We start from the raw sequence: 57,671 nt of genomic DNA on the forward strand, positions 1-57,671 counted from the left end.
CTATCCCGGTCCCGCTTGCCGGCGTTGGTGGGCGGCCCCCGGCCTGGCCGGCTTCACGGAAGAGAACTGCTGCTGCCCTGGCTCGCGACGCCTAGCATGTAAAAGAGGCATCCGTGCGTCGAGGCGAGACAGTATGGCGGAACCGGAGATCGACTACACGGCGGTGTTCCAGGCCCTTCCCGGGGCGGTGGCACTCCTGACCCCGCAGTTGGTCTATGCGGACGTGAACGAGGAATGGCTACACGCACTCGGCCGCACTCGTGAGCAAGCAATCGGTCACTACCTGCGCGACCATTTCGCGGACAGCCCGAACCGCACCGGCGCAGCTGTGGTGCGCAATGTCCAGGCGTCACTACGCCGGGTCGCGGAAACCGGTAAGCGCGAGGCCATGGAGGTGCAGCGGTTCGACCCGGGGGACCCCGGCGGGCCCGGGGTGGGAGACGCGCGCTACTGGAGCATGACCAACATTCCCATCTTCGGTTCGGATGGGCGGTTGGTTCTGCTACTGCACCGGGTGGAGGAGGTCACCGAGCTCATCCACGCCCGCGCGGTCGCGCTGAGTTTGCAAGAGGCGATGCTGCCGGCTCCCCGCCCGGTTGGGCGCCATCCGGTGGCCGTACGCTACCGCCCCGCCATCAGCGCGCTTGACGTAGGCGGCGACTGGTACGACTTGGTCGATCTGCCCGGTGATCGCCTCAGAATCGCGGTGGGCGACGTTGTCGGGCACGGGCTGTCCGCAGCCGGCGTCATGGGGCAACTGCGCAGCGCGCTGAGTGCCGCCTCCCGCGTCGCCGACGGTCCCGCCCGGGCCCTGGAAGTCCTCGAACTGTACGCTCGCTCCGTCCCCGGTGCTGAGAACGCCACAGTGGCCAGCGCGTTCGTCGACTGGCACGCCCACGACATCACCTACAGCAGCGCTGGTCACCTACCGCCTGCACTTCTGCACGGTGACGGCACCGTCGAGTTCCTGGACCAGGCGACCGCCCCTCCACTCGGTGCCAGCCCGGAACACACCCCCTGGTCGCAGGCCACCATGCCCTTCAGCGAGGGCGAATCCCTCGCGTTGTTCACCGACGGCTTGGTCGAACGCCGACGCGAAGACATCGACACTGGCGTGGCGCGGCTCGCTAGCTCCCTAACTCGCCACCAGACAGCCGCCGACCCCGAAATCCTCGCCGACGCCGTGATGGCCGACTTGCTCCCGCCCGAAGGCGTCACCGACGACACCGCCCTCGTCATCGTGCGCCTCTGAACCGGGCCGCAGATCGACAGGCCCCAAGGCGGCGAGCGTGAAGGCCCGCCAGCAGCCGGAGGGGCGCTCCGCTCAGCGCAACGGCTAGGCCTCGTCTAAGAGCTTGTCTCACGTGGCGTCAGGTTGATGCGGCATGATGCTTTGTCATGGGTGTTGGGCTGTCACAGCGGTTGGTTCCTGACGGACTCTGGTCGCTGGTTGATCCGTTGCTGCCGTCGTTCTCCGCGCGTCCGCAGGGAGGAGGGACAGCTCCGTTCGACGAGCGGGCCGTGTTCACGGCCGTGGTCTACGTGCTGACCAGTGGTTGCGCATGGCGGCATCTACCCGAGACTTTCGGCGTATCGCCGGCCACCGCGCATCGCCGGTTCTCTGCGTGGACCGAAGCGGGACTGTGGCGGCGACTGCACCTGGCCGTGCTGGACGAGCTCGGCAGTCGAGGTGAGTTGGACTGGACCTCCGCCATCGTGGACGCGGCCTCCGTCCGCGCAAAAAGGGGGGATCGCTGACCGGGCGCAATCCGGTCGACCGCGGCAAGAAGGGCAGCAAACTGCACGTCCTGGCCGATGCCCAGGGCTTACCCCTCGCGCTCGGTGTCTCCGCCGCCAACGTCCACGACAGCCAGGCGCTACTGCCGCTGGTCCTGGGCATCCCCGCCATTCGTTCACGACGCGGCCCACGAAGGCGCCGACCTGGCAGGATCCGCGCAGACAAGGCCTACCACTCCGCCGATCGACTGGCCTGGCTGCGCAGCCGCGGCATCGTCCCGCGTATCGCCAGGCCCGGCATCGAATCCAGCGAGCACCTCGGCCGGCATCGCTGGAAGATCGAACGATCAATCTCCTGGCTCTTCGGCTACCGCCGACTCACCGTCCGATACGAGCGAAAGGGAAGCCACTTCCTGGCCTTCCTCGGTCTCGCAGCGGCCCTGACCTGCTACAAGAAACTCGCGAAACTCACCACGTGAGACAAGCTCTAAGAGTTCTCCTTGTGCCGCTGCCTGCAACTCGTCGTACTCGGCGTGAATGCGCCAGAGGTACGAGCTCCGTCGGAAGTGCGTTTGAATGCCCTCTACTCGGTTTCGATCTGACGGCCCGTAATGCACCTCCGGGAACACTCCCGTTGACATTTTCCGCGGCAACCGGCGGCCTTGCCATCACACCGTCTCAACCAGGCCAGCCATACCCGGGTCCACCGATCTTACGAATGATCAGTTCAGACCCACGACTTGAAAGGTAGGGGCCCGCCAGGCACCACGAAGGTCACCACCAGCGAGCCCGCCCGGTGTACCAAGTGCGGTCGGCAGCTCCGGAAGTCCTGGAAGAGCGCATTACCCACGACCGTTCATGATCGCGGTTGTGGTGACCCTCCGTGGCTCCGGCACTGAAAGTGATCCAGAACCACTTTCAGCCGTCGCCGACAACCCTCCGGGGCACTCGCGACTACGGCGACGCCGGCACCTGCCGCAGGACCGTTTTCGCTTGGCTGGTCCGCTACAACACCTGCCGCCGGCACTCCGCCAACGGCCACCTCAGTCCCAACGCATTCGAACGCCGACACCACACCGTGAAACTCACGCTCACCGCGTGATCAATAACCGCATGCCCACCTTTACGGCGGAAGGCCCGGCTTCGAAGATGCTGGGTTCGAATAGCTACGCTGGTTCCGCAAGCTGAAGGAGGCTGGGATCTGTATGGGTGACGGGCACGGACCCGGACGGTCTGAGCAGGCGGACCCGCTCGGAGGCGACTGGGAGAGGCACCGGCCCGCGGTTTTCGGTGTGGCATACCGGCTGCTGGGGAGCGTGGCCGATGCCGAGGATGTGACCCAGGACGTGTGGCTGCGTGCGGCCGGAGCGGATCTGCAGGACATCGGTGACCTGCATGCCTGGCTTGTGACGGTGGCCGCGCGACGGTCGTACGACGTTCTCAAGAGTGCCCGTTTCCGCCGGGAGACCTACGTCGGGCCGTGGCTGCCGGAGCCGTTGCTGACAGGGCCGGACGCATCGCAGCCGGTACTGGTCGATGAGTCCGTCAGTTCGGCGATGCTCCTGGTCATGGAAGAGTTGAGTCCGCCGGAACGGGTGGCCTTTGTCCTGCACGATGTCTTCGAACTTGAGTTCGGACGGATCGCCGAAGTGCTGGACGTCTCCGTGCCGAATGCTCGGCAGCTCGCCTCGCGAGCACGTCGGCGGGTGGCCAAAGCGAAGCAGTCCACGCCGCAGGCGTCGAAGGCGGAGCGCGAACGCATCCTCACGGTCTTCCGCGCCGCGTACGAGGCCGGGGATCTGGCCGGCCTGGTCAGGCTGCTGCATCCCGACGCCGTCTACGTCACGGACGGCGGCGGCAAGATCTCCGCGGCGCGCAAGCTCATCCACGGCGGCGAACGCGTCGCCGAGGTCATGGTGCGTGTGGGGCGCCAGTGGCATCCGGACCGCATTGACTTTGCCGAGGTCGGCGGCGAGCTCGCCCTCGTGTTCCACCAGGAAGGCCGGGTCTACTCCGTCGACACGGTGCAGATCACAGATGGTCTGATCACCGCGTACCGCAGGGTCGTCAATCCCGACAAGCTCATGCGCGTCTGAGTTGTCACACCCGGAGGGGCTGCCTCGTCTGCCTGATGAGAACGAGAAACGGGCGACGAACGAATACGCGAGCGTGCTGCGCGCTCAGGTCGCCCCTCCCCAGTAAGGACCTGTATGCAAGCCATCACTGTGCAAGATCGTGACGCCGGTCTTGCCGGGATGTCCCTGACGGACATCCCCTACCCCCATGCGGCTGAGAACGACGTCATCGTCCGGGTGCACGCCGCCGGCTTCACCCTTGGCGAGCTGGACTGGCCCGCCACGTGGACCGATCGCGCCGGCCGCGACCGGACGCCGAGCGTGCCCGGGCACGAGCTGTCCGGTGTCGTGGTAGAGCTGGGGTACGGCACCACCGGACTGAGCGTGGGACAGCGGGTGTTCGGCCTGGCCGACTGGACCCGTGACGGCACGCTCGCCCAGTACACCGCGGTAGAGGCCCGCAACGTCGCCCCGCTGCCGGCGGACATCGACCACACCGTGGCAGCCGCGCTGCCGATCTCCGGGCTGACCGCCTGGCAGGGCCTGTTCGACCATGGCCGCCTCACCACAGGCCAGACCGTGCTGATCCATGGCGCCGCGGGCGGCGTCGGCTCGATCGCCGTACAGCTCGCCCGCGAGGCCGGCGCCCGCGTCATCGGCACCGGCCGGGCCTCCGGCCGGGACAGGGCACTCGCACTCGGTGTCGACACCTTCATCGACCTGCAGACCGAGAAGCTGGAGGACGCCGGAGAGGCCGACGTCGTGTTCGACACGATCGGCGGGGACATTCTCGACCGCTCGGCCGCCCTGGTCCGGGCCGGCGGCACACTGGTCACCATCGTCATGCCGCCCAAAGTCCAGCCTCAGGACGGACGGGCAGTCTTCTTCGTCGTCGAGCCCGACCGCGCCCGGCTCGCCGATCTCGCCGTACGGCTGAGGGACGGCCGGCTCAAGCCGGTCGTCGGTGCAGTGCGGCCGCTCGCCGAGGCACCCGACGCCCTCGCCCCTGGCAAACACACCCCGGGCAAGACGATCATCCGCGTCACGGAAGACTGAGTCAGGAGCCCCATCGTGATCGGAATGCGAATCGCCGCCGGCCTCCTGGCTGTCACCGCGCTGACCGCGGCCACGGCCTGCTCGACCTCCGACCAGCCCGCCCACGCCGAGGCACCTGCAGCGGCCGCGGCATCGAAACCCTCCGAAACCCTCACACCGCTGCTCCAGCACGCCCTTCCGAATGTGAAAGGCAAGACGTTCACCTCAGCAGTCGTCGCCTTTCCACCCAACATAAGCGCACTGCCCCACCGGCACGGCCAGGCATTCGTCTACGCCTACGTCCTCGAAGGCACCGTGCGCAGCAAGGTCGACGACAAGCCTGTCACCACCTACCACCAGGGCGAAAACTGGATCGAGCAGCCGGGCGCCCACCACGTCCTCACCGAGAACCCCAGCCGGACCAAGCCGGCCAAGCTCCTGGTCGTCTTCGTCTCCAACACCGGAGACAAGCTCAAGGTCGACGACCCGAAGTCATAGCCCAGCGCACGCAGCTGGCAGCAACACCCACGATCTCTGCCGCTGCCTGCCCGCACAACACGCGCTACCAAGACGCCCGAAAAACACGGCCAAGGCACACGAACGGATCGAAGGAACCATGACCGACCCACAGCGCATCAACATCGGCGAACAGCATCCGGCTGCCTACAAGACCCTCATCGCCCTGTCCTCGGAGGTGGAAAAGGCCACCGCCGCGGCCGGCCTCAACCCGCTTCTGGTCGAGCTGCTGAAGATCCGCACCTCCCAGATCAACGGCTGCGCGTTCTGCCTGCGCATGCACACCCGCGACGCCCTCAAGAAGGGCGAAAACCCCGACCGGATCGCCGTGCTGCCCGGCTGGGAAGAGACCGGCTACTTCTCCGAAACCGACCGCGCCGCCCTCCGCCTGACCGAGGCGATCACACGCGTACCGGACGGACACGTCAGCGACGAGGACTACAACGCCGCCGCGGCCGTACTCACCGCAGACCAGGTCTCGGCCATCGCCTGGCTGGCAACCGTGATGAACGCCTTCAACCGCGTCGCGATCACCAGCCGGTACTCCGTCGGCAACTGACCTCGACGGCGACACCGACGGCGATACGGGCTGTCGAAGCTTCCACCGCCGTGATGGTGATGGCAATCAGCCGGGGCACTTGTGGCCAGCTGCTCCGGCCTGCACAAGCGCGGAGACATCCGAGGGGCGGTGTGCGCGAAACGGCAGTAGGAGGTTGAGCACCCCCTGTCCATGTGGAAGGTGCCGTATCAGTTGATGTCGGGCCTGGCTAGCGCTAGGGAGTAGGCGGGCGATCCGGCTTTCTGCTGCCGGCAAGCTGGCTGCGTGCGCCCTTGCGCAAAACCATCGACGAACCAACCGTAGCGGCACCTCGCCCAACTCTTCCGGCTACACACCGTCTTGTACGTAGAACGACAGCGCCCCGGGGGACCTGCGCCACCACCTACCACACGCGACAGCCCATCAGGTTGCTCGGTCTGACGCAGACTTCTGACCTGCGGGATAGTGAACTGACGACTGGAATACTGCTTCATGACGCAGCTCTTGCATGCAGCCTGCCTCGAGAGGATGATCCGTTGATCAAGGAGGCGTGATGCTGCGGTGGATGGACTGGTCGGTAGTCGTGATGGGATGCCTCCTCGTTCTCGGAAGTCTCGGCAGCCGGTGGTGGAAACGCCTCCTGGTTTCGAAGGGACATAGCCCCAACCAGGGCATCCGTTTCTTCTGGGCTTGGCTCCCTCTGCTGGTAGGCCTGGCGATGATCGGTGCCAAGGCGCCCGGCTTGTTGCATGCGCCATACCTCGTCGTCGAACTCGCTGACGCCCTCGACTTCGCGTTGGCCATCACGATCCTGTTCTTCGTCCTACGGTTGACGCGGCGCTACTTCCGTTCCCGCGGCACAGCATGAGATCCTCAGGTCCGCGTCGAGCCCGGTTTGAAAGACGGTCCTCGTCGAGCGGGGGAAGACAGTCGCATGAGTGCACACGCGGCCCGTCGACGTCTGCGGGACGCTACTACTGCAGGTCGCTGATCACCGGGTGCTCCGGTGAAACAGGGCAGGTGAAGATGCGCATGGTCTCACTGCTGCCGAGCCGCACGTCTGTCGGTTCCTGACGCTGCCGACGGCCGAACACCGGCTCGTCAAGGAATTCAGCCGGGGCCCAGCTCGCTGTGCCGCCGTCCCATTCAAGGCTGGCCGCTGCTGCGACGAACCGCATCTCGCTGCCGCACGAGTGGCACCGCACCGGTCCGCCATAGCCCTGGTAGTTCCAGGGCTCGTGGCCGCCGAGTTTCCAGCCCGGAGCGGTGGTGAGTTCCCAGCGGAATCGGGGTTCGTAGTCTTCGGGGTCCATGTCGTCGAAGGCAGCCGTCTCCCACTCCTCGACCCGTGCTTCGAACTCCTCACCCAGGGCGCCGGCGTGGGGGTACTCGGTGACCGGCTCCGGGCGCAGCAGACACGGTGACGGCAGGTAGCCGTGCTCCCCGACGGCAAGGGGCTCGGGGGGCGTCGAGAAGCTGCCTGAAAGGTCGCGGCTGCTGCGGTAGCGGACATGAACGAACGGGGCGGCGATGCCGTTGTAGGGCACCGTCGCGCCTTCGTAGTAGTGCTGGAACGGACACCAAAGGATCTGCAGCACGTCCGCGTCCTTCGGAAAGCCGTCGAACCAGGGGACGTCGCGTGCGTACACCTGCATCACCGGCAGCATGGGCCAGGTTGCGTCCGCAGGGATCTCATCCCAGGTGATCTCGCCACGGTAGGCGAACTGCGCTGTCGACCGTTCACCACGGACGTTGTCGGGCCGATGCGGCGGGCGGTGCTTGAGGTGCTTACCGCCCGGGCAGGTCGGCCACGCCTCATCAGCCGGCCAAGCCAGTGGTCCACCGATCGAGCTGTCATACGGTCCCGGGCAATCCGGCTCGGGGTGCAATCGCACCGCCGTCCTCGCGTGGTCGGCGAGCTCCGGGAAAGTCGAGAGGACATCGATCGGGCGAGGCGGAGTCACTGGCACGGTCACCGATGCCGCCGCTGCTGAACAGGATTCACGCCAGACGCAACGGCATGCGGAGCGCAGAATCTCTCGGTCACACCATGCATCATACGATTCTCGCTTTGGTATCCCTGAACTCGGACGGAACACTGGCAACACGCTCCCACAGCCATCCAACGCTCCGGGGGTGTCTAATCAACAGCCCTGTCTCACTTTCGGTGGTGACGGGGGTGTGTCAATTTAACGGCTGATCTTGGTTGTTGTGGCTCAGTTGTTGGCCGGGGTAAGCCGGCCTTCGAAGGCGATCTGGAAGGCGTTCAGGGGCGCCTTCCAGCGCATGGTCCACCTCTTGCGGCCCTTCCCGGTCGGGTCGAGGCTCATCAGCGCCATGTAGATGCACTTGATGGCGGCGGCCTCGTTGGGGAAGTGTCCGCGGGCGCGGACGGCCTTGCGGATGCGCGCATTGACGCTCTCGATCGCGTTCGTGCTGCAGATGACCTTGCGGATCTCGACGTCGAAGGAGAGGAAGGGCACGAACTCGGCCCAGGCGTCCGACCACAGCTTCACGATCGCCGGATACTTCCGGCCCCATGCCTCCTGGAACTCCAGGAACCGCTGCGTCGCCGCGTCCTCGCTGGGAGCTGTGTAGACGGGCTTGAGGGCTTTGGCGACCTTGTCCCAGTCCTGACGGGCTGCGTAACGGAAGCTGTTCCGCAGCAGGTGGACGACACATGTTTGAACAATCGTGCGGGGCCAGACGGTCTCCACCGTCTCGGGCAGGCCCTTGAGCCCGTCGCAGACCAGCATGAGCACGTCGTCCAGGCCGCGGTTCTTCAGCTCGGTGAAAACGTGCAGCCAGTACTTCGCGCCCTCGCCGCCGTCCCCTGCCCAGATGCCGAGGATATCGCGGGTGCCCTCGGCGGTGACGGCCATGACAACGTAGATCGGCCTGTTCGCGACCTGCCCATCGCGAATCTTGGTTCTGTCGACGATCTTGTGATCCGGTGCGGGAAAGTGTCACCGTGCGAGCAGGACGCGTTTGCGAAGGAGATCGAGGCCGGCGCGGCCGAACATCTGACGTTTCAGCATCTTCAGCCGGTTGATGTTGCCTTCAACGGCGCCTGAACTGTGTTGCAGGGACAGTCCGTTGTGGACGGCGTCGAAGTCTCGGCGAAGGTTGCGGGCGAAGCGTGCGAGCGGAGCCAGAGCGTCGTGTTCGACGCCGGCGATCCACTCCTCGAGCCGATCGCCCTGGCGTGTGGTCATCAGACGGCGAACTTCCTGACGTGGCTGGTGAGCCGGTCTAGCTCGGGGTCGCGCTCACGTAGGCGGTGCAGCTTGTCGGCATCGCCGTCGCGGAGGTGTTCGGGGTGGGTCATGATCCATGAGGTGACCTCGCGGACCGAGGGAGACTTGGGGCCGACGGCGGGTGCGTGTCCGTACCCGGTGCGGTAGCGCCGCAGGTGACGTTGGACGGCCAACTCGCCCCCTGGTAGCCGAGTTGATGGATTTCCCGGTGGAGCTGTGCGGCATTTCTTATGCCTTCGTTCCAGCGCCGGTGCAGGTAGTCGACGTACGGGTCGACGACATGTGCCCGCTGCAGGCTTTTGGCGACGACATCATCAGCCGAGCGGGCGTTGACGAGTTTGCGGACGGTGGCCTGGTGCAGCCCGGGCTTCCGGCCGATCGCCGCTTTCGACTACGCCGAGGAGCAGGACGCCGGCGCCGTGGCGTCCGGGACGTGAGTGAGCCGGTGGGGGGGAGCCGCTCGCCCCCGCCCCACCGGCCACTCGGGGGCCGCAGCCCCCAGGGGGATTACCGCGTCACTCCCAGAAGTACTGGTTCGTGGACACCAACTGGCCGGGAATCACCTCCCCCTTGGTACGCAGCTCGGTGTACGCCCAGTACTCGAGGTCCGGTTTCAGCGCAGCGTGCGGCCGCAGCTTGTACGACGGCGTCGTGCCGCGCTCCACCGTGGCCGGCAGTTCCAGCGCCGCCGGCTCGTAATGGCCGTCACGGCTGAGGACGACATGGCCGAGCCGATAGTCGACGACCGGGCCGCCGGACGCCTGCGCGAAGACGTACGCCGTGTACGTGCCCGCTTCGGGCATGAAGGCCCAGGCCCGCTCGTTGCTGTGCCAGTTCGCGTCGCTCCGGTAGACCAGCTTGTCACCCTTGTACAGCAAGAGGTCCAAGTTGGTGTCCGGGTCGTCGGTCGCGGTCTCGACGACGATTCCGGCACTGCCCGCCGGCACCTTGAAGGAGTGCGCCTGCACCCCGAGGGCCTTCCGGTCGAAGACCCCGCCGTTGACCCCAGTCGGCATCGAGTACGACTCCCACTGCATGGGGGCGTAGCCGGTCGACCGGCCGGAGACCGGTCCGGTGAAGCCCGGCTCGAAAGTGCCGTAGGTGCCGTCTGAGAGCCGGCCGAACTCCTCCAGGTTGTCGTCGTACTGCCGGGGCGAGATGCCCCACGGGCGCGCGGCGACCGGAATCCGAACCTGGTGGGCGGTGCTGCGCCAGGCGATCGCGCCGGTGACGTAGCGGTCCCACGGTGCGCTGCCGCGCCGCAGAGTGATGGTGACCTTGGCGGTTTCGCCGGGGGCCACGGTCACCGCCGCTGGTGCGACGCTGACCTGCATGCCCTTCAGCCCGCTGACCGAGGCTTGGTACCTCTCCCGCTTGCTGCCCACGTTGGTCAGCTTGCGGGTCAACACCACCGGCTTGGTGCCGTCGTACTCGCGCAGCGCGATCGACGGCAGGTTCAGCTCGCGGCCGTCGGGCTGAGCCGCCTCACTGAAGGCGATCAGGCTTTTGGCGTCCGGCTCGATGACCAGGCCCGGATCGGCGGCCCGATCCGGTGCCTGCATTCCGCTGCCCTGGGCCAGCGGGCTGGTGGTGCCCACGGTGTCCGTTGCGGTGGTCCGCAACGCCGAGGCCACCGCGCCGGGCGACCAGTCGGGATGCTCGGCCCGCAGGATCGCGGCCGAGCCAGCCACGTGCGGGCTCGCCATCGAGGTCCCCGAGTACGCGTCGTACTGCCGGCCGAAGTTTCCCGGCGGGGAGACGGCCGCGATGATGTCGCTACCGGGGGCAACCAGGTCGGGTTTCATGAGCCCGTAGTGCATCTTGTCCGGCCCCGTCGACGAGTAGTCCGCGACGCTCGGCACCCCCTGGACACTGGAGCCGTCGCCGCCCGAGGTGAGCCGCGCGGTGCCGTCGGCCGAGTGTCTCATCAGGTAGTTGAAGAGCTCGCCGGCCTGCTCCCTGGTGTTCAGGTAGAGCACCGGGAAGTCGTAGATGCTGTTGACCCGGAAGTTGCCGTAGGGGTCGAAGAGGACCATTGCCGCGGCGCCCTTGGCTTTGAGCTCCTCCACCGCGCCGTACGGGCTGTCCAGGGCGCAGGCGACCACCTTGCCCTTCACCTTCGCCGGGTCCAGACTGCCGGGCTCGCAGTATGCCGAGCCCTCCTCCAACGTGCCGGCCTGCTCGCCGAAGACCAGCGGCAGGGATCGACCACCGGGGAGCACGTCCAGCGAGGCGCCGGTGATCGAGGTGCCGTCGCCGAGCCGGACCGTTCCCTCGTTCACGTTGGTCACCGCCGCGCCGACCGTGGTGATCCACGGCTGGGTGTTGCTGACCGCGCCGCTGAAACCGGTGTTGCCGGCCGCGGCCGTGACGAAGACTCCGGCAAGCGTGGCGTTGAGGAAGGCGTTGCCGATCGGGGTGTTGGGCTCGCTGTCCCCGAACTGCGTTCCGATCGAGTAGTTGAGCACCTGCACGCCGTCGGCGACCGCCGCGTCGATGCCCGCGATGATGTCGGCGTCGTATCCCGAGCCGCCCCAGAGGACCTTGTAGACGGCGATCTGCGCGTCCGGGGCCACACCGGAGATCGAACCGAAGTTCCGCCCTGAGATGGTGACGTTGTCGACGGGCAGGCCGGCCGCGGTGGACGCCGTGTGCGTACCGTGCCCGAGCATGTCCCGGGGAGAGAGCACCTCGCCCTCGGGCAGCGCGCCGCCCGTCGCCGCGAGGAACGTGTCGGCGAAGTACCGGGCGCCGACGATCTTGCCGTTGCAGTGCTCGGCAGCGAATGTGTAGCCGGTCTGGCAGGTGCCGTGCCAGCCCGCCGGGGCCGGCATCTGCTTGGCGAACGACGGACTTTCCGGCCAGATCCCGGTGTCGAGGACGCCGATCACGACCCCGGCGCCGGTGCTTCTGCCCGGCTTCCGCGCGGCGGTCTTGCGCGCGCTGGTCGCCGGGGAGCCGGTTGCCTGGGCGCCGGTCGCCGATGCCCCAGTCCTGGCTGTTCCGGCTCTGCCCGTTGCTGTGTCTGTTGCCGTGCCGGTCGTCGGCTGCGGCGTGGTGTCACCAAGGGACGCCTGGCTGGTACTGACCATCTCGGACTTGGTGACCGAACGGACCCGCTTGTCCGCCTTCAGTGCTTCGACCTGAGCGGCAGTCAGCGTCGCGGAGAAACCGTTGAAGGCCGTGGTGTAGACCTCGTTGACAGTGACGCCGGCTGCTTTGGCCACGGCCGTCCGCTGGGTACCCAGGTGCTTCCGGTACGCCTTCGCCGCCCCCGACTGCGGTTCCAGCTGCTCGCCCGGCGCTGGGCGGGTCCGGGCCAGCCCCGAGAGACGGCCCGTGTACGTCGTCACCGGTTCCTCGGCGAGCTCCACAATGTACGGAGTGCGGCCGGTGGGCTTTTGCTTCTGCTTCGCCTTGGACCTAGCGGTCTGGTCCTGTCTGAACCGGCCGGCGCCCCCGGTCAGATCAACCCGATCTCCTTCGGGCCGCAGTCCGGAGCTGACACCGCTGCCCGCCGAGGTGTTCGGCTCGGCGGGTCCCGCCGTTGCCGTACCCCCGATGGCGACCGTGCCGCCGCCGGCCAGGACGATGGCCAGCAGGGGTATCGCCAGCCTCCGTCGCCGGGTTCGTGTGCTCGTAGCCACGAAACTCCCTTCCAGTAGCTCCCCGATGGGAGCGATCCCATGAACGTCGATGCTCCCTCCCTGGATTGAGGGGGGGAGCATGAGACCTACCTAACTTGACGTCAGTTAACAAGGGATTCACGGGTTGTTTCGGATGCTCACGGGGCCACAGTGGTTCCGCTTCCGCGGGCGAGGCCTGCGTCGCGCCGGCGCGGGGGACCGCGGCGGCCGTCGAGGAGCAGAGCGGAAAGTCGTCGCAGGTGCCGGATGCGGCGAAGCCGAAATTGCGGGTGCCGATGTGGCGTGCGGGGTTGCCCTGGTCGGTGCTGTCGGTGGACCACCAGCGCATCCTGCAGGCTCTCGCAGACCAGGCCCGGCTCCATCAAGGGTCGCTGACGTGCCAGGAGATGGCCGCAGAGTTCGGCATCGACGTGGTGCCGGCACGCGTGGAGGCGCTGCGGTCGAAGGCGAAACGACTGCTCGCGCACGGCTGGCTGGCCGAGTCGGCGTCGGGCCGGTTCACGCTCGCGACGGGTGTGACCGGGCCAGGCAGCGGGTCATGGCAGCGTCATCGACCAGTAGCGCTTGACGATCCACCGCTTGGGCAACACCACGAAACCTTCTGGTCGTCACTGCGTTCGACGATCGTCAACACACCGGCGCGAGCGAGGCAGGCACTACTTCACGAGACTGCCGGTGTAGCCGAGAGGGCCCTTTGCCTTGGCAATCCATTGCCGGTACGGTCGCCTGCTCCGGTGGTGGGCAGACGCAGCACTCGCCAGCCGCTCACCCGACCGGGTGCGGGAACGTCGCTGTCACTCGTCGACCGCGAGTGGCCGTCTTCGGGCGCGCATGCGGTCGCGGTGACGTACCCGCCGAGCCGGCCGCCGACGTGCCCGGAGAGGCGACGGCGGACTGGCGGATCATCGCTGCCGTGGCCCGCCTGATGGGCTACAAGAAGGGGCGGTGCCGAAGCCCTGCGGTGATGCTGTCAGGGGAGCGTGGCTGGCTTCGCACGGGCAGGGTGCGTCGGTGGCCGCGCTGTACAGGAAGGCTGTGGCCATGACAGCGATGCCGAACAGGACACGGCCGGGACACGGGGGGCCCGGCAGCAGCGAAATAATCCACGGCGCGTCCATGTTCGCTGGGGCCATGCTGATGCTCAGCGGGCCGCTCAGCATTCTTATGGGCGCATCCGGCATCGCACAGGACACCTTGTTCTCCGCGTCCCGGTATGCCTACCGGTTCGACCTAACCGCTTGGGGCTGGATTCACCTTGTGGTCGGGGTGGCGCTCGTCGTTGCTGGACTGGGAGTTTTGACAAACCAGAGCTGGGGTCGCGGGGCAGGCGCAGCGGTAGCAGGGATCAGCCTGATCACCCAGTTCATGTTCGTTCCGTACTATCCGGCGTGGTCCATTCTCGTGATGACACTCGACCTCCTGATCCTGTTTGCGCTGACGAGGTTCCATGTCGGGACCAGCGTCGGCCAGTGAACCCAGACGGGACCATGGACGAGACCAGCGGTGGGCTGACAGCGCGGGCGGGTGTAGCGACTTTGGCCTGGAGTTTTACCCAGTCAAGCGCCACGGCACTCGGTCCTGAAGCACTAACTTGACTCTGTCGGGGATCTTGATAGTCGATGTCGGTCGCCCAGGGTTCGCCAGGACTTCGACCGGGGGATTCCCCTGGTGGTCCAGGAAGGTCTGGAAGGCGGCGGCGGTCTTGGGGAAGAGGGTTGCGCAGGCGTGAGAACGACGACGCGACACGAACACAGGTTGGCGGCGGGCGGAGCGGACAGCGTCCGTCGCGATCAGAGAAGCCATCGGCAGGTGCCCGACTGCTGCTGTCGATCGGCCTGCAGCATCCTGAACTGCTGCTGACTGGGCCCGCATTACGGGACCAGGGACAGGTCGTGACCGCCATGCTGGAGACGGGCTGGAGTCCCGAGCAGGTGCGCCGCATTGTCACCAGCCGACCGCTGCCCGACCGGATCCGCAGCTCCGTCGACGCGATCGTCGCCGCCCGACTGAACGCCGCCTACGCCTATCCGCCCCCGGCCGCCTGCTCGGATACCGCCCCCGCGGCGCGGCCCTCCCAGACCGCCTTGGCTAACCACCGCCCGGTACGCGAGGCGCTGGCCTACCGGGCGCTCGCCGAATGCGCCGGCTGCGGCCTGCCCGGATGCGCCCCAGGCGAGAACCTCTGCCCCACCTGCCTGAATTGGCCGCTGTGCCGCTGCTGCACCGGCCCCACACCTCGACGCGCCCACCCCGACAGCGACGGCCGCTGCACCACCTGCGCCACCGCCTCAACCCGCCCACTGGAAGGCACCACCGCATGACGAGCCGCACGCCACCGCCCACGCCGCCCGGTCCCGGGCTGCGGCCCTTCGCCCAGCAACCCGGCCGATGGGAGCAGCAGCGAACCCGTGCCCGGCGCACCGGTCACCTGTGCTGCGGCACCTGGTGCACGCACACGTGCGAGCCTGTGCTGATCCGGGAGCGGACCTGCTGGGGTTTTGTGGACTGGACCGTCCCCGCAGGCGACCGTCTGCCCGAGCGTGCCCACTGCATCGGCGTCCTCACACCGGCGGCCACCCGCGTCCAGCGGCTCGCACTGCGCTGGCTGAGCCGACGCCCCGCCCAGCGTCCGCCCCTGCTGTCCGTCTCCGTGCGCTGCTCGGCGGCAGCCGTCGCCGTGCTCGGCCTGGTCGCCGCCGCGGCCGCGATCAGCCACGGCACACCGGTCGGTGTGGCGGTGCTGCTGATGCCGCTGCTGACCGAGCACGTGCCCGACCGGCTGGATGCCCGCGCAGGCGAGCACGTCCGCACGGTTGAGAGCGAAGCCGCCTGCCGGTACCTGCAGCGCCTGGCCGGCCTGCACAACCATTTTGGCTCGTCGAGCAGATGACCGTCCGCAACATCCTTCTCGGCTACGTCCCCAAGGACCGCAAGGACCCCCTGATCCGATGGGTTCAGCAGCATTTCTCCACCCACAAGTTCGTCGCTTTCCACCGAAAACCGAGGATCTACGACGCGTTCTTCCCTCGCGAAACGATCCCGCCACCGCGTCAGCCCGATGAAGCCGACGCGGAAACACGGTGGAGCCCGTTCCACCCCGTACTACCGCTGCTGAACTTGAGTACAGCCGGGTCGTGAGGTGGCCCAGATGGGGGTCACACAGTGAGGGCGCCGCCGACGAAGGTACGTTCTGGCGGTGACGCCACGAGTTCGACCATGGTGCCGGCGCGGAGGTCATCACCGACCACGCGCGTGATCGCGTCGGTGAGCGCGGTGCCGAGGCGCGCGGTGATCTGGGCGGCGTCGGGGCGTTCGAAGACGCCAGCGCGGACGCCCAAGATCACCGAGGCTTTTGTGTCCACGGCCTTGCCGCCCTGCGCGAAACGGCCTGCCGGGACTCCGGTCAGGTGGATGCTTACGAGATCGCGGGCCCATTCGCCATAGACGTCGACGATGGCGTCGGTCAGTGCGGCGACGAGCAGGGGTTCGTTCCCGGTCAGCCTGTTCTCTGGAAGGTGGACGGTTAGATGCGGCATAGTGGACCTCGTTCCCTTTGAATCCAAAGCCTTTGTTTTTAAAGGTATCTGGGTCTGGACCTGGCACCGCGACACCTCGCACTGCTGGCCCACCTGGAGTACGACGGCCCCACCAGCATCAACGAGCTAGCCGCTCGGCTGGAGGTGGCCCCGACGACTGTCAGCCTCATGGTCAGCGAGCTGTCGCGGCCGGGCGTCCTGCAGCGCACCGCCGATCCCGCCGACCGCCGCCGTCGCATCGTCGCCATCGCCCCTGCCTACGCCGCACCGATCGGCGAGTGGCTTTCTGGCAGCGCCTCTGCCTGGGAATGCGTCATGCGCGGTCTCAACCCCGCGGAACGCGCCACAGTCATCACCGCCCTGCACGCCTACGAGGCCGCCTTGGAGCAGGCGGGCGACCGGCATCGGAACGCGCAACTGCGTTAGCGAGCGCAGATTTGTCTCAACGAACCAAGTCCCCGCGTCTCACCCAATCCAGTCCACGCAGGTCAGCGCAGGGGTGGGCGACTAACTTCGTTGAGATAGGACACCCATGACGCGAAGGCTGGCTGCGCAGGGTCTAGCCGGACCAGAGCAGGCCGAGTCGCTGCTGTCCGTGGCCAGCGCGCTGGCCCAGGGGTGGCCACTCCCGGCGAGGGGTGGCTCTGGATGCGCTGCAGCGACTGGCTCAGTGGCGGGAGGCGAGCACAGCCCGTCAGTCATGGGCTGCCGCAGAGCCTGGGCTGGTACAGGAGGGGCTTCTCCGCAGCGGTGTGGGCGTCCAGCTGCTGCTGGCGAGTGGCCTGTTCCGCGGAGGTGACGTGGTCGATCGGGGCCTGGGCGAGTGGTTCCCGGGAGCGGTGCAGGAGCGCCTGTCTGAGCAGCCGACCCGCCGCACGAAGGCGCTCCCCGGTGCGAAATACTCTCCCGATGAGTTCACGCACTTCCCCGATCAGCCAGCCGATCACGATACGGAGAGCAGTCGCGCATGATGCCAAACGGCTCACGCGGCTCGTGCGTGGCTCAGGCGCCTACGAGGGTAAGTACGCATCCGCAGTGGCGGGCTACCGGGTCGGTCCTGATTACATCGAAGCCCACCGCGCCTTCGTAGCCGTCGGCGCCGGCGAGCATGGAGGCCGGGTCCTCGGGTTCTACTCGCTCGTCCTCGCTCCGCCGGAGCTCGACCTGCTGTTCGTCGCCGACGAAGCGCAAGGGCGTGGCATTGGACGGCTGCTCGTGGCGCACATGCAGTGCGAGGCTCGTGCCGCCGGGCTCGACCGTGTCAAGGTCGTGTCGCATGTTCCCGCCGAGGACTTCTACCACCGCGTCGGTGCAGTGCGGACCGGGACTGCGCTCGCGAACCCGCCCGCCGTGCCGTGGGACCGTCCCGAATTCGAGTTTCGCATTCCTTCGGAATGACGCGGTGCGCCGGTTCGCAGGGCTACCGGCTTCGCCAGCATGGCGCGCTCCGTGTGTGCCGTCGTCTCTGTCCTGGCGGGGGATCGTCTGCGCCGGCGGCCTCTTCCCCGCATCAGGAGCGAGGCGAGGGTGCTGCTGAGCGCCTTTCGAAGGCGTCTTACGGACAGCCGCGTACGTCGTCGCCCCCGTGGCGTCAGGGTTGCTTGTGAGGCCGCTCTTCCTGAACGTGGCACTCCGAGTGGATCAATATCTGTGCTTGCGAAGTGAGGCTTTGGCGGACCGCGTAGTGAGAGTTTGTGTCGCCCCGAGTGGAGCGGAATTGTGTAATGTGTACGGGTCGTTCCAGTGTGCTACTGTCGATCTTAGTTGCAGTCGTGGTTCCCGAAACTTCGAGTGCCCCACCCGGTTTTGTCGGTTGGGGGCGCTTCTGTATTTCCGGTCATTTCCGGGCGGGGTAATCATTGCGGCGACACGGCGTCCGCGCAGTGCGGATCCCGATGTACTGCCCCGAAGGAGATATGGCATGGCTACTGGTACCGTGAAGTGGTTCAACGCGGAAAAGGGCTTCGGCTTCATCGAGCAGGACGGTGGCGGCGCCGACGTGTTCGCCCACTACTCGAACATCGCCGCCCAGGGCTTCCGTGAGCTGCTGGAAGGCCAGAAGGTAACCTTCGACATCGCGCAGGGCCAGAAGGGCCCGACGGCCGAGAACATCGTTCCGGCCTGACGCTGACGCACATTTTGTAGCTGGGGCCCGCATCCTTCGGGGTGCGGGCCCCAGCTGCACACATCCCCCGCAGCAGTTTCAACTGCGGGGTGACTCGGAGGAATCCGCAGTCTCACCACGCGCGGCTCCTCCTTCAGTGATGCAGGAGCGTCCTGAAGAGCTGCGCCGCAGCCGACGCCCGGATCTTACGTCCCCATCGCGTCACCATTTCAGCACCTGCACCCCCGGGTGTTTCCGCCGGCCCAAATCTGTTTTTTTGCCACCGGTCCATACTTGTAATTCTCCATGCCGCTCATTGCTGCGGGAATTCCTTGATATGCGCCACGTCGAGGAAGGTTCCGCATGAACCGCACACGCACGAACGATCGCTTCGACCGCTCCCGTCACGGCAGAGCCGCCGCCGGAAAGGGCGGCAGTCGCACGGGCTCGCAGGCACCGCACCGTTCCGGCGGCCCTGCCCGTTCCGGCGGTTACGACCGCCGGCCAGCCACAGTGCAGGCTGAGTTCGCGCTGCCCAGGACGACCACGCCCGCGCTGCCTCCTGTTGAGGGCTTCGCCGAACTCGACATGCCCGAGCACCTGCTGACCGAACTCGGCAAGCAGGGTGTGACCGCACCGTTCCCGATCCAGGGAGCGACGCTGCCGAACTCCCTGGCGGGCCGTGACGTACTGGGCCGCGGGCGCACCGGTTCCGGCAAGACCCTCGCCTTCGGCCTCGCCCTGCTCGCCCGTACCGCTGGACAGCGAGCTGAACCCCGCCAGCCGCTGGGCCTGATCCTCGTACCGACGCGTGAACTGGCACAGCAGGTGACCGACGCGCTCACACCGTACGCCCGTTCCCTCAGGCTGCGGCTGGCCACGGTGGTGGGCGGGATGTCGATCGGCCGGCAGGCCGGCGCGCTGCGCGGCGGGGCCGAGGTCGTTGTCGCGACGCCCGGGCGGCTCAAGGACCTCATCGACCGTGGCGACTGCAGGCTGAACCACGTGGGCATCACGGTGCTGGACGAGGCCGACCAGATGGCCGACATGGGTTTCATGCCGCAGGTCACCGCGCTGCTCGACCAGGTGCGTCCGGAGGGACAGCGGATGCTGTTCTCCGCCACCTTGGACCGTAACGTCGACCTGCTGGTTCGCCGCTATCTGACTGACCCCGTCGTGCACTCGGTCGACCCGTCGGCCGGTACGGTCACGACGATGGAGCACCACGTCCTGCACGTCCATGGCGCCGACAAGCACGCCGCCACGACCGAGATCGCCGCCCGCGACGGCCGCGTGATCATGTTCTTGGACACCAAACACGCCGTCGACCGGCTGACCCAGGACCTGCTCAACAGCGGGGTACGCGCCGCCGCGTTGCACGGCGGCAAGTCGCAGCCGCAACGCACCCGCACGCTGGCGCAGTTCAAGACGGGGCACGTCACCGTGCTGGTGGCAACCAATGTCGCAGCGCGCGGCATCCACGTCGACAACCTCGACCTGGTCGTCAACGTCGATCCGCCGACCGACCACAAGGACTACCTCCACCGCAGCGGCCGTACCGCCCGCGCCGGCGAGTCCGGCAGCGTCGTCACCCTCGTCACACCGAACCAGCGCCGCGGCATGGTCCGCCTCATGGCGGACGCCGGAATCCGGCCGCAGACCACCCAGATCCGCTCGGGAGACGAGGCCCTGAGCCGGATCACCGGCGCCCAGGCCCCGTCCGGCATCCCGGTCGTCATCACCGCACCGGTGGTCGAACGCCCCAAGCGCAGCGCCTCCTCCCGAAGCCGACGCCGCCCTTCCTCGGCGACCCGGCGCGCCCCCGTACGCCAGACCGTCCTCGACGCGGCGGCCTAGAACCTTCGTGATCGGAAAGTTGACCTGTCTCTAGGAGGCACCCTTTGACGCTGATTCAGATGCAGCCCCGCTCGGCGGACGCCAACCCCGTGCACAGGACGGCGGTGGAGGTCATGGACGCGGCCGGACCGCAGGTCTGTGACGACATGAGCGTCGAGGTGGCGCTGGCCGTCATGGCCGCCGCACGCACGAGCCGACTGGTCGTCTGCGACCAGGACGACCAGCGCATCGGCCTGGTGACCCGAACCGACCTCACCGCCGTCCGCGACAGCGGCGCTCACACGGACCGGGTCCGCCTGCGTGACATCCTCGGCGGTACGGATCGTCAACCTCACCCGTGACCACGATGGCGAAGCCGAGCACGCGATGCCCTCCCGTCGGCTCGGTGCTCTGCGAGCCGTAGACGAGCAAGGTAGCGCCCCGGGCACCCTCGCCACCCGCTGAAACGCATCGCCCCGGGGCGGACCGTTCTTCCCTCTCCCTGTGAGGCCACCTGCGCTGCGTCATCGCCCGCTTCCCCTTCGAACTCACCAAGGGCGGAGTGCTGGAATCGATGAAGGGCATCAAGCCCGAACCGGTCACCGGAGAATCGGTGATCATCGGCCGCCGCCACTACCCCGTCAAGCAAGTCGGCCAAGTCATCACCCGCCAGGACCGCCGTGACTTCAGCGCCGCCGAAGTCCGCCGGGCCATGACTCAGCTCGGCTTCACCTGCCGAGCCCTCCCCAAGGCCGCGCCTCTGGGCATCCCCGGCCCGCTGCAGCACACCTCCGCGATGCTCGGCACCCCGTGATGGTCTGACCGGGTAAACAGGCACAAGCCGACATCTGACCAGCAGTGTGGGCCCGACCGGTACGCCGGTCGGGCCCACACTGCGTGCAGCGGGTTCCCGTCGCCGTCGCTCAGCGGTCCGAATAGCTGAAGTCGCCCCCGGTCCAGGCGCTGACGTCCTCGATCGCAACCCGATACATCCCGCCCGTCTCCGGGCTCCCCAGGGTGCCCGTCAGGATCCGGGCGACATGGAAGTGCAGACGCGTGGGCGGCCCGTCCTTCTTCGCGGGGAGTCGAAGACGGCGGCGAACTCGCCCAAGCGGGCGGAATCCGTCAGCACATCAGACACCCTCTGCCTCCGCGTGGCTGCGAGAACCAGTTGATCGGTGATGACAGCACCACTGGTGACCACGGTCAGGGACTCTGACTGCTGTGGTCGGACTGCTCGATCATCCCGGGATCGTCGAGGGCGGCGCAGCCCCTCGTACCGTGCCTGTCAACGGCCGACCTGCGAGGCGTCCCGGCTGGAAGCGTCCGTCCCGGGCGGTGGTGTTCTTCGCGAGACGCAGTGTTGGCCGGTGCCCGCCGACGGTAGCCGCGGCGCAGTCGGCGACGTGACGATCAGCCCGACGTGCTGCGCGGCGGTGGGGTGACGGTGAGCGTCGGACTGAGCCTCGGAGCTGCTTGAACCACCCATGGGCCGGTCGAGGCGGATTACCTTATCTTCGGGTGCGCGAAAATCTATGCCAGCCGGAGTAGACATTGGGTGGCGGTGTGGTTATGGTTTCTCTCGTAGCCGAGATCGAGAGAGGCCCGGCAGAGATGAACTGCCGGGCAGCAGTACCGCAGTTGCAGTTCACAGGACGGTGCGGTGGTGGAGTTCCGAAGCCAAGGCGGTTGCAGGACGGTGACGGGACTGACGACCGGACCGGGTGGCTCGCAGTGATCAGGGGCCACCATGAGCAGTACCGCAGTGGCAGTACCCGTAAATGAAGGATCGCAGTACCCAGCAGTGAAGTCAGTGAGCGGTACCTCGGTGAAGGCGTCGGCTGCGGGCGCGCGCACCGGGAGGTTCGGCAGTGGGGTTCCAAGCCGGAGTAGACGCAGGACGGGCGACGGGGCTGGCTGCCGAAGAGTGGCGCTGTTCGAGGCCACCAGCAGTTTGCGGTATCAGCAGTTCGCAGTTTCCGTCAGTGAGTAGTTGATCAAGAGGGAAGAACGGAGGAGCCGAGCGCCATCAGGATCGCCCGGGCGGAAGTCTTGGACCCGGGTACCGCAGGACATCGATAGTGAGGTGGTCTCCGGTCGAGCAACCGCGATCCCCGCGCCCCCGACAGCGTCTCGGTCGGGTCTGCGGAAACAGAGGGCCGGTGCAGTATCAGGGCCGGCAGATGGTGTAGTAGTTCCTTCGGGGCCCTGGTGCCAGTACGGCGCCAGGGCCCCTCAACGCGTTCCACAGAGAGGTGCAATGACAGCAGACGACACGTTCGGCCGTCTCGACGACGACGATTACCCCGCGTACACCATGGGCCGGGCCGCCGAGTTGCTCGGCGCTACCCCTGCCTTCCTCCGCGCCCTCGGCGAAGCCCGCCTGATCACCCCCCTGCGCTCCGAAGGCGGCCACCGCCGCTACTCCCGCTACCAACTGCGTATCGCCGCCCGCGCCCGGGAACTCGTCGATCGGGGCACCCCCATCGAGGCTGCCTGCCGGATCGTCATCCTCGAAGACCAGCTCGAGGAAGCCCAGCGCATCAACGCCGAATATCGCCGCGCCGCCGAATCAGTGAACCCGACGGCAGCAGAATGAGATGGGCGTGCCCGTCAGCGCCGGCGGGCATCGCACGCACCGTCTCGGTGTGCGACGTGATCCTTTCCTCTGGTGACGCGATGTGTGGGCGTGTAACGTCTGTGTCAGCTGTCGTGGTTCGGAATTCCCTCTTGCCCACGCCTTTGGTGTGGGCGTTTTGCTGTGCTGTGCCGCAGGGACCAGGGCGATCATCTCCGTCTGCCACATGGGGTGGGAGGCGTTCATCGACTGGAAGGCATAAGACATGGCAACGGGAACTGTGAAGTGGTTCAACGCGGAGAAGGGCTTCGGCTTCATCGCCCAGGACGGCGGCGGCCCGGATGTCTTCGCGCACTACTCCGCGATCAACTCCACCGGCTTTCGTGAGCTCCAGGAGGGACAGGCCGTGACGTTCGACGTCACCCAGGGCCAGAAGGGCCCGCAGGCCGAGAACATCAACCTGGCCTGACCTCGCAGACCTGCCCGAGGGATCGCGCACGCCGCGTCCGGTGGCCGCCGCCCGCGCGGGCCCTGCCGCCCACGTGGACGAAGGCGCCTGATCCCGTGCCGGGCCGGCACAAGATCAGGGGCCGCGCAGCAATGGCTGCGCGGCCCCTGATCTGTGGAAGCCCGGGCCGGTGCGACTTCGACCCGAAACTTCCTGACGTCAGTCGCTGCAAGCGTCGCCGGGCACGTGAGCCGCATGTCCTGGCGGCTACCGCGCAGCTTGGAGGAGCCGACGTTCAGACGCTCGTCCAGGTGTCGAGGAAGGCTCTCCGTGGCTTCGACGCTGCGCGCCGCCCCCCAGCCGTACGACCGAGCCGCCGGTGAAGTCGGTGATGACGAACGACACCGACGCGGCCCCGAGCTGCTCCTTGAGCATGCGCGTCACCACGTCGAGTGACTGCACGGGCGCTGCGGTCTCCGCCGCCAACGTCCTCCGAAGGTGGGAGAACATCCGTTGAACGGCGGGTTTTCGCGCCTCCCGTCCTTGGGACGTGTTTCCGATGACTCATCATGTGGAGTGCGTTGCCACCCCGGCCTGCTGGGGCGGCCGCTGACTCCGTGCCCGGCCTCGATGCCGGCGGGGCCGCGGCCGGAACCGGGATCGTGCTGCCGTGCTGTGGTTCAGGCGTCGATGATGACGGGGATGATGAGGGGCTTGCGGCGGTGGGTGCGGAACGCCCAGTTCGCCACGGCGCGGGCGAGGAGTTGTTCGAGTTGGCGCGCGTCCCCGACGCCTTCCTCGGCCGCGGTGGCCAGGGTCTTCTCGATGACGGGGATGACCGGTTCGAAGGTGGTGTCGTCGTGGACGAAGCCCCGGGCCAGGAAGTCGGGGGCTTCGGCGAGGGCGCCGGTGTCCGCGTCGACGATCGCCACCACCGTGACCACGCCTTCGGCGGCGAGGGTGAGGCGGTCCTTGAGGGACGCTTCGGTGGCGCCGCCGACTTCCATGCCGTCCACGTACACGTTGCCGGCGGGGACCTTGCCGGTGATGGACGCGCGCCCGTCGACGAGGTCGACGACGACACCGTTTTCGGCGATGACGACCCGGTCGGGGTCGACACCGGTACGGATGGCGAGGTCGGCGTTGGCCCGCAGGTGGCGCCATTCGCCATGCACGGGCATGACGTTGCGGGGTTTGACGATGTTGTAGCAGTAGACGAGTTCGCCGGCGCTGGCGTGCCCGGAGACGTGCACCTTGGCGTTGCCCTTGTGGACCACGTGGGCGCCCCACCGGGTGAGTCCGTTGATCACCCGGTAGATGGCGTTCTCGTTGCCGGGGATGAGGGAGCTGGCGAGCAGGACGGTGTCGTCCTTGCCGATGCGGATGATGTGGTCGCGGTTGGCCATCCGTGACAGCGCGGCCATCGGTTCGCCCTGGGAGCCGGTGCACACCAGAGTGATCTTGTGGTCCGGGAGCTTCTCCAGCTCCTTGGTGCTCACGACCAGACCGGAGGCGACCTTCAGATAGCCCAGGTCACGGGCGATGCCCATGTTGCGGACCATCGACCGGCCGACGAAGGCGACCTTGCGGCCGTGCTGGTGGGCGGCGTCCAGGACCTGCTGGATGCGGTGCACGTGGCTGGCGAAGCTGGAGACGATGACCCGGCGCGGCGCGGTGCGCATCACCTGCTCGATCGCCGGGTTCAGCTCCCGCTCGGAGGTGGTGAAGCCGGGTACTTCGGCGTTGGTGGAGTCGGTGAGGAACAGGTCCACGCCCTCCTCGCCGAGGCGGGCGAAGGCGCGCAGATCGGTGATGCGGTCGTCGAGAGGGAACTGGTCCATCTTGAAGTCGCCGGTGTGCAGCACCATCCCGGCCCGGGTGCGGATCGCGACCGCGAGGCTGTCGGGGATGGAGTGGTTGACCGCCACGAACTCGCAGTCGAAGGGCCCGAAGCCACGCCGGTCGCCCTCCCGCACCTGCACCGTGCGCGGCCGGATGCCGTGTTCCTTGAGCTTGGCCTCCAGGAACGCCAGCGTCAGCTTGGAGCCGACGACCGGGATGTCGGACCGCTCGCGCAACAGGTACGGCACGCTGCCGATGTGGTCCTCGTGGCCGTGGGTGAGGACCACGGCCACGATGTCGTCCAGCCGGTCCCGGATCGAGGTGAAGTCCGGCAGGATCACGTCCACGCCGGGCTGGGTCTCCTCGGGGAACAGCACGCCGCAGTCGACGATGAGCAGCTTGCCCGCGTGCTCGAAGACGGTCATGTTGCGGCCGATCTCACCCAGGCCGCCCAGGGCAATGACCCGCAGCCCTCCTTCGGGAAGGGGAGGGGCGGCTTTCAGTTCGGGGTGCGGATGACTCATACCCTGACGGTACCCGGAGAGCGGGGCAGGGTGATCCATTGGCTGTGTGATCCAGCGGGCGCTCGATACGACCCGCCGCCGGAGACATACCGGCGCTCAGGTCGACATCCGTCTCATCTGCCGGCTGCCCAGGCCCCAAGACAGGAGGCAACCGCAGCGGCCTCCGTGTGTGCCTGGGTGGCGTCGCGCATCGGGGGCCAGTAGCTGCGAGGTGAGACGTTCGGCAAAGACCGTTTTCAGGCCGTGGCCGACAGTACGTGGTCGCCGACCTTGTCCGTGCTCAGGCATAGGGAGCAGACGACGGCGTCCGCCGTGGTAGCCGACGAAGCCCTTCTCCTTCGCGAGCGCGATCAGCGTGGGGAGGAAGCCGGCACGATCGGTTGTGCCCTGCGCGATGTTGGTGATCCGCACGACCGACGACCGCACCCCCCTGCTCGGCGAGGTGGACTACAGCCCTTTCCGCGACGTTGCGGATCCGAGCTCATCGCCCGCGAACGGCTGCTGGTGCAGCTTGCCACCCTGGTCACCGACCTCCAATCACCCACCGATGCCGGCTTCGCTCCTGGCGGTCAACCCGTAGTAGCTGTACCGCCGTTGGGCCCCTATGTGCCCGGCTCCAGACGACCAGAGCGATCGCCCGACAAGGCGCACCCGTACAGCACCGATAAAGCGAGACAGCCTCCTGCCTGAACCCCACACCGGCCCCCGCTCCACGAGCACGTCGCCGCCCGCGGTTGCAGCTGGTGTTCCTCGGGCCGTGTTTTCAGTTGAATCGCCACCCCGCGTCTATCTTGCTCATACTTGGCGTGTCCACAACCATGGGTCGGTCGGCATAGCCTGCCCCGGGAGGACACATGCGTCCCATTTTCAGCCGGAGATCAGTCCTGACCGTGTCGGCCGTGAGCGGTGCGGCGGCGCTGGTAGCGACGGGAACGGCCGAGGCGGTGCAAGCACCAGGAAAGGGCGACCGCCCACCCGTGACGGCCCAGCCTCCCACCCGTGAACTGCGCGCACTGCTTCAGGAGATCGATCCGGCCCGCATCGAGGCGACCGTCCGAAAGCTCGTCTCCTTTGGTACTCGGCACACCCTTTCCATCCAGGACGACCCCGCACGCGGCATCGGCGCTGCCCGCGACTGGCTGCTTGCCGAGCTCCGCTCGTACGCCGCGGCTTCCGGCGGCCGCATGACGGCGGAACTCCAGTCGTACGTCCAGGAACCGGCGTCCCGCATCCCCACCGCAACCCGCATCACGAACGTGATCGCCACCCTGCGGGGCTCGGTGACCCCGGAGCGCGTGTACGTCGTCTCCGGCCATTACGACTCACGCGTCACGGATGTCATGGACGCTACCTCGGATGCGCCGGGAGCGGACGACGACGCATCCGGTGTGGCCGTGGTTGTGGAGCTGGCCCGTGTGATGGCGAAGCGGCGGCCGGCGTCGACGATCGTCTTCGCGGCGGTGGCAGGGGAGGAGCAGGGGTTGTACGGGGCGACGCACATGGCCGAGCAGTTCAAGGCGGCCGGCGTCGACGTGCAGGGCATGTTCACCAATGACATCGTCGGCAGCTCCACCGCGGACGACGGCACGAGGGATCCGTACACCGTCCGCCTCTTCGCGGAGGGCGTCCCGTCCTCCGAAACGCCCGAGCAGGCCGCGATACGCCGATCAGTGGGTGGCGAGAACGACTCCGCGGCCCGTCAACTGTCTCGGTTCGTACGCGACGTGGCCGACAACGATGTGACCGGCATGCACGTCCGCGTTGTCTACCGCCGGGACCGTTACCTTCGGGGCGGCGACCACATCCCGTTCCTCGAACGGAGTTACCCGGCGGCGCGCTTCACGGAACCGGCCGAGGACTTCGCCCACCAGCACCAGGACGTACGCGTCGACGAGACGGGCAAGCAGTTCGGCGACCTGCCCGAGTTCTGCGACTTCCGATATATCGCTCGTGTGGCCCGGGTCAACGCTGCGACCTTGTGGTCCCTGGCCCAGGCTCCCGGCACGCCACGGGGCGCGAAGATCGTCACCTCAACGCTGACGAACTCCACGGACCTGGTGTGGACCCGGGGCACCGAGCCGGACCTGGCCGGCTACGAGATCGTCTGGCGCGAGACCACGGCTCCCGAATGGACCCACGTCATCCCGGTCGGAGACGTGACGCGACAAGGAGTGGACCTGTCCAAGGACAACGTGTTCTTCGGGGTGAGAGCGGTAAACAAGGCGGGGCTCAAGAGCCCGGTCGCCTTTCCGGAACCGGCTTCATGATGGTGTCCCCGTCGGTATCTCGCTCGTAGGACAGATCGGCGCTGAGTGCTCAGCTGTACGTCAGAGCCGGTCGCCCACCCGTTCGGCATCCTCGGCGATCAGCGTCTGGCACACCGCGGGCCGCCCAACGCCTCACCGGCCTGGACCGACCATGTCCGCGGGGCAGATCGTGCAGTCGCGACACATGCCGCCGCTGCCGCGCCGCGTGGTGCCGCTCGTAGCCCCGGCGAGCACAGAATCGGCCTGTTCTGGGTACCCGAGGCTGCCGCAGCCGATGCCGGACGCAGCGCCCTACCGGGCCCTGCCCTGCTTGCCTCGACTGTCAACCGGAAGGAGCAGCTCGATGAATGACCTGCACACCGAGGAGGACGTCCGTGGTTTCCTCCGCCTGTGCCTGGATCCCGGACGTGGCGTGGAGCGAGCGCCGCTTCAGCTGACGAAGGTCATGCCGCAGGCTTTGCGTGATGCGGTCGAGCAGTACGTGCCGTATCTGGCCGAGCTGCGGGAGGCTGCCGAGCTCCAGGAGGAGCAGGGGCGGATGGCCCGCCAGAGGTACGCCGACGAACTCGCCGCGTTCATTCATGGCGATGAGGCCGGCCCGGCCCGCATGCCGCACCCCAGGTCGCCAGCGAGGACTGATTCCGTGCAGCAGCGAGCCGCTCCTTCCTGCCGGTAAGTCAGCGGGCGTCCATCCAGGCGAGCCAGGTCGGTTGCGCACGCCCACCTCCGGCCGCGACCGCGCGCCGTGCGTGCGACCGGGCCGCCCGACAACGACCGCATCACCGCCAGTTCGTGGCAGGCCCGACGTGGGCGAGACGTGAGTAAGCAGCCAGCCGGATGCCTGGTGTGTGATGGGGTCGGCTTCTTGGGCGGCGGTCCAGGATGCGAGGTGGCGCAGTGCTTTTTCCGAGGGGGAGCCGGGTTCGGCGGTGTAGATGGTTACGGGCCGTCCCGCACTCCATTCACCAGGAGGAACGCAGTCCTTGCCGCCGCCGCTAGCCGGTAGCGCTGGCGCCGCGCCCCGCCGGCGCCGGGCCCGCGCAGGGATCAGGGCGGGTGCTTGAAGAGAACCAGCAATCCGAACGCGTACCAGCTGGCGAAGATCGCCCCGCTCCCGTAGAGGCAGCGGCGCAAGGCCCACCGCTGCCCAAGGCCGCCAACCGGCCCGGCGCAGCGTCACGGCTCGGATCGCGCTGACGGCGACCACTGCCACCAGTACGGCCGAGGTCGGCCGCACAGTGCCGGCCAGCGCGCACAGGACGCCCGCCCACAACCACCGGCGCGCAACCACCGCGATCAGCGTCCACATGAGGAAGGCGGTGAAGGTGGCCTCGGAGTAGGGCACCCACAGGGCGAACGCGTACGGCGAGCACGCCCAGAGCCCCACGCAGGCGTAACCCGCACGACGGCCGAACAGCGACCTTGCCAGTGTGTGCACCCCGGCAGCGGCAATCGCCGCCATGGACCAGGAGACCACCACTCCCGCGTACGGGAAAGGCAGGAAGGTCACCAGGTGCACCACGCGGATCAAGGCGGGCACCATCGGGAAGAACGCAAGGGCGCTGGGATGCAGCACCCTGTCGGCTTCTCAGCGGGCACCGTTGCCCAGCCTGGTGGATCACGGGAGCGTGGGCAAGATCACTATGAAGATGGACCCTAGAAGTGAACGAAGGCAGCTGACCGGCGGTGTCCTACGACGAAGTCGTGTCAGAGGAGTTCGGCGAGCGGCTCCACAGTCTGCCAGTGCTTGAGGTACTCCACCGCCGAGTGCGGCCGGGAATTGCGGTTCTTCACCAGGCGGGTGCGTTCCAGGACAGTGTCGGCGTCTGGGAGCAGCGTGCGCAGACGGAGCGTGGCGACGATGTAGTCGTCCCGGTCGGCGACGTTCACCCAGCGCTTGACGTGGCTGGGCGAGGACAGCGGCTGGGGCCGCAGCCGACCGCGGATGATCGAGCGCAGGCCGAGCGGCGAACCGAAGGTGAGCAGGAGCGGCAGCGGCTGCTCGAGCCGGTGCAGGGCCTCGTAGGCTACGACCGTGCCGAGCGAGTGGGCCACCACCGCCTTGGTGTCGGGCGACACCTGGGACAGGACGGCTTCGATCGCGCCCTCCCGCACGGTTTCGTCGTGCAGGTACGCCGCGACCTGCCCCAGATGGAACACGCCCGTACGGCTCAGCGCGGCGAAGCCGGACCGGGCGACCGGTCCGAGACGCCCCAGCATCGAGACCAGCATGCGCAACGGTGCGTACGGCCCCTGCACTGGGCCGAGCTCGGCGTCCAGTTCTTCCAGGGCGCGGGCGGCCTGGACCTTGTCCGCCGGGTTCGACGCGTGGTTCCGGATGTTATCGATGATGTCTTTGGCGACCTCCTCGCCAGTGGCCGCCATCTTCACCGACAGGGGGACGTCGTAGTCGTCCTGCGGGACGTAGGACGCGAACAGGTGGCGGTAGTAGGCCATCCCCAACGACACGGAGCCGCCGTCCAGCCGGTCGGCGTGCTCGGCCCGGCCGTTGTCCCGAAGGGAGCGCGCCAGGGCCCGTGTCCAGTCCCCGCGCAACCCCTGCTCGGTCTCGTCCTCGGGTCCGATGCCATGCACCATGACCAGCTCAGCCATGCGTCTCCCCGTTCGTCCCACGTCCGCGCAGGCATGCGCGGTTCCTCGTTCCTTCGGCAAGACGAGCCGCGGAGAGCGACAGTTCCCCGGCGATGCCCCGAGCGTCGGGCCAACTGATCTGTTCCAAAAGTGAGTTGACGAGGCGTCGCACTGGATAATACGCGGGTGACGGATGAGCGCAGAGCACTGGTGATCGCGTCCCACTGGGACGCCGTTGAGGCGAAGCCGGAGGACCGGCTGGAGTTGCTGGATCCGTGCGCGACGGACCTGCGCAGGCTGCTGCTGGACCCGGCGCGCGGTGCCTGCGTGCCGGCCTTCGGCGACGGCCTGCTGACCGACCCTCTGACAGTGGACGAAGTGGATCACGCCGTGGAGGAAGCGTTCGAGGAGGCCTCGGCAGAGGGCGCCTGCCTCGTCCTGGCCTTCCTCGGCCACGGCCACACCGACCGAGAAGGCACGTTCCTCTTCCCGGTCCGTTCGTCTCCGAAAGCGCCCGGACCGGAGACAGCATTCGACCTGCCGGGGCGGTTGAGCGAACTGGCCCTGGCACACGGCGGTGTGCCGGAGCTGACCGTTGTCCTGGACGCCTGCCTGTCGGGTGAGGCACTACTCGCGGCTGCCAAGGACTGGTTCCGGCCCGCGATGAACACCGGCCGCCGGATCGAACTGGTGTCCTCCTCGGACCTGCGGGTCTCCTACGCCCTGCAGTTCTCCCAGGCCCTCAGTCAGCTCGTCCGGCAGGGCGACGTCCGGCTCGACGCGGTGCTGCGCACGGCCGTACTGCGCGGCGCCGTCGGTGCGCGGCTGACCCGGCAGGTCCCACAGTCCGCATCCTTCGACGGAGGCGGTGTCGGCCCGGCGGATCCGAACGGTCCCTGGCTCGCCCACAACGTGGCCTACGACGTGGAGCTGAGCCCGCTGGCGTGGTCGCCCGACCACGACGTACTGCTGCCGGCGCTACGCCACTTCCAGCCGCCCGCGGAGCTGGCAGGGTTCGTGGGCGCCGTCCGCGACCACCGGCTCGTGGCCGTGACTGGTGCCATGGGGACCGGTAAGACGACGCTGGCCACCGCGTTGTGCCGTCCGGAGCTGCTGCCGCATGAGGGGACGCACGGCGTCCCGCACGTCGCTGCGGTCGTGCGGCTCAGCGACACCCACTGGGCGTCCGGGACGTCGGTAAAGCAGCTTGCCGAGCAACTCCAGGTGCATCTGCCGGGGTTCGCGGAGGCACGCCGGGCGTACCGCACGCAGGTACCACAGGCCGAGCGGGCGCTGCTGCCGGCGCCGGTTGCCGAGATCGGCGGTCCGCTCACCCTGATGGAGCGACGGGAACCGGTGCGGGTGATCGTGGACGGCCTCGACCAGGTGAATCCGGCCAACCGCCGAGGTCTCGTCGAAGGCCTGGTCGCGCTGCGGGACACGGCGCCCGGCTGGTTCGGCGTGGTGGCCACGGTCCGCGACGGGATCCCGATGGACGGCGACTGGCACCGCGAGCCGGTGCCCGCGCCCGGCGAACGGCAGTTGCATGACTATCTGCGGAGCCGGCACGTGTCCAAAGCCGGGCACGGGCCGATCATCGGCCGGACGGGCGGCAACTGGCAGCTGACCAAGGTGCTGGCCGGCCATCGCGGCGCAACGCCGCGCACCGGCCGGATGTCCTTCACACAGGTCTACCTGGAGGTACTGGGGCCGCTGCGACAGCTGGTCCCCGGTGGGCAGGGCGCGTGGCTCGACGCCGTCCTGGTCGTGGTTGCGGCCTCCGGGCCGGGAGTGACCCTGCCCCGCGCGCTGCTCGCCCGGGCCGTCGGCGCGCTTGGGGGGCCGGGCGACGAGATGCTGGAACAGGTCCTGGAGCTGTTGCCGGGCCTGGTGGTCCGGTCGGCGCATCCGGCCGGGACCGAGCTGTTCGGCGTCCACCACCCGAGTCTGATCGAGTACGTGGCGGACGACCAGGATGTGGTGGGCGGCCATCGCGCCCTGTGCGAGGCGCTGGCCATCATGGCTCCCATGGACCAGCACACACCCGACGACCCCCTGCACGCCTACGCCGAGGAAGCGGAGCCGGAACACCTGTGGCAGGCGGCACAGCGTGACGATTCGCTGTACGACCTGCTGCTGGAAAGCCTGGAGCGGCGGGCGGCGCCCGAGGCGACGGTGAACCGGGACCGCTGGGCGGCCTGGGCGGACCGGCTGGCCCAGTGTCCCGGGCGCGACTCCGCCCCGGCCCTGCACGCGTGCGAGCGTACGGCCTACTGGACAGGCAAGGCCGGGGCGTACGAGCGCTCCCGGGAGCTGTACCGGAACCTGCTCGCGGACCAGCGCCGCGTCTTCGGGGACGACGATCCGCGTCTGCTGGGGACCCGGGACCGCATCGCGTACGCGACCGGTGAGGTCGGCGACTTCGCCGAGGCGGTGGAACTGCACCGGGCGGTCCTGGCCGACCAGGAACGGGTGCTGGGCGCGGACGACCCGCGCACCTTGAAGACCCGGCACCACATCGCGTACTGGACCGGCCGGGGCGGGAACATGGCCGAGGTCCTGCGCCTGCATGAGGAATTGCTGGAGGACCAGCTCCGCGTGCTCGGGCCGACCGATCAGGCGGTGCTGGAGAGCCGCCACTACATCGCGTACTGGCACGGCATGCTCGGCCGGTACGACACGGCGCTCGCGCTCCACAACGAGCTGCTGCAAGACCGGATCGCAGTGTTCGGCGAGGACCACCCACAGGTGGTCTTCAGCCGGATGAACATCTGCAAGTTCCTCGGTGAGTCGGGACGCCGCCAGGAGGCCCTGGACAGCTATCGGACGCTGCTGCCGGACGTGCGGCGGATCCGTGGCGAGCTGCACCCCAACACCCTGCTGGTGCGGTTGAACATCGCCCGCTACACCGGGGAGCTGGGTGACCCGACGGGCGCTCTGGAGCTGCAGGAGCGGCTCATCGTGGACCAGCGGGAGGCGCTTGGGGCCGACCACCCGACCGTCATGATCAGCCGCTTCAACATCGCCATGCTCAAGGCCGAACTGGGCGATCCGGCTACCGCTCTCGCAGAGCTGGAGGAACTGCTGCGGGACCGGACCGCCCGCTACGGCAATCGGCTTCACCCAGAGGTGATCAGGACCCGGTTCGGGATCGCGCGGGTCATCGCGATGACCGGGGACGTGGCTGCGGCCGTGGACCAGTTGCGCGGGGTCAGGGACGACCGCGCCCGGGTTCTCGGCGAGGAGCACCCCGAGACGCTGGCCACGCAGGCGGAACTGGAGGCGCTGCTCACAGGTTGACCGGATGGGCCGACGGGCCGCGCGTTCCACCGGGGGCTCAGCCTGCCTACAGTCCCCGCACCAGTGGCTCCACCACGGCCTCAAACCCTCGGTCCCCGGCCACTGGCGTGCCTGGCACACGGATCGAGGAAGCGTGCCAGGCGTGGAAGCCGTACGGGTCGCGGCCTTGTGGCTGGTGGCGGGCGAACGACCCGTATCCGAGCCGAGCGAACGCCACGTGAAACCGCGAGGAACAACGCTTGTAAAGTGCCATTGCGACGCCAGCGTGGTGGTGCCATTACTGAGCCATCGTTAGGTTGATGGCATCGGCCCTTTGAACTGGTTCTCTGCAGATGTGCTCGATGGCTGGGCTGTGACGTCACGAGCGGCAGGACATGACATCTCTGCTGGACAGCGTGATGACACCTCCTATGTGGCCCTACGGGCACGGTGGTTGGTGACGTCCTTCGGCGGCACGCGTCTGTGTAGGTAAGCGTTCTCTGGCCTTGGCACGGGGGAAGAGCCCGGTCCTGGTCCTGTGCTGTGTGACCGCTGAAGAAATCCAGTACGTGCCAGATGCGACGCTGCCGATACTGGTCTTTCAGGAGGTCCACATGGGAATCGATCCGACCGTGCTTGACCGCATCGATGAGACATGTCGCAACGGCAGTCGACTCTTCGGATTCGTCCATGCTGAATCCGGGTAGTGGGCCCAGCCACGGTTGTCCGGTGGCGATCTCATAGGCCGTGGAGACAGCCTCGGCAAGGCCATCCGACTCACTGAAGTCCGTTCGGATGCTTCCGGATTTGCTGGAACCGTGAGCTGCCTGCTGCCATAATCGCGAAGTGGAGGTTGATGAGAGCATCGCCAACAAGCGGTACCGGCGGTGCGTCTGATGGATCATTCACATCTCGGGCTGGAATTCCCGAGAGAGGCTCACATACAAGACATTGCAGATTTTCCGCCAGGATATCGGCAAATCCTTCGGCGCGAACCTGCCCCTCTCGTACGAGGGCTTCTGCCAGCGCGGGAGTGGTGTGCTGGTTTGCCGTACCTCCGAGGAGGTCGTGAGGGACCAGAAGTCTTCTTCTGTCATGGATCAGGCTCCTTTCCCGGGTTCCACGCAGATCCGCCGGGGCTACAAGATCCACACCTGCCTTTACGACAAGAGCACAGGCTACCGCGGCTGCGACGCCGCAACCTGACGCGAAGGAAAAGACCCCGCCCACCCCCACAGAGGGGTGCGCAGGGCTCCTGCCGTCACGGGGCCCCTCAAGGGGGCGCAACCAGTCACAGGGTGGGGGCCGATCAGGCGCGCCACCGGGCCCAACGACACTGGCACGCCAAGGCCACACGGGGCTGCGGGTTGCTGCCGACGGAGAGATCGGCCTCAGCGCGGACGAATGTGTCGTCGGTCCGTTCGCCGTCGCCGAGTGCCTGGACCAGTGGGAGGATCCTCGGCTGCCGCTGTGACTTCTCATTTCGATATCACTATTCATTCTCACTTCGATGCCATGCATCTAAGCTGGTCATGGTGATAAGCCTGTGAAATCGAGTGAGCGCAAGTAGCGACATCGCATGAGAACCTCCAGCGCACTCAAGTGAGAAGGCCATGGGAAACCGGACTTGACCCGCAGTCATGGTGGAGTCACGGCGAAGGCCACCAGGTCCCGCCACCCGCAAGGGCGCGGAACCCGGTGGCCTCCAGAGGGACAGAATTGGGATTGCTTACCAGCCGGTTCCGATCTGTTGGCGAGTGCTGAAGGCGGTGGCGGTTCTGGGGTAGAACCACAGGATTCCGGTGGCGTCCTCGCGGGCGATGACGTCGCGGTTGCCGTCCGAGTTGAAGTCACCGATGCCGGCGAAGGTGTACGGGTTCCAGCCGGTGCCGATTTGACTGCGGGCGCCGAGCCCGTTGCTGCCGTTGCCGGGGTAGAGCCACAGGATTCCGGTGGCGTCGTCGCGGACGATGACGTCGGGGTTGGCGTCACCGTTGAGGTCGGCGACGCCGGCGAAGGTGAAGCTGGTCCAGCCGGTGCCGATCTGCACGGATGTGCCCAGGCCGGCACCGGTGCCGGTTCCGGGGAACAGACGCAGGGTGCCATCGGGATGGCGGCCGATGACGTCGGGTTTGCCGTCCCGATTGAAGTCGGCGACCCCGGCGAAGGCGTAGCCGTTCCACCCGCTGACGAAGTTGGTGACCGGGGTGAGCAGGTCGTGACCGGCGTCACCGGGGAACAGGCGCAGGGTGCCGCCGGGTGCCATGGCGACGATGTCGGCGTAGCCGTCGGTGTTGAAATCGCCGATCCCGGCGAAGGTGTAGCCGGAGAGGCCGGAGCCGATGTACACGGCGGAGGTGGACCAGCCGCCGCTGCCGTTGCCGGGGTAGAGCCACAAGCTGCCGGTGGCGTCGGCCGCGACCACGTCGGCCTTGCCGTCACCGTTGTAGTCGGCGACGTCGGTGAAGGCGAACGGGGCCTTGGGCAGGACGACGTTGGCCATGGTGGCGACGTGGGAGCTGGTGAGCGCGGACCCGTTCCAGACCCGTACGTCCGCGAGGTTGCCGCGCAAGAAGGAGGCGCGCACGTCGTTGGAAAGGTCGTTGCCGAGAGTGAACTTGCCGGTGAAGCCGGAGACCGCGGTGTGGGAGCCTCGGGCCACCGGACGGTCGTCCACGTACAGCGTCATCGCTTTGCTGGTGGGGTCGTAGGTGATGGTCAGGTGGGTCCACTGGCCGATGATGGCGCTGCCGCCGGCGATGCAGTCATACCCGCGGGTGGCATCCGAGGTGGCGAGGCAGAACGACCATTCCTTGTTGGACTGGGAGTAGAGCAGGAAGCCGGAGTTGTGCACGCCGTCCTGGGAGGCGATGACGCCGCCGACAGCGGCGGGTTTGACCCAGGCCGACAGGGTGAAGGGGCTCGATAGCGACAGTGCCGCGCTTGAGGTCATGACGCTGGTGGCAGTGCCGTCCAGAGCCAGGTTCGGGGAGAAGACGTCGTCGTCGGTGTCCCAAGTAGCACCCGAGCCGCCTCCTGTAAGGTCCAGACCGGCGGAGACATCGGCGGCGGCGGCCGCAGCGCCCTCGGTGCCATCGCCGAGCGGCCAGGAGTGGCCGGGCGCGATCAGGGTCTGCGGCGCCTTCGCGGTCAGGCTCCCGGCGGTTGCGTTGAGGATCCTCGTGGTGCTTTCGCCGTTGGAGGAGACGGTACGCAGGTCCGGGGTGCCGTCCCCATTGAGGTCGGCGGCTTGTAGGACCGGCAGAGCCGCGGAGCTGTAGCCGCTGCTCGCGATCTGCAGCGGAGTGACCGTGTTGCCGTAGGCGAGATCTTGCAGCTGTTGCGGGGTGTAGTAGTACAGCGCGCCAGTGCTGGTGTTGCGGGCGAACAGTGCGGGCAGCCCGTCGATGAGGCTGCTGGTGATGCTCCAGCCGGTCCAGTCGCCCGTGCCGGTGGGGTTGGTGGCGCTCAACCACAGCGCGCTGTCGATGCCGAAGAAGAAGCCCGGGGTGGGGGCGCCCGGCTCGTCCCACAGCTGCCCGCCCACGATCATGAGCAGGTCGGGGTAGCCGGTAGCGGGCTCACCGTTGAGGACGTGGTACAGATCGCCGCCGCTGGCGACGTTCGTGGCTTTGTTGCCGACGGTGCCGGTGATGCCGGTGCGGTCGGTGAAGGCGATGGAACTGACGTTGACTTGGTCGCCGCTGTAGGGGCGCAGTGGGGAGCCGTCGCCGCTTCCGAACAGGATCGCGCCGCTGCCGGTGGCGGGGTCGTAGTCCAGGACGTCGTTGAAGCCGGCGCCGGTGTTGAAGTGACCTGTGATGGCCTGTGTGCCGTCCCAGTCGCTGGGAGCGCCTGCGGCATTGGCTCCGGTGCCCTGCATGCCCAGGTCGGTCGCGCTGGTGGTGAGCTGCCCGTCGGAGGTTCCGTGGGCCAGCCACAGCCCGCTGGACAGACCCGCCTGTGCGCCCACGGCGGTCAGGTCGGGAAGGCCGTCGCCGGTCAGGTCACCGTCGTCGGCGGTGGCCGCAGGGGCAGCGATGAGGAGGCAGTTTGCGGTGTCGCCGATGTTGCCCCCCGACGAGACCGCGGTGACGGTCAGCACGTTCGTGCCCCGGCTGGGGGTGATGCTGATGGAGGTGCTGGATCCGGTGCTGGCCACGGAGACGGGGGTGGAGCCGTTGAGCTGGTAGAGGTAGCCGGCGGTGGTCCCGCCGGAGGCGTTGGGCGCGAGGGTGAAGCCGGCTGCGTCGCCGACCTGATAGGTGACGGTGCTGGCGTCGTCGCCGCAGTCGTTCGAAGAAGCGTCGGTGATGACCGGGGCGCCGGGGCGGCTCGGGTCGAACTGGAACTTGCAGACGGTTGAGACGGCCGAAGAGTAGGTGCCGTCGGAGGAGGTCACGTTCCACGACACGCCGAGCACGGAGCCGCCGGCCGCAGCTTCGAGTACCGACTTCTTCAGCGTGTAGGCGGCGTTCTTCCCGGAGGCGGCGGAGACGGTGGCCTTGGCGATCTGAGCGCCGCCGGACGTCTTGTTGACGGTGAAGGTGTTGGACAGGGTGCCGCCGTCGGGGTCGGAGACCTTGGCGTAGAGCGTGACGTCACCGTCACCGGTGGTCTTGACGGTGCTGGTGCAGGTGGTGGCCGGGGAAGTGACCAGCGTCGACGGTTTGTTGGGCCGGTGGTCGTAGGTGGTGGACATCGAGATGGTGGCGTGGTCGAACTTCTTCCACCCGTACTTGTCCAGCTCGTCGTCGGCCCGCAGTCCCAGGGTGACGTTGCTCAAGTTTCCGGCGTCGGCGATGTCCTGCATGTGCGAGGTGACGTCAAAGCCGAGCGACTTCGCCGGGCAGTCGGGGGAGTAGCCGTATGCCACGGTCTTCGTTCCCCACTGGCTCTTCCATGTGGGCTGGTGGTTCCAGGTGGTGCCGGAGTCGATCGGGTCGGTCTGCCACAGCTCCACCGGGGTCGCGGTACATGAGGGCGCGTAGGTCTCGGTGGCGTAGAAGTCCGATTCGATGATCGTGGCCCCGAAGATCCGGCTGTCCACCGAGAGTTTCGCGTAAGCCCGCGACTTGTGATAAGGGGTCTCCCAGCCCTGGTAGCCCACGTGCAGCCCGGTGGGGCTGGTGTCCTTCCAGTAACTGGTGTCGGGGTAGGCGGAGTTGACCCAGGTCCAGCTGGTCAGCGTGCCGCCGGCGGCGCTGTACGTCGGGTCGATGTATACCGGGTACACGGTGGAGGAAGCGGACAGCAGGTCCGCGTCAGGGGCCAGGCGAATGTGGCCCGAGGCGTAGGAGGCGGTTACGGGCGCGATGTGCGCGCCGGCGCCGGGCTCGTCAGCGGAGGAGACCGTCGGCTCGTCAGCGGCGGGGACCGTCGCTTCGTTGGTGTCGGCAACCCTTTGCTTGCTGCTGGACAGGGCGCTCGGACTGGCCGCGTCTGCGGTGGCGGAGTCCCACATCAGCGGGGCCGGGGCGGAGAAGACGGTGCGGTCTGCGGCATCCTTGGCCGTGATGTTGCCCGCTGTGTCCATGCCCAGTGCCACGTTGTGCGTCTCGGCGGGAAAAGCCAGCATATCCAGGGCCGGACTGGCGGCTGCCTCGGCATCCTTGACGATGAGAACCTCGGAGAAGCCGCCCTGGCTATCGGCGGTGACCTTCAAGTCCACCCCATCAAGGACATCGGGATAGGTGGCACTGGATCCGTCCAGGCTCGGGGACGGCAGTTGGCCGATCGAGGCCGGCACCGCCAGGGTCAGCGACCGGCCGTGGTCCTTCATCACCGCCAGCGGTCCGTCCCCGCCCCCCGACAGGGTCAGATTCGTGGTGGTCAGGGCTGGGGTGACGGTGCCGTCCGAGCGCCGGACCAGCGTGGCATCCAGTTCCTTCCAAGCGCCGGATGCGTACTTGCGTACCGGGGAGACCGACTCGGTCAAAGTGAACGTGCCATCCGGATGAGCCACTTCCGCCTCGGTCGGCGTCGTCGCAGCGTCCACCGCCACCGTTTTGCCGGAGGCTTGCGCCTGAGCCGACGCTCGCGCCTCGTCCAATGGCACCTGCGGTGACGAAGCAGCTTCAGAGGTGGTGTCGGCTCGGGCGGCCGTCGTCGCAGCGGATAGGGACAGCGCGCTGAGCGCGGCAGCCAGTGCCGCGCTCAACATCCTGCTGCGCAGGGCAGGTCTCACCGTCAAGTACCCCCAGGTCTGGTCGAACAGGGCCGGTCAAGCCGACCGGCGCTCCAGTGGACCCGTTTTTTGTTGCCTGTGGGAGGGCTGTTTGATGCGTGAATGACCTGACACGTCTGAGTCGTGATTGAAACTTTGTGAATTTTTGGTGTCCGGTTGTTGAAGGTTGCCGGAATTGATCACTGTCCTGTGGCTCTCCAGTTCTGCGATAGTCGCCGCGCACCTGCGACTTGATCAAGTTGCGCAGCCGTGTTGCCTGCATGCGGGATGAGTGGGGGGATCGATCATGGCCAAGACAGCGTGGCTGAGACGGAACACACGTCAAATCGGCGCTAGACGTCGGCTCGTTGGCGCTGTGGTGGCACTGACCCTCGCCATACCGACCGCGGCTCCCGCGGCTGCCCAGACGAAGGACCGCGCTGGCGCTCCGGCGGTGCAGCAGACCCGGGCGGTCAAGGGCGTTACAACCCTCACCCCGCGCAAGCTGGCAGTCAGGGACCAGGCCAAGAAGGCTTTCCATGCAGCGAAGGCCCACTGGCCGACTGCCGCGTCGGCCACGGCCACACTGGCTGCACCGGAGACCGGTGCGAAGCAAGGAGCCAAAGCGCCGGCCGCCGGCACTCCGGTGTGGACCCGCGCGGTGGGCCCGGCCAAGGGCCCGTACCAGGGACCGAAGAAGGTCTCGGTGCATGTACTGCCACACCAGGACGCCACCAAGCTCGGCGTGGCCGGCGTCGTCCTCACCGTCCAGCCCACGACCGGCGGACAGGGGAAAGTGCAACTCGGCCTCGATTACAGCACCTTCGCACAGGCCTACGGCGGCAATTACGCTGACCGCTTGCACCTGGTCAAACTCCCCGCCTGCGCGCTGACCACCCCGCAGCGAACCGTCTGCCGCACCCAGACCCCCCTGGCCACCGACCACGACCTCACGGCACACGAGCTGGCGACGACCCTGACGCTGCAGGGCACCCAGTCGCAGGCATCCCCGTCCCGCACCTCGGCCACCAGCCACGCCACTGCCGCGCCCTCGAACAGCGCCTCGCCGATATCGGCTACCGCTCAGCCGATGGTGCTGGCGGCGACCACCACCAGCCCGACGGACGGCGGAGCCGCCGGCACCTACGGAGCCACGAACTTGGGGCCGTCAGGCTCGTGGACGCACGGCGGCTCCGCCGGCGACTTCGCCTACAGCTACCCCATCGACCTGGCACCGTCGTCGGGGACCCTCGAGCCGTCGATGGGCCTGGCCTACGACTCGGGCTCGGTGGATGGGCGGACCTCCTCCACCCAGGCCCAGGCATCCTGGGCCGGCGACGGCTGGAGCACCCCTGATTCGTACATCGAACAGAGCTTCACCTCCTGCGCCGACGATCCAGAAGGAAGCGCCTCACCGGTTGAGAGCGGGGACTCGTGCTATGACGGGCCGGTCCTGACTCTGTCCCTGAACGGCTCCTCCACCTCCCTGGTCAGGAACGACTCCGACGGCACGTGGAAGCTGGCTGCCGACGACGGCTCAGTCGTCACCCACACGACGAACACCAACAACGGGTCGGCCACGTACAACACCGACTACTGGATCATCACCAAACGGGACGGGACCCAGTACTACTTCGGCCGCAACCAGCTGCCCGGCTGGTCCTCCGGCAAGGCGACCACGAATTCGGTGGACAGCGTCCCGGTGTACTCCGCGCACTCCGGCGACCCCTGCTACAAGTCGTCCGGGTTCAGCGACTCGGTGTGCACCATGGCGTACAAGTGGCACCTGGACTACGTGGTGGACGCGCACTCCAACGCCATGGCGTACTACTACGCCCAGGACACCAACTACTACGGCGAGGAAAACGGCGCCCATAACGTCTCCTACACCCGCGATTCGCACCTGACCCGGATCGACTACGGCTTCCGCGACGGCGGCGCGTACGGCACTGTCCCCAACCAGGTCGCCTTCACCACCACCACGCGCTGTACCCTCAGCGCCTGTGACCCGCTGTCGGCGAGTACCGCCGCCAGCCAGTACCCGGACGTTCCCTACGACCTGGTATGCGCCTCTGGGGCGACCTGCACCGCGCACTCGCCGTCGTTCTTCTCCACCATCCGCCTCGCCTCGATCAAGGTGCAGCAGTACAGCGTGGCGGCCGCCACATACCAGGTGATCGACACCTACACCCTTCACCAGACCGAGCCGGCCACCGGGGACGGCACCTCGCCCACGCTGTGGCTGGCCTCGATCACCCACGAGGGGGACGACACCACCGCCGGCGGCTCCGCTTCCCCGATCAAGTTGCCGGACGTGACCTTCGCCGGCGTGGACCTGCAGAACCGGGTCGACACCGCCAACTTCCCCGGTCTGTACCGCTATCGCATCTCCGGCATCACGAACGAGATGGGCGGGCTGACCTCCATCAGCTACGGTCTGCCGGATACCTGCTCCGCCAGCTACATATCCTCGGCGGACCCCAAGACAAACACCAAGTCCTGCTACCCAGTGTCCTGGCGGCCCAAGGACTATCTCAATCCGATCACTGACTGGTTCGCGAAGTACGCGGTCACTCAAGTACTGGAAACCGACACCACCGGCGGCGCGGTAGCCAAGCAGACGAACTACACCTACAGCGGTGGCGCAGCCTGGCACCACGACGACAATGAGGTCGTCAAAGCCAAGTACCGCACGTGGGGCCAGTTCCGCGGCTACGCGAGTGTGGAGACCCGCACCGGCGACGGCACCAACGACCCCCAGACCAAGACGGTCACCTCCTACTACCGCGGCATGGACGATGACTGGCTGTCCTCATCCAGCCGCCGATCGGTCAACGTGACCGATTCCCAGAATGGCGAACACCCCGACAGCGACCAGCTGGCGGGCAGTGAGCTGGAGAGCACCGCCTACACCGGGGTCGGCGGCAGTGTGGACCACTCCACCGTAACCTCGTACTGGATCTCGGCCGCCACAGCGACCCGGGCCCGCTCGGGCCTGCCGAATCTGACCGCTCGCACCACCGACGTCGCGGAGACCTGGACTCGTCAGGCGCTCACCGCCGGAGGCACCACGAACTGGCGCATCTCGGAGACTGACAACACCTACGACGACACCCTCACGGACGACAAGTTCGGGCTGTTGACCTACAGCTACACCCACACGGTGCCGGCCGCCACCGCATACGACCAGTGCACGGCGATCACCTACGCCAAGGCCAGCACGGCCGCCAACCTGGTCGGACTGGAGGCATCCAAGGAGACCGACTCGGTCGCCTGCGCCGGTTTCAGCCAAAACACTCCAGCCACCGTGCCCCACGCCCTTAACACGTTGACTGCGCCGCTCAGTGTCTCCCGACCGGACCAGGTCGTCTCCGCGACGCGGACGTTCTACGACGACACGAGTTTTGCCACCACCTTCCCGCAGGCCACCGCGCCCACCAAGGGCGACATCACCATGACCCGGCAGGCCTCCGGCTACAGCGGGGGTGCGTTCACCTGGCAGACCCAAGCCCGCGCCACCTCCGACACCTATGGCCGCCCCACCGGCAGCTACGACGCCAACGGCAACAAGACCGCGACGAGTTACACGGTCAACAGCGTCGGGCTGACCACCGGTACGACCATCACCAACGCGAAGAACCAGACCACCAGCGCCACCACGGATCCCACCCGCGGGCTCCCCCTGACCGCCACCGACGCCAACGGGATCACCGTAACCGTCCACTATGACGCGCTCGGTCGCACCACCGACGTCTGGCAGCACAATCGGCCCACCACCGCTCCCGCCGACGCCAAGTACACCTACACCGTCCTGCCGAACAGCCAGTCCGGCACCATCACCCAGACCCTCAACGACTCCCTGGGGTACGTCACCTCCTACAACCTCGTCGACTCACTCGGACGGCCACGCCAGACCCAGACCCCAACCCCGCAGGGCGGCCGACTGATCACCGAGTCGTTCTACGACTCACACGGCTGGGTGTGGAAGAAGAACAACGCCTACTGGGACCCCAACGTCCTCCCCACCTTGGCGACGGCCTCGGTACAGGATTCCCAGATTCCTAACCAGGACCGCTACACCCTCGACGGCCTGGGCCGCGTGGTCATCGACGACTCCGAGCAGTATTCGGTCGTCAAGCAGCACACCACCACTGTGTACAGCGGAGACGCCACCACCGTGATCCCCCCCACCGGCGGCACGGTCAAGACGACCCGAACCGACCCCCTGGGGCGCACATCCGAGGTCGACGCGTACAGCGCCCGCCCCACGCTGACTACCCCCCTCAACACCTTCACCGGCCTGTTCTCCGTCACAGGCGGTACCTCCAACCCGATCACGTACGGCTACGACGGGCACGGCAAGCAGAACGCCGTCACCTCAAAGGGCAGCACGTGGACGACCGTCTACGACCTGCTGGGCCGAGTGACGTCCAAGACCGACCCAGACGCCGGCACAAGCACCATGCTCTACGACGCGGCCGGCGATCTCACCCAGACCACCGACTCCCGCGGTAAGTCCGTCTCCTACACCTACGACGTCCTGAACCGTAAAACCGGCCAGTACGCCTCGACCGTCGCGGCTCAGGCGCCCGGCGCGAGCGGTAACCAGACGGTCGCCTGGACCTACGACAACGACAGCGCCGTCTCCGGCGTCACCAACCCGATCGGCCAAGTCACCGCCGCCACCTCGTACAACGCCGGCAACGCCTACACCACCCAGCAGCTGGGCTTCAACGTCTTCGGCGAATCGCTCGGACAGTCCATCACCATCCCGGCGGTCCACGGCGCACTGGGCGGCAAAACCTATACGTTCCGCCACACCTACAGCGCCGACACCGGCCTGCTTTACAGCGACAACTACCCCCTCGGCGGCGGCCTGCCCAACGAGATCGTAGGCCACACTTACGCCACTGCCCTGGACCTGCCCAACGGGCTGGGCACCACCTCCTACGGGTACGCCCAGAACACCACCTACAGCGCCTACGGCCAAGTCCTCCAGGAAACCCTGGGGATGAGCACCAACCTGGCCTACCTCACGAACACCAACGACCCGCACACCGGAGCGCTGACCGACCAGCTGGTGACCCGCTCCACCACCCCGGCCAAGGTCGACGAACAGAACTACACCCCGGACCCCGCGGGAAACATCACCAAGCAAGTCACCACCCGCCTGGGCACCACAGCTGCACCCGAGACCCAGTGCTACCAGTACGACGAACTCGACCGACTCACCCAGGCCTGGACCGCCACCGACGCCTGCAGCGTCACGCCTACCGCAAGTTCCCACGCCCAGATCGGCGATCCGCTCGCGGGCGGCACCGCGTACTGGACCAGTTGGGACTTCGACGTCCTCGGACAGCGGCAACACCAAGTTGAGCACTCCACCACGGGCGGCACCGACACCACCACCAGCTACACCTACAACTACAACGGCAACGGCACCGTCCAGCCCCACGCCCTGGCCTCCACCCAGGACAGCGGCGCAAGCAACGCGACCACCAGCTACGCCTATGACAAGGCCGGCAACACCACCGGCCGCAACACCATCGCATCAGGCAACCAGACCCTCGCCTGGAACGAAGCCGGTCAGCTCACCCAGGTCAGCGGCGGCAAGAGCGGCACCACCAGCTACATTTACGGCGCCGACGGCAACGTCCTGCTCCAGACCGACCCCACCAGTACCACCCTGTACCTGCCCGGCGAGCAACTCACCCTCACCGGCACCACCACCACCGGCGTGCGCTACCTCCCTCTGCCAGGCGGTGGCACGGTGGTGCGCACCGGCACCGGTAGCAACTACAAGTTCGAGATCAGCGACCCGCACGGCACCAGCGGCCTCTACCTGGACTCCACCGCCCAGACCCCCACATGGCGCCAATTCACCCCCTATGGCGCCACCCGCGGCACCGCGGTCTCCTGGATCGACAACCGCGGCTTCCTCAACGCCCCCACCAACACCAACACCGGCCTCACCCAACTCGGCGCCCGCCAATACGACCCCACCCTCGGCCGCTTCGCCAGCCTCGACCCCATCTTCGAAGCCACCGACGACCAACAACTCGCTGGCTACGCCTACGCCGCCAACAACCCCATCACCAACAGCGACCCCACCGGCCTGCGACCCGACGGCCTCTGCGGAGGCAACACCAGCCGATGCGTAGGGGACCACACGCCAAGCAACGTACCGGTCGACCACCATGAGACCTGGCAAAAAACCAGAAGCGGATGGACCTGGACCTCCTACGAGGAATTCGCCGGCACGAAGTACTACAGCTTCGGCTGCGTCGGATGCCACGCAAACTACATCAGTCTGAAAACACCAGTCACATGGACCGACTGGGTCGATGCCGTCGGGACCGTCTTCCCAGAGCTCAGCCCGGTTACTAGCGGAATCCTCGGAATGGACGCAGCGTTCCATGGAAACTGGGGAGATTTCACATCAAACACTTTGGATATGGTGCCCGGGCTCAAGCTGACCCGATACATGAAATCCTTCCTCGGCGAGGAAGAACCACAGGGCGCCCTCAGCTGCATTAGCGAAGGTAAAAGCTTCAGCCCAGACACCCCCGTCCTCATGGACAAGGGCAAAACGAAACCCATCGGAAAGATCAAAACCGGCGACAAAGTCGAAGCCGCAGACCCCAACACCGGCAAACACCAAGGCGCCCGCACCGTACAGCACGTCTGGATCAACCACGACAACGACCTCATCGACCTCACCGTCCAAACCAGCCCCCACCACACCAGCGTTATCCACACCACCTCCAAGCACCCCTTCTGGGACGACACCCTCCACGCCTGGATAACCGCAGGCCACCTCACACGAGGCCACAACCTCGAAACAGCGACCAATCACCACGTACGTATCATCACCGTCCGTACACGCCCCGGCGTATCGGACATGTACAACCTCACCGTAGAGCAGCTCCACACGTACTATGTGGTCGCGGGTAATACGCCGATTCTTGTCCACAACGCAGACCTGCCGTATATGTGCGGCCCCGTCACTGCCGATACTCATTTTGCAAACGTGACTGTCGCAGACGCGGAAGGTAATGTTGTCGATCAGTACGGGATCCAGAGTGGCTCAACAACCCCGGAAGAAGCAGCGCTGGGTGAGGCTAGAGCCAGGCAGGCTGTTCACACAGAAAACCGGGCGGCTCGAGCCGCAGGTGGTGTTCCTACGGTCGGTGATGAGCTAATTGAGGGTGACCCATTCTTCCTGGCCAGCCCAGTCCCAGAGGACGGAACAGTTACCATTGAAGGCACTCGCCCTCCGTGTTCGACCTGCAAAGGGGCGATGAGTCGAGCCGCATTGGACACTCAGTCGACATTTATATACCTATGGCCAGGAAAGGATGGCGCTCTTCGAACGTGGACTTCAGTCTCCGGTTGAAATCCTAAACCGCTTGGGGTGCAGAAAATGCTGCATCCCAAGCGGCGGTGCGTCGTTATCTAGTCGTCGGTGAGACGGTAATTAGATCGCGTAGTTCCATATGGGTCATGGGAAACGAGGCACGTGTATTGAATGCCGAGCAGTGAACTGGGGTCCACTCCGAGGTTTGTAGCGAGAACCCGCGTGGGCAGTGGATGCTTGTCATTCGGGTCCTCGACTGCAACCGAATCGGCTAGAATACCGCGAATTTTTACTACCTTGTATTCAACTTGAACCCCGAGATTATCTTCTTCGTGAGAATGTTCCTCGCCGAGCGGTTCGCCACATAGACCGCAAATTTCCGAATTGCTGGTAGCGTCGGTCATGTCTCCCATATTACCTGTAGTGTCGGGTGTAATGAAGGATCGTCGTTGCCGAGGTGGTCGGCTCTGCGATGATCACTCGCGCCAAAGCAGCTCCGTAAGTTGTTCGGTGGTCCGGGAGGGCCGGATGTGCCTTCAAAGCAGCTTGCCGACCGTGGCTCGGCGGGAGTGGCCGTCCGGCCCTTCGGGGCGCCCTGGTCGCTGATTGAGTTGAAATGCGCGGAACGCGTCGCTGTTTACGGAGCTGGCGACGGGGTGTCCTACGGGCCCGACGGCAGGGATCTCGGCTGCGGGAGGGACACGTGAGCAAACAGCGGGACCGGATATGGGTCGGTATCGATGCAGGTAAGGGCCATCACCGGGCCGCAGTGGTCGAGGAGGCCGGCGCCACCCTGTGGTCGAAGAAGATCGAAAATGACGAGTCGGCGATACTGACCGCGCTCGGCGACATCTTGGACCTGGCCGACGAGGTGCACTGGGCGGTGGACATCTCCAGCAGGTCCTCCGCACTGTTGCTGGCACTGCTGGCAACCCACGGCCAAAAACCGCAACGGGCGAAGCGAAGGCGCCAACAGCAAGACGAAGGCGATCGCGCGGCAAATGTACGGGCGGGCAGGCTTCACTCTCGCCCTTCAATTGCCGAATGGCGAGATATATTCGAGTCGTAGCGTTCGTGGAGCTGCTCCTGAGTTGCACCCCGACGTTCAAGCAATCCTGGATGACATTCCCGAAGGCGAACGAGGTGTTGGTCACGGGAGATGCGGACTGGCAGTTTGTGTATCCGACGCCTTGACGGACGGATTCAATCAACGCACGCGTCATCAGCGAGCGTCTGGATGCCCTCGAGGGGCTGGTGACCGTCGTGGGTCATTCCTACGGCGCGATTCCCGCCACCGAGGCTGTCGCCGGCGCGTCGAACGTGGCGCGTCTGGTCTACCTCTCGGCCTTCATGATCGATGCGGACGAGTCCATCGACAGCCTGAGCGGCGGCAAGGTCTCCGGTAGCGGCGCCGTAACGCTCGACGCGCACCGGCATTACGAGGACCCCAAGGCCGCCTTCTACTCCGACGTGGACCAGCAGGACGCTGACTACGCCACCAAGCGGCTGGTCCTGCAGTCAGCGCGTTCCTTCTGCGAGCCGCTCGCCACTGCCTCCTGGAAGACCGTGCCCTCGAGCTACATCATCACCGAGAACGACACCGCGCTGGATTCCGGCTTCCAGGAGGCCATGTCCGCCCGCGCGGAGCGTACTTACCGCCTGGCCTCGGGACACTCCTCCTTCCTGTCCCAGCCCGCACAGCTGGCCCAGCTGATCGACGCCGACGCCCGCCAGTGAGCAACGCGCAGCCGGACCCGCGGCTTTTGGCAGCGACCAGCCCGGCTGTGCTGCCACGCGGTTGTCCATAGGGGTAAGCAGGCTCGTCGGGTGGACGTCGTCCATGAGGTTGATCCCCGGGAGTGGACCCCGGGTTTTATGCGGCGAGTGACAGAGTACGTGACCTGATCAGTTGTTGTTCGAACTCGGCCGGTGTGAGGTAGCCGAGGGCGGAATGCCGACGGCGCCTGTTGTAGTACGAGAGCCAGCGGAACATTCTCGAGTCGGGTCTGTGCCTTCGAGGTCCAGCGGTGTCCGTGAAGCAGTTCTCGTTTGAGGCTCTGGAAGAACGACTCGGCCAGGGCGTTGACGTAGCTCGAGCCGACCCGGTTCATGCTTCGGCGGATGCCGTGCCGGCGGCAGACGTCGGCGAGGCGGCCGCGCTGTATTTTGCGCAAGGCGGCACAGGTGCTCTTCGTTGAGATCACGCGGCCAACGCATCTGCTGGTCCTGGCTGCGCACCGGGCACGGGTCGAGCCGCATCTGGGCCGCTGGCTGCCCGGGGATGGCTGATCCGCAGCGTGCCCGCTCAGCGGTGAGCCAGCGCTGGGACACGGCGGACAGGCATACAGACGACGCGCGCACGGCCGATTACGGGGGCGCCCGGGACCGAGTTGGGGAACATGGATGGCGTCCAGGACGGCTTCGAACTGCGGGCTGTCATCGCACTGACCTGCCGTGGCCAACAGCGACAAGGGCCTTTGTCCCTGTTCGCAGGCCAGGTGGATCTTCGTGGTGAAGGCGCCGCGGGACCGGCCCGGGGCGTGGTCGGTGGGCTCTGTGCGGACGCCGCTCGGCGTCTGCTTCTGATCCTGTCCGTCGCGCTGGGCGCCGGGCGCGTGCTGGTGGGCCCGGCAGATCGTGACCGTCATACGTCACCGCTCAACGCTGACGCTCTACAAGGCGGCTGCCGACATTCACGGAACGTCGGCGAGCATCCTCGGTGATCTCGTTAATACTCAGTCGAAAGTGCTGGACGCCGCCGTCATGCCACTCCGTAGTCGTGCCCCGTCCGTGTTCGGTAGCCTTCGAGGTCGCCAACGCGTTTGTCGTGTACCAGCCGCAGCATGACCCACGGGAACATTGGAGCCCTTCCGGCTCTCGCCAGGCCAAGCCATGGGTGGGGGACAGGGCGGCCGAGGCGGGCGTCGTTCCTGCGTTGCACAACCTGGCGGACAGCCTGTGATCCCGAGACCGAACGCCACTCCGCCACGTCGCCGTGTCACTGAGGCGCGTTGGAGTGGTGTTGGGTGAGGGACTGCCAGCGCCGTTCGAAGTCGTCGATGTGCTCGCTGATGTCGTGGATGGTGAGGGGCCTGTTGTACTGGCCGGTGATCCCGTGGGCTGCGCAGTCGTGGGCGATGGCGTCCAATGCCGGTGGGCTGCTGACTTCGCGGTATTTTGCCCAGACGGTGTAGATCCGGAAGGGGAGCGAGTAGCGGCGCAGGGTGGACGGGCTGACGGGTTTTCCGCTTCGACTGTGCAGGCCCCTATCGGCGAGATAGACGGACAGCTTCTGGCCGGTGGGTTCGTCGCCGTGCTGCGTCCGGTACTCCTGCCACGCGAGGTAGTAGCGGTCGACGAGGGTGAGGCGCCCTCCTTCAGCCGACGTGTGCGGTGAAAGGTCGTCGATCGTGGCCTTCACCTGTGGGGGACGCTTTTCCTGGCTGGCGTGTGCGCCGGGAGCGGCAGGGATGGGCACCGGGCGTTCCTCGGCGGCGGCGTACTTGTGCAGTGCCTGCACGGCAGGGTCGGTGGTGGCCTGCGCGGTCGACGAAGCTATGCCGGTGTTCGCTACGTGTTCCTCGGAATCCGCAACGAGCGTCTCGTGGTCCTTGTCCGCTACAGGTGGTGCGTCAGCAGCCGCGGTGCGGCCTTGCTCATAGGCGGCGTCAGCTAGACCGAGTTGATCGGGGTGGCTGCGAGCATGAGCGCTGTAGCCGCCGGCAAGCTCCTCGGCCTCCTCCTCGTGTATTCGCCCCGGGATTGATAGGCCAGGCGCTTGAGTTGAGACGGATGTTGACTGCAGGTCGTCACTACGTGACTGTGCCCCAGCTTGCGAGGATCCGGTGCCAGCCGCCTCAGGTCCTCCCCGTTGTTTTGGCGCGAGGGTGTGGACCGGTGGTGCAGTGTCTGGCACTGACGCGGGCGTGATACCTGCTGCCGTCGGGCTCGCGGGGGTGGTGTCCATGAGCGGGACGCCGTACTTCGCCAGCCGCAATGGCATGAGCGACTCCACCGGCGCCTTGCGGCGCCAGGCGCGGCCGAAGCGGGAGCGCAGGCGGGCCTGGTACACGAGACGTTCCTGTTCCAGCTTGATGACCTGGTCGTAGGAGCGGAGCTCCCACAGTTTCATCCGGCGCCAGAGCAGGAGGGTGGGTATGGGGGAGAGCAGCCAGCGGGTGGGGCGGACGCCCTCCATGTGCTTGTCCGCCGTGATGTCCGCGATCCGGCCGATCGCGTGGCGGGCCGCCTCGACGGCGACCACGAACAGCACGGGGATCACCGCGTGCATGCCCACACCCAGCGGGTTGGGCCAGGCCGCCGCGCCGTTGAACGCGATCGTCGCCGCCGTCAGCAGCCACGCCGTCTGGCGCAGGAGCGGGAAGGGGATGCGGATCCAGGTCAGCAGCAGGTCCAGGGCCAGCAGGACGCAGATGCCCGCGTCGATACCGATCGGGAAGACGTAGGCGAAGTTCCCGAAGCCCTTCCTTATGGCCAGCTCGCGTACGGCCGCGTAGGAGCCCGCGAAGCCAATCCCTGCGATGATGACCGCTCCGGACACGACCACGGCGATCAGCATGCGCTGCGCTCGGGTGAACCCGGGGAGCGCCTGAGTCGTGGCTGATGGTGTCGTGCTATCCCAGTGATCGGACGGCCTGCCCTCCTCAGCAGTCGAAGGGTCCGGCCCTTTGAGCCGGGGCAGCGTGACGCGCGCTGACTCGATGGGGGTCACAGCGCCTCAACTTGCGGTGTGTACGTGTGCTTGCCGAGGAGGTCGTTGATGAGTTGCTCGGTTTCGGTCTCGAGCGAGACATCCAGCATCCTGTTGACCTGCTGGATGCGGGTGATGGCGGTGTGGAGTCCGGACCGGTTGTGGGCCGTGTGCTCAATGCGCATCCAGTCCCGGTACAGCAGTTCGGCGCTGTCGTCGACGTCGAGGCCAGTGGCGATGGCCCGGCGGGCTTTGCTGAGGTCGTGGTGGGGGCCGGCGGCTGTGCGGTAGGTGGCCACGGTGTGGGCGACGTCGATGATGCGGGTGGTCATCTCTTGCTGGTGGGGTTCGGCCCACGGCAGAGGACGGGCGCCGAAGGGCCGTCCGCGGACCAGGCCGAGTGCCTGCTCCAGGTCAGGCAGGGCGGCTTGGCCGTGGGGCAGGGCGTGTTCGACGAGGTGGAGGAAATCGCTCCAGTCGCAGCGGACGTCGGGGGAGAGGCGGTAGGGATCTTCGCCCAAGCGGCGGCGCGGCACATAGGGGCTGCCGGTCGGGTCGTTGCCCAGCGCGCGGCGCAGGCCTTGCAGGCGGGCGTTGAGGGTGGCGGGTGTCCATGGGTTGAGTGGGTCCATGTCGGCGCACAGCACGTCGGCGGTGCGACCGGGACGGAAGTACAGCAGCGCCGCCAGATGCGCCATCCGCGGGCCGTGACCGGTGAAGGCCACGCCATCCACCTCGATGGGACCCAGGACCCGGATCTGCGGCGCGTGCAATTCCTGCCCGTCGTGTCTTTCGTCGACGCGGGGCGCAACGACTTGAGCCAACTGCGCGGAACTTGCGGGGGCGGCCGGCCCGGACCTTGCACGGTCCTTCTCGGGCGTGGAGGTGCGGTGTTGGACAGCGGCGGGCAGGCCTGGTGCGGCGGGGTCGGTGGAGGCGGCCAGCAGGGCCGGGAACACCGCCATCTCACCCATGTCCCCTGCGGGGTCCGGCACGCCGGTCGTGCGGGTGGCCGTGCTGTCGTCGCCGTGGCTGGCCGGGTCTTCTGGCCGCCCGGGCGCGGGCTGCGGGTGGCTATCGGTCTCGTGAGGTACGTGCTGCCAGGGTCCTTGGGCGGGTTCGGCGGGCTGTCCCGAGACGGCAAGCGCGGTGGTGATCTGCTGGTAGGCCGCGTGGTCCAGGCGCTGCACTGTGATGGCGGTATCAACCAACTCCAGTGGCTGCGGCTCATTGAGTGAGGCGTTGAGGAGGTCGGCGTGGGGGAAGTGCGCGGCGGCGGAGCTTGCGGGGGCGACGAGCGTGACCGGCAGTGTGTCGGTCTTGTCGATGAGGTCGGCGAACTGCCAGGCGGTGTCCGCGTCGAGGGCGTCCGCGCACAGCAGCAGGTACGGCGGAGGGGGCTGCTGTGGCGGGGTGGGTGTCTGGTGGGCTTCGAGGAGCCGTTCGGTGAGATCCCGTAGGGCGTGGGTGGCCTGGCGCATGTGGGCGATGCGGGAGGTGGGCAGCAGGTGCGGCAGGTCCTTACCGAAGCCGACGGCGATGATCTCCACCTCGCCGGCCCACGGGCTCATCGCGTACTCCAGTGCCAGCGCGGTGCACACCTCGGTGATGTCCAGCGGACTGCCGTCCAGCAGCAGAGCGGGCATCTGGGCCAGGTTCAGCAGCACCAGGTCACCGGCCGCGGCGGTTCCTACCGTGACTAGGCCCGGATACGGCGCTGGCACCTGGCGGGCGGTCTCCTCGTCCAGGAGCGCAGCGTCGTCGGGAAGCGTCCACCACCCGGACCGCCCCGCAACGAATGGCGTCAGGGACCGGCCGGCAGGGTCTTGCGGGAGGATGTCGAGGGTGCGGGCCCCGATGCGTGCCGCCCGCACCGACGGCAGCCGCCCCGAACCTTCGCCGTCCTGTGCGGCCTGGTGTGCCAGGGTGCGCAGCGCCAGGTCCAGGCGGGCTGCGCTCTGCGGCTCGGCGGCAGCGGCCAGTTGGGCCTCCGCCGGTGAGGTCTCGGGTGTGAGGGCGATCTGTTCACCCGGCTTTCGGCGGCGGCGCTGCAGCAGCCGACGCAGTGCGAGCGCGCCGGTGATGGCCGCTGCCAGCACAGCACCCGCGCCCAGCACGGTCGGCAACGGAGCCACGTGGCGTGCCGAGGGGAGCGCGGGCGCCGGTGGGGCCGCAGCCCTGGACGGTGGGGCAGCAGTAGAGGCGGAGGGTGTGCGAGCCGGGGGAGAGGAGCGTGCGGTGGGATGTGGCGTTGCGGCCTCAGTCGCCGACTCCGAGCCGGGCGGCCGGGTCCGGTGGTTGCCTGGCGCGCGGAAAGTGGGCGCACCTGGCGCGGGCGCAGCAGACGGGGGCGGGGGAGCCTGCGCGTGTCCCGGATGATGGCTGGGCTGATGCTCACCGTCACGAGGATGGGCCGATGGACTCTCGTTGGGTGGCCGGTTGCTCGGCTGGTTGCCGTGTTGGTCGCCGGAGTCCGTGTCGTGCTGTGCGGGTGGGGCGTGGGGCACGGTCACCTGCTGGCCTGCGTAGATCACATCCGGGTCGGTGATGTCCGGCAGGCCCTGCGGCTGTGCCGCGTCTTTGCTGGCGTCGAACAGGGCCGGCCACCGGCTGGCGGTCCCGAGCTCGTCCTGGGCGATTTTCGACAGGGAGTCGCCGGGCTCCACCGTGACCACACGCGCTCCGCCGCCACTGGTGGTGGAGTTGTTGACCGGCTGCTGGTGTGTGCCGTGCGCTGTCGCAGGAGCGGGCAGTCGGAGCTGCCAGCCGGGCTGCAGGAAGCTGTTGGCGCGGAAGACCTGTCCGTCGGCCATGGTGCGGCCCTCGTTCAGTGCGGCGATCTGCCGCCACCGCTCCCCATCACCCAACTCCCGTTCGGCGATGCTCCACAGGCTTTCGGCCGGCCGCACCTCGCGCACCGTATAGGTGCGGGTGTCGCCCGCCGCAGTGGCGGACAGACGCGTCTGTTCGGCCTCGGCCTGCTGTTGTGCCGTCCGTCCCTGTGGGGGCAGGTGTATGGCAGTGGCTGTTTGTGCGGCTTGGGCGGGGGAGGCCAGCGCGGAGCTTGCGGGCAGCAGCACCAGGATGCTGCCGAGCAGGACGGCCGCAGCACGTTGTGAGGCGCCGAAACCGCGCGGGGCGTGCCAGGTCAGGCCGCGCAGCTGCGCGATCAGCTCCCGCACCGTGCAGAAGGCGAACTGGGCCCAGCAGGTCCATCCGAGGGCGAGGAGGAGCAGCAGGAAGACGGCTCCGGTGTCCTGGCGGGTCATCAGGTGCGTGAGGTCGTCGTGGCCGGCCGCCCACACGAGGGGGGTGGCCCAGGCGAGCAGTAGCGGCAGCCCGGCGAGTGCGGCGGTCAGGGTGAGCAGACTGGCTGCGGCGGTCAGGAGGCGGGCCACCGTCGGACTGGCTGCGGGGGAGTGCGTGGGGCGCATCAGTGTCCTACTTCTTCGTCTGGTGCGGTGACGCCGTGCAGGAGGGTGGCGGTGGCGTGGCCGGTCACGGGCATGGAGCCGATCCCGAGGGCCGGGAGGAAGGTGGTGGTGTAGGAGCCGGTCACGGTGACGGTGAGCTGTGTGCCGTCTGAGGAGACGGTGACGGTGCCGGTGGCGCCCGCGGAGTGCAGGTAGGCCTGGGCTGCGGCTTGCGCGTCCTGGGGGTTGACGACGATCGCCGTGCCGGTGATGGCCTGGGCGGGATCGATGGCCTGTCCGCCGGCGCGGGCTGCCTCACCGGCGATGAAGTCGGCGCGCTCGGTGGCGCGCAGGGTGCCGCCTCCGTCGACGGCCACTCCGATGATGCCGATCAGGGCGAGGGTGCACACGGCGACGAAGACGGTGACGCCGCCGCGATCACACCAGCGCGCTTGCCGGGACCACCGCCGGGGGCACCTGGTGCACGGGCATGCCTGAAGGAGGGTCATTGTGGTCCTCCCCGCTGTCGGTACTGGTCGACGATGGAGGTCGCCCTTGAGGTGAGGGTGCGGGTTCCGGGCACGCCGGGCAGCAGCAGATCCGACAGGTTCACCGTGCAGTTCACGGTGACCGTGACGGTGCCGACCTGCCCGACGGCCACGGTCAGGCCCCCGGTGTCCACGGCGACGTGGGTGGACGCGCAGGTGATGCCCTGGTCGGTGAGGGACTCGGTGGCCGCCTGATGGGCTGCTTGCTGGGCGGAGGCCGCGGTGCGATGCAGGGAGGCTTCCCGGGCCGCGTCCTCGGCCGCCGCGTCGATCTTCGCTCCGGAGGTGACGAGGCGTCCGCCCGCGATCGCCAGACACACGAACATGATCAGCGACGGCATGATGATGGCGGCCTCGAGCGCGACGCTGCCCTCATCCCCTCGCGCCCGCACCTGGTAGCGCCTCGTGCTGCGCATCCGCCTCACCCTCCCGGTGACGTCCAGCGTTCGACGGCGCCGGAGGCCGACTGGCGGATGCGCAGTCCCGCGAGGCCCGGAATCATCGACTGCGCCTGCCCGGTCACCTGGATCCGCACCCGCTGCGTGCTGCTGCCGGCGGTGGAGACGGCGGGTGAGCGCAGGCTGTCCCCGGCTGTTCGGGCCAGCACCTCCTGTGCCCGGGCCACGCCGTCGGTGGGGGTGGCGTGGTAGGCGCGGGCGGCGAAGACGCCTTCCCGGGCAGCGGTCAGCGCGATCTGCCGGGCGTAGTACCACAGGGAGGCCTGGACGACGGCGATCGTGGCGAGCAGCACGAACGGGTAGACGATCGCCATCTGGATGGAGGCGTCCCCGCGGTCGTCGCGCCATCGCTTCCCCTGCCACCAGGCCTGACGCTGTACGGAAGCGGTCATCGGGTCAGATCCCGGCGAGGTTGCCGTTGTACTTGGCGACCACGGCGGCGATGGTCCCGGCGATCACCAGGGCACCGGTGACGGCGGCGACCCAGATGATGACCGTGGTGATGCTGATGTCGCCGCGGTCCGGCCGGCGCGCCATGTCCACCAGGCCTTGTTCGAGCCGTGTGGCAAGCCAGTGCCACGCACGGTGGGAACGGGCTGCGGTGCGCTTCAAGATGGGCCTCCTCGAGAGTTCGAAAGGGTGGGGTCGGTCGGGGCGTTAGACGGTGAGCATGCGGATCACCGCGGGGAACGCCATCAGCAACATCACCAGCACGGCCAGGAGGGCACCGGGGGCGGTCATCTTCTCGCTGGCGGCGTTCGCCTCGGCGGCCTGATCGGCCAGCAACTCGGCGTTCAGCGCGGCGGTACGCGCCTTGAGGGCCTTATAGACGGCGGCGCCGTCGGTGGCCGAACCGCGCATGATGTCGGCGACGTCATCAAGGACCGGCAGGTCGTACTCGGCGGCGAGTTCGGCGAGCGCCTGATAGGGCGGGATCTTCTCCAATCGGGCCCGGCGCAGGGCGCCTTGCACCAGCAGGAAGGGCCAGCCGCGGCCCACCTGGGCCGCTTTCTCCAGCGCCTGGGTCGGACCGGCATCGGCGGCCCGCTTCAACGCCACCAGGTCGAGGTAGGCGGACAGGGCGTGCGCGAACTCCTCCCGCGCCCGCCGGGCCGCATCGCGCACCGCCAGGTCCGGGGTGAGGAACAACAGCGCCGCCACCACGAGCCCTACGACGGCGGGCACATACAGGGGCAGCGAGACACCG

40 protein-coding genes and 7 pseudogenes (1 of these 47 only partly in view) are annotated in these 57,671 nt (G+C 67.5%); 25 read left to right on the forward strand and 22 right to left on the reverse strand.

Annotated features, from left to right (window positions below; genetic code table 11):
• The first annotated feature begins 133 nt into the window (after nucleotides 1-133).
• The 7 genes from RCR19_RS42660 (at nucleotide 134) to RCR19_RS42690 (ending at nucleotide 6,769) form a co-directional block, all read left to right on the forward strand.
• Nucleotides 134-1,252 (forward strand): SpoIIE family protein phosphatase, encoded by a 1,119-nt coding sequence (locus RCR19_RS42660; RefSeq protein ID WP_331270484.1) that lies wholly within the window; start codon nucleotides 134-136, stop codon nucleotides 1,250-1,252.
• Between the two features lie 146 nt (nucleotides 1,253-1,398).
• Nucleotides 1,399-2,216, forward strand: a protein-coding gene (locus tag RCR19_RS42665; RefSeq protein ID WP_331270485.1) for an IS5 family transposase whose coding sequence is annotated in 2 segments (ribosomal slippage) — nucleotides 1,399-1,738 and nucleotides 1,738-2,216 — 819 coding nt in all. Because the reading frame shifts where the segments join, the coding sequence is not laid out codon by codon here.
• A gap of 726 nt (nucleotides 2,217-2,942) precedes the next feature.
• Nucleotides 2,943-3,833, forward strand: coding sequence for an RNA polymerase sigma factor SigJ (gene sigJ / locus RCR19_RS42670; protein ID WP_331270486.1), 891 nt, complete (start codon nucleotides 2,943-2,945; stop codon nucleotides 3,831-3,833).
• Nucleotides 3,834-3,947: 114 nt separating this feature from the next.
• Entirely contained in the window at nucleotides 3,948-4,868 is a 921-nt protein-coding gene (locus tag RCR19_RS42675) for an NADP-dependent oxidoreductase (RefSeq protein ID WP_331270487.1), read from the forward strand.
• A gap of 24 nt (nucleotides 4,869-4,892) precedes the next feature.
• Nucleotides 4,893-5,345 (forward strand): cupin domain-containing protein, encoded by a 453-nt coding sequence (locus RCR19_RS42680; RefSeq protein WP_331270595.1) that lies wholly within the window; start codon nucleotides 4,893-4,895, stop codon nucleotides 5,343-5,345.
• 118 nt (nucleotides 5,346-5,463) lie between these two features.
• Entirely contained in the window at nucleotides 5,464-5,922 is a 459-nt protein-coding gene (locus tag RCR19_RS42685) for a carboxymuconolactone decarboxylase family protein (RefSeq protein ID WP_331270488.1), read from the forward strand.
• A gap of 544 nt (nucleotides 5,923-6,466) precedes the next feature.
• Nucleotides 6,467-6,769 (forward strand): hypothetical protein, encoded by a 303-nt coding sequence (locus tag RCR19_RS42690; RefSeq protein ID WP_331270489.1) that lies wholly within the window; start codon nucleotides 6,467-6,469, stop codon nucleotides 6,767-6,769.
• 106 nt (nucleotides 6,770-6,875) lie between these two features.
• Here the strand turns inward: RCR19_RS42690 and RCR19_RS42695 are convergent, their stop codons facing one another.
• The 5 genes and pseudogenes from RCR19_RS42695 to RCR19_RS42715 form a co-directional block, all read right to left on the reverse strand.
• Entirely contained in the window at nucleotides 6,876-7,796 is a 921-nt protein-coding gene (locus RCR19_RS42695; protein ID WP_331270490.1) for a hypothetical protein, read from the reverse strand.
• 321 nt (nucleotides 7,797-8,117) lie between these two features.
• A pseudogene (locus RCR19_RS42700) lies at nucleotides 8,118-8,828 on the reverse strand (IS256 family transposase); the annotation flags it as partial.
• A gap of 39 nt (nucleotides 8,829-8,867) precedes the next feature.
• On the reverse strand, nucleotides 8,868-9,119 hold the full coding sequence (locus tag RCR19_RS42705) for a transposase (protein WP_331270596.1): 252 nt from the start codon (nucleotides 9,117-9,119) through the stop codon (nucleotides 8,868-8,870).
• On the reverse strand, nucleotides 9,116-9,331 hold the full coding sequence (locus tag RCR19_RS42710) for a hypothetical protein (RefSeq protein WP_331270491.1): 216 nt from the start codon (nucleotides 9,329-9,331) through the stop codon (nucleotides 9,116-9,118). The genes RCR19_RS42705 and RCR19_RS42710 overlap by 4 nt, the downstream gene beginning before the upstream one ends.
• 342 nt (nucleotides 9,332-9,673) lie before the next feature.
• A complete protein-coding gene (locus RCR19_RS42715) occupies nucleotides 9,674-12,805 on the reverse strand; it encodes a S8 family serine peptidase (protein WP_331270492.1) in 3,132 nt (1,043 codons plus the stop codon).
• Nucleotides 12,806-13,032: 227 nt separating this feature from the next.
• On the opposite strand from RCR19_RS42715, the pseudogene RCR19_RS42720 reads away from it, so the two are divergent.
• From RCR19_RS42720 to RCR19_RS42740, 5 genes and pseudogenes are all read left to right on the forward strand, one after another.
• A pseudogene (locus RCR19_RS42720) lies at nucleotides 13,033-13,344 on the forward strand (hypothetical protein); the annotation flags it as partial.
• Nucleotides 13,345-13,936: 592 nt separating this feature from the next.
• Complete coding sequence (locus RCR19_RS42725; RefSeq protein ID WP_331270493.1) at nucleotides 13,937-14,278, forward strand: hypothetical protein; 342 nt, start codon at nucleotides 13,937-13,939, stop codon at nucleotides 14,276-14,278.
• A gap of 419 nt (nucleotides 14,279-14,697) precedes the next feature.
• On the forward strand, nucleotides 14,698-15,126 hold the full coding sequence (locus RCR19_RS42730; protein ID WP_331270494.1) for a hypothetical protein: 429 nt from the start codon (nucleotides 14,698-14,700) through the stop codon (nucleotides 15,124-15,126).
• A complete protein-coding gene (locus tag RCR19_RS42735; protein WP_331270495.1) occupies nucleotides 15,123-15,695 on the forward strand; it encodes a hypothetical protein in 573 nt (190 codons plus the stop codon). The genes RCR19_RS42730 and RCR19_RS42735 overlap by 4 nt, the downstream gene beginning before the upstream one ends.
• On the forward strand, nucleotides 15,692-15,943 hold the full coding sequence (locus RCR19_RS42740) for a hypothetical protein (protein ID WP_331270496.1): 252 nt from the start codon (nucleotides 15,692-15,694) through the stop codon (nucleotides 15,941-15,943). The genes RCR19_RS42735 and RCR19_RS42740 overlap by 4 nt, the downstream gene beginning before the upstream one ends.
• Nucleotides 15,944-15,960: 17 nt before the next feature.
• On the opposite strand, the gene RCR19_RS42745 is transcribed toward RCR19_RS42740, so the two are convergent.
• Nucleotides 15,961-16,341, reverse strand: a complete 381-nt coding sequence (locus RCR19_RS42745; RefSeq protein WP_331270497.1) for a tautomerase family protein — start codon at nucleotides 16,339-16,341, stop codon at nucleotides 15,961-15,963.
• 117 nt (nucleotides 16,342-16,458) lie between these two features.
• On the opposite strand from RCR19_RS42745, the gene RCR19_RS42750 reads away from it, so the two are divergent.
• Nucleotides 16,459-16,767 carry a MarR family winged helix-turn-helix transcriptional regulator gene (locus tag RCR19_RS42750; protein ID WP_331270597.1) on the forward strand — a complete coding sequence of 103 codons (309 nt, stop codon included), beginning with the start codon at nucleotides 16,459-16,461 and terminating at the stop codon, nucleotides 16,765-16,767.
• Nucleotides 16,768-17,039: 272 nt separating this feature from the next.
• Here RCR19_RS42750 and RCR19_RS42755 read toward each other — a convergent pair whose 3' ends face one another.
• Nucleotides 17,040-17,288: a hypothetical protein gene (locus RCR19_RS42755; RefSeq protein WP_331270601.1), complete on the reverse strand. Its 249-nt coding sequence runs from the start codon at nucleotides 17,286-17,288 to the stop codon at nucleotides 17,040-17,042.
• Between RCR19_RS42755 and RCR19_RS42760 the strand changes: the two genes are divergently transcribed.
• The 5 genes from RCR19_RS42760 (at nucleotide 17,251) to RCR19_RS42780 (ending at nucleotide 21,095) form a co-directional block, all read left to right on the forward strand.
• Entirely contained in the window at nucleotides 17,251-17,739 is a 489-nt protein-coding gene (locus RCR19_RS42760) for a GNAT family N-acetyltransferase (RefSeq protein WP_331270498.1), read from the forward strand. The two genes, RCR19_RS42755 and RCR19_RS42760, sit on opposite strands and share 38 nt — an antisense overlap.
• 523 nt (nucleotides 17,740-18,262) lie before the next feature.
• The gene (locus RCR19_RS42765) at nucleotides 18,263-18,466 is read left to right on the forward strand and encodes a cold-shock protein (protein ID WP_006136369.1); all 204 of its coding nucleotides are present in this window, start codon (nucleotides 18,263-18,265) and stop codon (nucleotides 18,464-18,466) included.
• Nucleotides 18,467-18,808: 342 nt separating this feature from the next.
• The gene (locus RCR19_RS42770; protein WP_331270499.1) at nucleotides 18,809-20,302 is read left to right on the forward strand and encodes a DEAD/DEAH box helicase; all 1,494 of its coding nucleotides are present in this window, start codon (nucleotides 18,809-18,811) and stop codon (nucleotides 20,300-20,302) included.
• Nucleotides 20,303-20,346: 44 nt separating this feature from the next.
• Nucleotides 20,347-20,643, forward strand: coding sequence for a CBS domain-containing protein (locus RCR19_RS42775; protein WP_331270500.1), 297 nt, complete (start codon nucleotides 20,347-20,349; stop codon nucleotides 20,641-20,643).
• A gap of 152 nt (nucleotides 20,644-20,795) precedes the next feature.
• On the forward strand, nucleotides 20,796-21,095 hold the full coding sequence (locus tag RCR19_RS42780) for an SCO5918 family protein (RefSeq protein WP_331270598.1): 300 nt from the start codon (nucleotides 20,796-20,798) through the stop codon (nucleotides 21,093-21,095).
• Nucleotides 21,096-21,204: 109 nt separating this feature from the next.
• Here RCR19_RS42780 and RCR19_RS42785 read toward each other — a convergent pair.
• A pseudogene (locus tag RCR19_RS42785) lies at nucleotides 21,205-21,551 on the reverse strand (hypothetical protein).
• Nucleotides 21,552-22,541: 990 nt separating this feature from the next.
• Between RCR19_RS42785 and RCR19_RS42790 the strand changes: the two are divergent.
• Together RCR19_RS42790 and RCR19_RS42795 are read left to right on the forward strand one after the other, a co-directional pair.
• On the forward strand, nucleotides 22,542-22,880 hold the full coding sequence (locus tag RCR19_RS42790; RefSeq protein ID WP_220297201.1) for a MerR family transcriptional regulator: 339 nt from the start codon (nucleotides 22,542-22,544) through the stop codon (nucleotides 22,878-22,880).
• Between the two features lie 244 nt (nucleotides 22,881-23,124).
• A complete protein-coding gene (locus RCR19_RS42795; RefSeq protein ID WP_030052720.1) occupies nucleotides 23,125-23,328 on the forward strand; it encodes a cold-shock protein in 204 nt (67 codons plus the stop codon).
• 659 nt (nucleotides 23,329-23,987) lie between these two features.
• On the opposite strand, the gene RCR19_RS42800 is transcribed toward RCR19_RS42795, so the two are convergent.
• Both RCR19_RS42800 and RCR19_RS42805 read right to left on the reverse strand, forming a co-directional pair.
• The gene (locus RCR19_RS42800; RefSeq protein ID WP_331270501.1) at nucleotides 23,988-25,673 is read right to left on the reverse strand and encodes a ribonuclease J; all 1,686 of its coding nucleotides are present in this window, start codon (nucleotides 25,671-25,673) and stop codon (nucleotides 23,988-23,990) included.
• Between the two features lie 309 nt (nucleotides 25,674-25,982).
• A pseudogene (locus RCR19_RS42805) lies at nucleotides 25,983-26,151 on the reverse strand (3-beta hydroxysteroid dehydrogenase); the annotation flags it as partial.
• A gap of 376 nt (nucleotides 26,152-26,527) precedes the next feature.
• On the opposite strand from RCR19_RS42805, the gene RCR19_RS42810 reads away from it, so the two are divergent.
• Complete coding sequence (locus RCR19_RS42810) at nucleotides 26,528-27,940, forward strand: M20/M25/M40 family metallo-hydrolase (protein ID WP_331270502.1); 1,413 nt, start codon at nucleotides 26,528-26,530, stop codon at nucleotides 27,938-27,940.
• Between the two features lie 322 nt (nucleotides 27,941-28,262).
• Here the strand turns inward: RCR19_RS42810 and RCR19_RS42815 are convergent, their stop codons facing one another.
• Entirely contained in the window at nucleotides 28,263-29,516 is a 1,254-nt protein-coding gene (locus tag RCR19_RS42815; protein WP_331270503.1) for a hypothetical protein, read from the reverse strand.
• Nucleotides 29,517-29,647: 131 nt separating this feature from the next.
• Nucleotides 29,648-30,553 carry a hypothetical protein gene (locus RCR19_RS42820; RefSeq protein WP_331270504.1) on the reverse strand — a complete coding sequence of 302 codons (906 nt, stop codon included), beginning with the start codon at nucleotides 30,551-30,553 and terminating at the stop codon, nucleotides 29,648-29,650.
• A gap of 165 nt (nucleotides 30,554-30,718) precedes the next feature.
• Between RCR19_RS42820 and RCR19_RS42825 the strand changes: the two genes are divergently transcribed.
• A complete protein-coding gene (locus RCR19_RS42825; RefSeq protein WP_331270505.1) occupies nucleotides 30,719-33,832 on the forward strand; it encodes a tetratricopeptide repeat protein in 3,114 nt (1,037 codons plus the stop codon).
• Nucleotides 33,833-35,540: 1,708 nt separating this feature from the next.
• On the opposite strand, the gene RCR19_RS42830 is transcribed toward RCR19_RS42825, so the two are convergent.
• The gene (locus RCR19_RS42830) at nucleotides 35,541-39,776 is read right to left on the reverse strand and encodes an FG-GAP-like repeat-containing protein (RefSeq protein WP_331270506.1); all 4,236 of its coding nucleotides are present in this window, start codon (nucleotides 39,774-39,776) and stop codon (nucleotides 35,541-35,543) included.
• A gap of 577 nt (nucleotides 39,777-40,353) precedes the next feature.
• Here RCR19_RS42830 and RCR19_RS42835 point away from each other — a divergent pair.
• The 3 genes and pseudogenes from RCR19_RS42835 (at nucleotide 40,354) to RCR19_RS42845 (ending at nucleotide 49,071) form a co-directional block, all read left to right on the forward strand.
• Nucleotides 40,354-47,373, forward strand: a complete 7,020-nt coding sequence (locus tag RCR19_RS42835; protein ID WP_331270507.1) for a polymorphic toxin-type HINT domain-containing protein — start codon at nucleotides 40,354-40,356, stop codon at nucleotides 47,371-47,373.
• 664 nt (nucleotides 47,374-48,037) lie between these two features.
• Nucleotides 48,038-48,277: pseudogene (locus tag RCR19_RS42840) on the forward strand (transposase); the annotation flags it as partial.
• 290 nt (nucleotides 48,278-48,567) lie between these two features.
• Nucleotides 48,568-49,071 carry an alpha/beta hydrolase gene (locus RCR19_RS42845; RefSeq protein ID WP_331270599.1) on the forward strand — a complete coding sequence of 168 codons (504 nt, stop codon included), beginning with the start codon at nucleotides 48,568-48,570 and terminating at the stop codon, nucleotides 49,069-49,071.
• Between the two features lie 136 nt (nucleotides 49,072-49,207).
• Here RCR19_RS42845 and RCR19_RS42850 read toward each other — a convergent pair.
• The 9 genes and pseudogenes from RCR19_RS42850 to RCR19_RS42890 all read right to left on the reverse strand — a co-directional run.
• Nucleotides 49,208-49,478: pseudogene (locus RCR19_RS42850) on the reverse strand (integrase core domain-containing protein); the annotation flags it as partial.
• A 216-nt stretch (nucleotides 49,479-49,694) separates the two neighbouring features.
• Nucleotides 49,695-49,973: pseudogene (locus RCR19_RS42855) on the reverse strand (IS5/IS1182 family transposase); the annotation flags it as partial.
• Nucleotides 49,974-50,332: 359 nt separating this feature from the next.
• Nucleotides 50,333-51,913, reverse strand: coding sequence for a DUF2637 domain-containing protein (locus tag RCR19_RS42860; protein WP_331270508.1), 1,581 nt, complete (start codon nucleotides 51,911-51,913; stop codon nucleotides 50,333-50,335).
• A 149-nt stretch (nucleotides 51,914-52,062) separates the two neighbouring features.
• A complete protein-coding gene (locus RCR19_RS42865) occupies nucleotides 52,063-55,479 on the reverse strand; it encodes a hypothetical protein (RefSeq protein WP_331270509.1) in 3,417 nt (1,138 codons plus the stop codon).
• Nucleotides 55,479-55,967, reverse strand: coding sequence for a pilus assembly protein TadG-related protein (locus RCR19_RS42870; RefSeq protein WP_331270510.1), 489 nt, complete (start codon nucleotides 55,965-55,967; stop codon nucleotides 55,479-55,481). The genes RCR19_RS42865 and RCR19_RS42870 overlap by 1 nt, the downstream gene beginning before the upstream one ends.
• The gene (locus RCR19_RS42875) at nucleotides 55,964-56,422 is read right to left on the reverse strand and encodes a TadE/TadG family type IV pilus assembly protein (protein WP_331270511.1); all 459 of its coding nucleotides are present in this window, start codon (nucleotides 56,420-56,422) and stop codon (nucleotides 55,964-55,966) included. The genes RCR19_RS42870 and RCR19_RS42875 overlap by 4 nt, the downstream gene beginning before the upstream one ends.
• A gap of 5 nt (nucleotides 56,423-56,427) precedes the next feature.
• Nucleotides 56,428-56,856, reverse strand: coding sequence for a TadE/TadG family type IV pilus assembly protein (locus tag RCR19_RS42880; RefSeq protein ID WP_331270512.1), 429 nt, complete (start codon nucleotides 56,854-56,856; stop codon nucleotides 56,428-56,430).
• A 4-nt stretch (nucleotides 56,857-56,860) separates the two neighbouring features.
• Entirely contained in the window at nucleotides 56,861-57,076 is a 216-nt protein-coding gene (locus tag RCR19_RS42885) for a hypothetical protein (protein WP_331270513.1), read from the reverse strand.
• 45 nt (nucleotides 57,077-57,121) lie between these two features.
• Nucleotides 57,122-57,671, reverse strand: the 3' portion of a protein-coding gene (locus tag RCR19_RS42890) for a type II secretion system F family protein (RefSeq protein WP_331270514.1). It continues 338 nt past the right edge of the window; only the last 550 of its 888 coding nucleotides appear in the window; the start codon falls outside the window, past its right edge — the gene reads right to left on this strand; its stop codon occupies nucleotides 57,122-57,124.

It is taken from the genome of Streptomyces sp. WAC07094, assembly GCF_036320405.1.
Classification (GTDB): domain Bacteria; phylum Actinomycetota; class Actinomycetes; order Streptomycetales; family Streptomycetaceae; genus Streptomyces; species Streptomyces lannensis.

Excerpts from the sequence above, each read along its gene's own strand:
- RCR19_RS42660 (WP_331270484.1), top strand. The coding sequence starts at position 134 with ATGGCGGAACCGGAGATCGACTACACGGCGGTGTTCCAGGCCCTTCCC.
- sigJ (WP_331270486.1), top strand. The coding sequence starts at position 2,943 with ATGGGTGACGGGCACGGACCCGGACGGTCTGAGCAGGCGGACCCGCTC.
- RCR19_RS42675 (WP_331270487.1), top strand. The coding sequence starts at position 3,948 with ATGCAAGCCATCACTGTGCAAGATCGTGACGCCGGTCTTGCCGGGATG.
- RCR19_RS42680 (WP_331270595.1), top strand. The coding sequence starts at position 4,893 with ATGCGAATCGCCGCCGGCCTCCTGGCTGTCACCGCGCTGACCGCGGCC.
- RCR19_RS42685 (WP_331270488.1), top strand. The coding sequence starts at position 5,464 with ATGACCGACCCACAGCGCATCAACATCGGCGAACAGCATCCGGCTGCC.
- RCR19_RS42690 (WP_331270489.1), top strand. The coding sequence starts at position 6,467 with ATGGACTGGTCGGTAGTCGTGATGGGATGCCTCCTCGTTCTCGGAAGT.
- RCR19_RS42725 (WP_331270493.1), top strand. The coding sequence starts at position 13,937 with ATGCTGATGCTCAGCGGGCCGCTCAGCATTCTTATGGGCGCATCCGGC.
- RCR19_RS42735 (WP_331270495.1), top strand. The coding sequence starts at position 15,123 with ATGACGAGCCGCACGCCACCGCCCACGCCGCCCGGTCCCGGGCTGCGG.
- RCR19_RS42740 (WP_331270496.1), top strand. The coding sequence starts at position 15,692 with ATGACCGTCCGCAACATCCTTCTCGGCTACGTCCCCAAGGACCGCAAG.
- RCR19_RS42745 (WP_331270497.1), bottom strand. The coding sequence starts at position 16,341 with ATGCCGCATCTAACCGTCCACCTTCCAGAGAACAGGCTGACCGGGAAC.
- RCR19_RS42760 (WP_331270498.1), top strand. The coding sequence starts at position 17,251 with ATGAGTTCACGCACTTCCCCGATCAGCCAGCCGATCACGATACGGAGA.
- RCR19_RS42765 (WP_006136369.1), top strand. The coding sequence starts at position 18,263 with ATGGCTACTGGTACCGTGAAGTGGTTCAACGCGGAAAAGGGCTTCGGC.
- RCR19_RS42770 (WP_331270499.1), top strand. The coding sequence starts at position 18,809 with ATGAACCGCACACGCACGAACGATCGCTTCGACCGCTCCCGTCACGGC.
- RCR19_RS42790 (WP_220297201.1), top strand. The coding sequence starts at position 22,542 with ATGACAGCAGACGACACGTTCGGCCGTCTCGACGACGACGATTACCCC.
- RCR19_RS42795 (WP_030052720.1), top strand. The coding sequence starts at position 23,125 with ATGGCAACGGGAACTGTGAAGTGGTTCAACGCGGAGAAGGGCTTCGGC.
- RCR19_RS42800 (WP_331270501.1), bottom strand. The coding sequence starts at position 25,673 with ATGAGTCATCCGCACCCCGAACTGAAAGCCGCCCCTCCCCTTCCCGAA.
- RCR19_RS42810 (WP_331270502.1), top strand. The coding sequence starts at position 26,528 with ATGCGTCCCATTTTCAGCCGGAGATCAGTCCTGACCGTGTCGGCCGTG.
- RCR19_RS42820 (WP_331270504.1), bottom strand. The coding sequence starts at position 30,553 with ATGGCTGAGCTGGTCATGGTGCATGGCATCGGACCCGAGGACGAGACC.
- RCR19_RS42860 (WP_331270508.1), bottom strand. The coding sequence starts at position 51,913 with ATGCTGATCGCCGTGGTCGTGTCCGGAGCGGTCATCATCGCAGGGATT.
- RCR19_RS42865 (WP_331270509.1), bottom strand. The coding sequence starts at position 55,479 with ATGCGCCCCACGCACTCCCCCGCAGCCAGTCCGACGGTGGCCCGCCTC.
- RCR19_RS42870 (WP_331270510.1), bottom strand. The coding sequence starts at position 55,967 with ATGACCCTCCTTCAGGCATGCCCGTGCACCAGGTGCCCCCGGCGGTGG.
- RCR19_RS42875 (WP_331270511.1), bottom strand. The coding sequence starts at position 56,422 with ATGCGCAGCACGAGGCGCTACCAGGTGCGGGCGCGAGGGGATGAGGGC.
- RCR19_RS42880 (WP_331270512.1), bottom strand. The coding sequence starts at position 56,856 with ATGACCGCTTCCGTACAGCGTCAGGCCTGGTGGCAGGGGAAGCGATGG.